Origin of the sequence: Bacillus sp. B2-WWTP-C-10-Post-4 (genome assembly GCF_009183805.1) — a bacterium.
GTDB lineage: Bacteria > Bacillota > Bacilli > Bacillales > Bacillaceae_G > Bacillus_A > Bacillus_A cereus.
In genome coordinates this window covers 1-57,671 of record NZ_WEII01000008.1, presented here as the reverse complement: position 1 = coordinate 57,671, position 57,671 = coordinate 1, and the positions used below count along the sequence as shown (strand labels likewise).

Sequence of the window (57,671 nt, the reverse complement as noted above, 5' to 3'; positions counted from 1 at the left end):
TCTACATACTTCGTACCATTGCTCATATTAATCTCAATTTTCAAACCATACGGATTATAAGTCATAATTGATTCTTCTAATCCTGAGAAACCGACATCTAAACGAATACCGTACGCACCTAATTCATGGAAGAATGATAAATCATTATACGAAATACCTAATTGTTCAAAAACAGACGGACTAATATCAACTAATACTTGGAACCCTAATGCATTCGCATGAGAGATCGTTTCTTTAAATTCTTCTATAATTTTCTCTTTTTCTCCATCCACAGATAATAAACATGTGAACACACGTGTAAATCCATATTTACTTGCTAATGTTAAATACTCCTTATCTTTCTCTACTGTTGAATGTTCTGGATAAATAGAAATACCTAATCGTCTCATATGTACACGCCTCTTTCTTCATCATATTGTAAACCTTTTCAAATATATGTAGTGAAAAAGTATATATCCCCTTCTTCTTCACTACTCTTTTGAATCCGCTTTCTTTAAAGAAAAAACAATTTCTATCATTCTTAACACCTACAAGTCTATACATCTATACTTTACATCTTTTTTTCATAGTTGTGTAGCTTTTACACAAATTTGTCAGTTTTTCATCTTAAAAATTGTTATCCATTTTCAAGACGCCTTCCTTGACTGTTGCATTGGCCAATACATATACTCGAAAGAAAAGAGAAAATTTTATATAGGGGATGAATATATGGGAGAAGCAATACTCGTAAAACGAGAACCGTTATGGACGAAAGAGTTTGTTGCTTTAATTTTTGCAAACTTATGTATGTTTTTAGGGTTTCAAATGTTAATTCCAACCTTACCTGTTTATGTGAAAGAAATTGGTGGCACAAGTTCCAATATCGGATTTGTTGTCGGCATGTTTACCGTTGCGGCACTTTTTGTTAGACCGCTAACTGGGAACGCCTTGCAAAAATTCAATAAAAAAATCATTTTAATGATCGGTACTGCTATCTGTTTGCTCGCTATGGGCAGTTACCTTTTCGCCTCAACTATCTTTCTCTTGCTTGCTGTTCGTATTTTACACGGAGCTGGTTTCGGTATTACAACGACTACATATGGAACTGTCGTTTCTGATTTAATTCCCTCAGCTCGCCGCGGAGAAGGCATGGGATATTTTGGCCTTTCTGGAACAATTGCAATGGCCCTCGGTCCACTTATCGGACTATGGCTTATGCAAACATATAACTTCACAATTCTTTTTTTATGTGCATTATCGTGCACAATTGTTTCATTAATATTAACGAAACTACTTCAAATCCAAAAATCGAAACAACCTCCACAACAATCATCTAGTACTTTTCTCGATGGATTTATTGAGCGTAAAGCTTTACTTCCTTCATTATTAATATTATGTATTACATTAATGTACGGAGGAATCGGAAGTTTTATCACTCTATTTGCTACAGAAGTCGGCATAGCTGATATTAGTCTCTTCTTTTTATGTAACGCACTAGCAATCGCTGTAACTCGTCCATTCTCTGGAAAGCTATATGATGCGAAAGGCCATACATTCGTCATCATTCCGGGAGTTATTATAACGTTTACAGGCATTATTTTATTGTCGTATACGACGACAATTCCGAGCTTAATTATTGCTGCAGCATGTTACGGAAGTGGTTTTGGAGCGATCCAACCTGCACTACAAGCATGGATGATTGACCGCGTAGCACCGCATCGACGCGGCGTAGCAACGGCTACATTCTTCTCCGCATTTGACCTTGGAATCGGCGCTGGAGCGATTATATTTGGATTTATTGCTCATTTTACAAACTATGCAACTGTATATCGTTACTCCTCTCTATTACTTATTGCTTTTCTCTTCATTTACATTACAAGCATAAGAAAACAAAAGCATGGCGATAAAAACACGGAAAAAGCTGCTGGATAATTCAGTGGCTTTTTTATCGTGTTAAAAGAATTATTTCCCCACGTTTTGCTGTTATAAAACTACATGCATTTTCCTACATATTTTTTTAACTTTCATCAAAAAATATACGATGAACTCGCAGACGCTTTCCTTAATATTCGACTGAACAATATTATTCTAAAAAGTGTGATTTCTTTACAAGATTAAGATTTATACAAGATGAAAACCAATAAAACACAGCTGTTTCTTTAAGGGATTGTAAACTTTTCTTCTCTTTGTAAATTTAGTGTAAATTTTACTAGCAAACCGTTTACAGTGCCTCAAGGTTCAGTTAATAATTACATCGTACATGAAATTTAAGGAGTGGAATGCGTGGAATATAATGTTCAAGATATGATCTTCCAGTTCATTGGTGGATTAGGTATTTTCTTATTCGGGATTAAATACATGGGCGATGGACTGCAACAAGCAGCTGGAGATCGTCTTCGCGATATTCTAGATCGTTTTACAACAAACCCACTTATGGGTGTACTAGCAGGTATGTTAGTTACGGTATTAATCCAATCCAGTTCAGGAACAACTGCTTTAACAGTCGGACTTGTAAGTGCCGGATTTATGACATTAAGACAAGCAATCGGTGTTATTATGGGTGCAAACATCGGTACGACAGTTACTGCATTTATTATCGGAATTAAAATCGGAGAATATGCTCTCCCAGTTATGGCAATTGGAGCAATCTTACTATTCTTCTTTAAAAATAAAAAAGTACATTCTGTAGGTCAAGTTGTATTCGGTTTTGGTATGTTATTCTTCGGTTTAGAATTAATGAGCGCAGGTATGAAACCTCTTCGTTCTTTAGAATCATTCCAAGAATTAACAGTTAGCATGAGTGATAATCCAATTTTAGGAATTGTTGTTGGTACAGTCTTTACTTTAATTGTACAAAGTTCAAGTGCAACTATTGGTATTTTACAAGAACTATTCGGTCAAGGTGCAATCGATTTACAAGCAGCTCTTCCTGTATTATTCGGTGATAACATCGGTACAACAATTACAGCTGTATTAGCAGCAATCGGTACTTCTATTGCCGCAAGACGTGCAGCATTAGTTCACGTTATCTTTAATATTATCGGTACAATTATCTTTACAATTTTATTAGTACCATTTACAAGTTTAATTCAATATTTCCAAACATCATTAAACTTGAATCCAGAAATGACTATTGCATTTGCACACGGAACATTTAACGTAACAAATACAATCATTCAATTCCCGTTCATTGCAGTGTTAGCATGGATCGTAACAAAAATTATTCGTGGTGAAGATGCAGCGATTGACTTCAAACCACAACATTTAAATCCAATCTTTATTGAACAATCTCCAGCCATCGCTTTAACTGAAGCTCAAAAAGAGATTATCCGTATGGCTGAGTTCTCATTACATGGATTAAAAGAAGCAAATCAATTTTTAAATACACAAGACAAAAAACACGCAAACATGGCTACTCAATTAGAAGGAGCTATTAACAATTTAGATAAAAAAATTACCGAGTATTTAGTTTTACTATCAGAAAAGCCACTTTCACCTACGGATTCTGAAAAACATTCTGTTTTAGCAGGTGTTGTTGGAGATATTGAACGTGTCGGTGATCATGTAGAAAACCTTGTAGAACTTGTAGATTTCCAAATTTCAAACCGTGTTTCACTATCAGATGAAGCATTAGCTGAATTAAACGAAATGCTTGAGTTAACAATTTCAACACTGCAAGACTCAGTTGAAGCTTTAACAAACTTCGATACTGAACTAGCTCAAACTGTTATTGCAAAAGAACGCAAAATCGACCAAATGGAACGTGTTCTTCGTAAACGTCACGTATTACGTCTAAACGAACGCAGCTGTTCAGGTGATGCAAGTATCATCTTCGTCGATATGGTAAGTAACTTAGAGCGCATTGGCGATCACGCTGTAAATATCGCTGACGGTGTTTTAGGCGAACAAGGAAAAATCAATTTAAAACAATCATTATAATAAGAAAGAGACGCTAACTTAAGCGTCTCTTTCTTATTTATATTTTAACAACTGTTCTTCCTTTTAACTTTCCTTGCAATATAAGTGTAAACTTCTTCTCTAATTCTTCTAATGTACATTCTTCTGTATAAGATAGTAACTCTTTATTTCCCCATTCATTCGCTAAAAGCGTCCAAACATCTCTTCTCACATCTACTGGACATTGCACGGAATCTACCCCTAAAAGGCTTATGCCCCGTAAAATAAACGGATATACCGTTGTTTGTAGTTCCTGACCTGCCACATTACCGCATGTCGTTACACAACCACCATACTTTACTGTTTTTAAAGCTGTTTCTAACATACGTCCACCTACAGTATCAATAACTCCGGCGTATATCCCTTTTAACATCGGTCTTCCTGATTCATCATTCAATTCCGCGCGATGAATTACTTTTTTTGCTCCTAGACGTAGTAGCATATCTTTCTCTTCCATTTTTCCTGTCGCTCCTACTACGTTAAACCCTAACTTACTTAATATACTAACAGCTACACTCCCTACGCCGCCTGTAGCACCCGTTACTAAAACATCTCCCATATTAGGCTTGATTCCTGCTCCAATAAGCTTATATACCGACAAAGCCGCAGTAAAACCTGCTGTCCCATACATCATACTTTCCCTTAATGACATTCCTTCTGGTAAAGGCACGACCCAAGATGATGGCACGCGAATATATTCTCCGAAACCACCAGAGGTATTCATACCTAAGTCATATCCCGTTACAATAACTTGATCTCCTACCTTAAAAGAGTTATCTTCACTACTCACAACCTCTCCTGCAGCATCAATTCCCGGCGTATGAGGATATGTTCTCGTAACACCTTTATTACCAGTAGCTGAAAGAGCATCTTTATAATTTAATGAAGAATAATGAACTTGTATGATTACGTCTCCCTCAGGTAAACTACTTACTTCTCTCTCAACAACTTTACTTACAAACTGATGATTTTCCGTTTCATTCACAACGATTGCTCGGAATGATGTATGATTCATTATGCTCTCTCCTTTATCCGTCAAATTCTTCTTTATTATATAGAAGAAATAAGTAAGCTTACTCATTTCTTCTTGGCTATATTTCAACAAATCTTACTTCCCTATCACTTTCTCATAATATATATTTTCATTTCTACTAAAAGCCCTTATACTTATTCTACATCTGACAAATAATATATAGAAAATCTGACTTTTTATAAATATATTGAATTTTTACGAAATGTAAATGTTTTGTAATGTTTTTTTTCGCTAAATTTCATTATAATAAGTGGATATGAGTGTCGTATTTCAATCCAAATGAAGGAGTACAGGAAATGGAGCAAAACCCATCTTTGCAAGAAAATACACGCAATAAACCGAAAAAAAATAAGAAAAAAATAAAAATTATTATAAGCGCTATACTATTCGTTTTATTAATAGGCGGCGGTTATACTTGGTTTTTAGTAAATAAAGCATCTTCTGCTGTTCGAAATGCCGCACACGATTTAGCACGCGGTGATAAATCTGATTTACGTGATAAGGCTGTAAAACCTATTACAAACAATGTCTCTGTTTTAATAATGGGTGTCGATGAAAGCGATGTCCGTGGAAAAGAATATGGTGAAGCTATAAGAACAGACGCGCTTTTACTTGCAACATTTAATAAAGATAGCAAAACTGTTAAACTATTAAGTATCCCACGTGACACATATACTTATATTCCAATAGAAAAGAAAAAAGATAAAATTACACACGCTCATGCATTCGGTTCTGCTAAAAACGGAAAAAATGGTGGACCACAAGCAAGCATTGATGCAGTTGAAAAATTAATGAATGTTCCTGTCGATTATTTTGTAAAATTCAACTTTAAATCATTTATAAAAATCGTCGATGACTTGGGCGGTGTTGAAGTTGATGTACCAGTTGAATTTACTGAGCAAGATAGCAATGATAATGCTGAGGCTATTCATCTAGAAAAAGGTGTTCAAAAGCTAAATGGCGAAGAAGCTCTTGCTCTTGCTAGAACAAGGCACATCGATAGTGATGCAATGCGTGGACAACGTCAACAACTCGTTATCGAGGCTATTTTAAAGAAACTAACAAGTGTTGGTTCTGTAACAAAAGTTGGCAACATTATTGATGATATTAACGGACAATTCGTTACAAACTTAACATTTGATGATATGCTTTCATTCTATAAATATGGATCGGATTCGGAAATTGAGAAATTACAAATCCAAGGTGATGATTGCTACATGGCAAAAGGTGACGATACTTGTAGCAAATCTGCTGGTGGTGGTCGAACTTACTACTACAATCCAGATAAAAAAGAATTAGCTAATGTTACAAATGAACTTCGTACTCATCTTGGGCTACCTGCATATACAAAGTCTGACTCAAACTCTGATTCGAAAAAGACAAAAGAATCTAAGTCTGAAAATTCAAGTGAACGCGAATCAAATAACAATGAAGTGAAAAATAAGAACAAAAATAGCAGTGAAGATACAGAAACATCGTCTAATGACAATGAATAATATAGAAGCGGTTCTCTATGGAGGTAGAGGACCGCTTCTTTTTATTCTTCCAAATATAAAAATCAGAACTTTCTAACTATCTTTTTTAATATTTTTAAATTATAATAAATAGTAGCAATCTATTCCAATTATCAGGGGGCTCATACATATGAAAGCTGCAGTAAAACATAACATCTCAGATTTTAAAGACTACTTAAAATCTAACGATATATACATGGAAGAAAATATAGATGAAAATGATGGCTCTGTTCATTTTTCAGTAGGATTAGAGACTGAAGCTGGCGCAAAGATTCAACTTATCGCTGCTTTCCAAAACGAACATCCTACGGTGGATATATACTGCTTCAATGTTGCTCACGTGCCTGATGCAACATCAACAAATGATATTTTACATGTCATCAATGAATTAAATACATCTTATCGCTTTGCAAAATTCACATTAAATAAGCAAAATGCAATTGATATTTCAACATCTCTTGCATTCTCAGAACCAAACTTTAATCCAGCACTTGTCTTTGAACATACGAGAATGCTATATAAATTAGCAAATGACGAATATAAAAACTTAATGAAAGTTATTTGGGCATAAAGTAAAACTATAATCCGTTAGGTTTACGGGCAATAAATAAAAGGATGGGCTGTAAGCAGCACCATCCTTTTATTTTGATATCATATCGATCCACATTTTAACAGCAGTGCCTACAATTAAAGTGGACAATACATATTGCAGTACTTTTTGATTTAGCCTCTTCCCGACTCGTGCTCCAAGTGGCGCAGCAAATATACTGGCAACCGCAATAATTAGAGCTGGAATGATAACTACTTGCCCAGTAACCATTTTTCCTGTAGTAATCCCTATTGAGGAAATAAACGTAATAGCGATAGATGTTGCGATCGTCATGCGCAGTGGTAATTTTAAAATAACTAGCATAATGGGAACTAAAAGGAACGAACCTCCAGCTCCTATAATGCCTGAAGCTCCCCCTACAACGAACGCTAACAAGCTTGCTAACCATTTATTATACTTCACATCTCCACTATTATTTTGTTTCGGTACAAACATCATAATAGCTGCAATTGTAGCTAATGCTGCATAAACAACATTGACTGTATGTTCCTCTAATATATTAGCACCGAAACTCCCTATGAAGCTTCCTATTAATATACTAGCTCCCATATACATAACTAACGTTTTATTCATGTCATTACTTTTCCGGTATGCCCAAGCGCCTGCAAAAGTTGCAAAGAATACTTGTACCGCTGTAATACCGCTCACTTCATGTGATGTATAGCCAGAAAATCCTAGCAATACCGGAATGTATAAGATCATCGGATAATTAATAATCGCACCGCCAATTCCAACCATTCCTGATATAAACGATCCTATAAATCCAATTATAAAAAGTAATACGACTAAGCTCATCTTACATCCCCTCCCTTCTAGAAAGAAGATGAATTAAATGAATAAGTTTACATTCCCATCCGAAGCATCTGCTAAATAAGCTCCTACTCCTGCAAACTCTACCCCTTCCATAATCTCTTCCTCTTTTAACCCTAATAAATCTACTGTCATTTGACAAGCGACAAGTTTAATCCCCTGTTCTTTCGCCAAATCGATTAAATCTGGTAAAGGCATCGCATTATGTTTTTTCATAATACCTTTAATCATCTTTGGTCCCATACCTGCAAAATTCATTTTTGATAATCCCATCTTATCCGCACCGCGTGGCATCATTTTTCCAAACACTTTTTCTATAAAAGTTTTCTTTACCTTCACATGCTCATCTTTCCTTAAAGCATTTAATCCCCAAAAAGTATGAAAAATAGTTACCTCTTGATCATACGCCGCTGCACCATTTGCAATAATATAAGCAGCCATTGCTTTATCATAATCTCCGCTAAATAAAACGATTGTTGTTTTCTTCTGTTGTTCCATGTTGTTCTCCCTCCGATTACCTATAGGGGTATTTTATCATTTATAAAAAGGCTCAAATCATGTATCCCTGTACTATACGACTTTACCTTCCCATGCTAACATACCACCTACCATATTAATTGCTTGAAAACCGTAGCTCTCTAAAAACTGAACTGCTCGTGCACTTCTTCCGCCAGAACGACAAACGATAATATACTCTTTCTTTTTATCCAACTCATGCATACGAAACTCTAATAGTCCTAGTGGAATATTACACGCTTCTGGAATTTTTCCTTCGGCTACTTCTTCTACTTCACGTACGTCCACGATATTTACTGCTTCTTTACGTAACAATTTTTCTTCCAATTCTTTTACTGTCATTTCTTTCATTTTAAACTCCCTCCTCACAAACCATTCATACCGCCTGAAACATTGATAACGTGCTGAAATCCTAATTTCTTTAATACCTTTGCTGCTTGCTTACTTCTCATTCCACTTTGGCAAATAACGATTACTTCCTTATTCTTATCTAATTGATTCGCCTTACTTGCTAGATCATTTAGGGGGATATTTTGAAAGCCTTTCATATGATTCCCTCTATATTCACCTACTGTACGGACATCAATAAAATACTTCCACTTTTTCCCCACTATACTTTTCAATTCTTTGCCATTTATATTTTGAACACCTTTCACTGGTAAAAATCGTGAAATAACAAACCATGCAGCAAGTACAATGAAAAGCGTACTTAATATTGTGTTCATATAACCAACCTCTCTATATTTACAAAACTATTGCTTCACTACGCCTTCCTAATCCAAAACTTCAGCACATCGCCTTCTTCTTCAAGCTTTACGATGTCATGGCCACATTTATTTGCCCACGCTGGAATATCCTTAACTGACCCTTTATCCGTTACATGTATTTCTAACACTTCTCCAGTTTGTAGAGCATCCATTGATCTCTTTGTTCTTACAATCGGCATTGGACATGCTAAACCTTTCGCATCTAACACTTGTTTTATATTCATCATCAATTCCTCCATTTTTTATTTATTTCATTATTCGTGCACTGCACAACGATTTGGACCAATCTCCATTTCACGCTCTTTATCCACACTTGGGTGAATTTTACCCATATTGGTTTGACGAATTTCTTCATATGCATTTGGCTGAGGTGGTAAGTTTTCTGTTACAACTTTACGGAACTCTCCCTCATCCTCAATATTTAATCCTGCATTATGCTCAAATAAATCTTTTAATTTTGCACTAACGATACCACTTTCGTTCATTTCACTTATTTTTGAATAATGAGCCGGTAACACAACTAAATTTTGAGATAGCTCTTTATATCGGCTATACAAAGTATTACGTAAATCACTCACCCAATCTTCAGCCTTACCAGCAAGATCAGGACGCCCAATTGAATCTACAAATAAAATATCGCCTGATAATAAATAAGAATCATCTACAATGAATGACGTACTTCCAATCGTATGCCCTGGTGAGTATAATGCGTCAATTACAATTTTAGTCCCCCCCACCGTAATAACAGATCCTTCAACAAGCGGTTCGTATGAGAAAACAACTTCCTCTGCATCTTTTGGTGGTAACCAATACGTACCACCTACCTTTTCCGCTAACTTACGTCCTCCGGAAATATGGTCTGCATGTAAATGTGTATCCATTACATTCGTAATCGTAACGCCATGCTCTTTCGCAAACTCTTCGTACGCTTCAACTGTTCTTACTGCATCAATAACTGCTGCTTCACCGTTTGAAATAACCATATATGATAAGCAACCTTTTCCAAGACGGTTAAACTGATACATACTTCCGCCATCTTTTAAATCTCCCACTTTTATAGGCTTTACATATTCACTCCAAGCCTTCATACCACCAGATAAATAGTAAATATTTTCTAATCCAGCCTCTGTTAATTGCTCTGCTACAAATATAGAAGACCCTTCTTTTGCACATACTACTAAAACATCTTTATCTTTAGGTAGTTCACTGACAATATGATCTACACCCTCTAATAAATCAAAGTACGGCACATTCATTGAAGTAACTTCTTTTCCTTCAATTTTCCAACCTTCATAATCCGCCTCATTACGAACATCTAAAATAAACAACTCTCCGAATAAAACTTTCTCTGCAACATCTTTTGCTTGTAATGCTTTAACATTCATCTCATTACCTCCGTAGGTATATTTTTATTTAAAAAATTTTATTTTTCCACATTCCCTTTCCACTCTAACATGCCTGGGATGACATTTTTGACATTTGCATAACCTTTCTCTTTCAACATGTGACAAGCTATATCACTACGGTTACCAGTTCGACAAACGACATAAATTTGCTTCGTCTGATCTAATTCCGCACTACCAAGTTCGCCTAATGGAACTGAAATAGCCGATGGAATATGACCAAAAGCGAATTCCGCCGCTTCACGAACATCTACTATAATACACTCTTCACCACTTAATACTATCTCTTCCAATTCAGCATTCATAATTGTATGAGGATATTTCACAATTTCATTCACTTCATGCTCGTTTGCTTTCCTAACATAATGCACCAATACATCATCCTCGTGTTTCGTCCCGATATATTGATGTCCTACTTTACCCGCCCAACTTTTTATATCTACCGTAGATCCTTTATCTGTTGCCTGAACTTCAATCACTTGCCCTGACGTCAATCCTTCCATCGCCTTCTTCGTTTTCACAATCGGCATCGGACAAGCCAACCCTTTACAATCTAAACTCATATCCACTTTTATACTCATAATTGATTCCTCCACAACTCATATACATATACCGGCAGGGGTATATTAAAATGTTTTTGAAAATCTGTCAACAATTATGTTTGACAGATTATCGGCTTTTTACAAGTAATTGAACAGCTTCTTTAATTAACTCTTCATTTGAACCATTACCACTTTCAAACTGTTCACGCAAACATTGCTCTAAATTAGTCCCAACAACGAGCCCAATTGTACGATCAAGGGCAGAACGAGATGCCGTTAACTGTGTAATAACCTCTCGGCAATCTTTTCCTTCTTCCATCATACGAAGCACACCACGAACTTGACCTTCAATACGTTTCAATCTATTTTTCATATCTTGATTATATTCCATCCTATAATCACCTCATTACCATTATGTCACTATTTATAACCTATGACAATATATTATACCCTATAGGGTATTTTGTAAACCCCTATTTTTAATATTTATCTTATATGTTCACAAAACAAGAAGTGAAACCTTACTATATAGGCTTTCATTTTCCACCAAATTTTGAAGTGGAAGATGAAAAAATATTAATATACAACACATTCTGGTACTACTGTTCCGTATAATTTAAAGCCACCATCTAAGTTCTTTACCTTATATCCTTTTTCCATTAACATACGCGCTGCAACATACCCTCTCATACCAAGTTGGCAAGTGATATATATTTCTTTGTCCATTGGCACTTCATCCAATCGATCACGTAATTCATCTAACGGAATATTAATAGAGTCTTTAATCATTCCCTGTTTTAGTTCATTAGGCTCTCGAACATCAATAAGATATCCACCATTTTTAACAATGTGATCTATTTCATGCCATTGCACTGTGTCCACAAAACCATCTACTATATTACTTGCCGCATACCCCACCATGTTTACTGGGTCTTTTGCAGAAGAATAGGGCGGGGCATATGATAATTCTAAATCCGGCAAATCGATTACAGTTAAGTTTGCCTTCATTGCCGTTGCAATAACATCAATACGCTTATCTACACCATCACGCCCTAACGCCTGCGCTCCATAAATTTTTCCGCTTTCTTTATTAAAAATTAATTTTATTAGCACAGGCGTAGCATTCGGATAATATCCCGCATGAGAATTTGCCTGTACATGTACTACCTCATAGGGTATATTTAGTCGTTTTAATATTTTCTCATTCACTCCAGTCGAAGCAACTGTTAAATCAAAAACTTTAGCCACAGAAGTTCCCATCGTACCTTTATATAAAGAATCCGTATGACCATGAATAATATCTGCTAACATGCGACCTTGACGATTAGCTGGCCACGCTAAAGGAATCATCGTTTCTATTTCTGTAACAAAATCTTTCACTTCAATCGCATGACCAATTGCATATACATATGGGTCAGATGTTTGAAATTTCTCATTTACCTTTATCGTTCCTCTAACTCCCAATGCTAATCCTGCCTCTTTCGCTAAACTACTCTCTGGTTGTACACCAATTGCTAAAATAATCATATCTGTTTTTATAACTGAGCCACTTTTTAAACGTACAATAGCCCCGTCTTCTTCTAACGCATCTACACCATCTTCTAAAACAAGCTCAACATTGTGATTTCTCATATGTTCATGTACGTATGCTGCCATTTCATAATCGATTGGTGGCATTACTTGATTCGCCATCTCTACAAGAGTAACATCAATCCCGCGTTCTCTTAAATTCTCAACCATTTCCACTCCAATAAATCCTCCACCAATAACCGTCGCATGACGTGGTTTCTTCTCATCAATATACGCTTTTATACGATCTGTATCAGGTACATTTCGTAACGTAAACAACGCCTTCGCTTCTTCAATGCCCGGAATAGGTGGAACAATTGGTTTCGCCCCTGGTGAAAGAATCAAAACATCATATTCCTCGTTATATGTTTCATCTGTAGTTACATTCTTTATCGTAATTGTTTTCTCTTCTTTATTAATCTTTACAACTTCACTCAATACACGTATATCTAAATTAAAACGTTTTGACATCCTTTCAACAGTTTGTACTAATAACTTTTGTCTTTCTGTAATGACACCGCCAATATAATATGGCAATCCACAGTTTGCGAACGAAATGTATTCACCGCGTTCAACCATAATAATTTCATCTTCCTCACTTAAACGACGAAGCCTTGCAGCTACTGATGCCCCGCCAGCAACTCCGCCTACTACAACAATTTTTCTAGACATATTTCAAACCTCCATGTTATTTATTATTTAATTTTTTCATGAATCACACAAAAACCTATACCTGTATGGGTATATAATAGGGTATAAAAAATTTAATTTCAATCAATATGTCTTTCTTTCACAAATTTGAAACAAAAAAGAACTTAGATATTTCCAAGTTCTTTTTCATATAGTTCTGTTCTATAACTTTCTTTACTATTACATCAATACCTAAAGATGGTGTAGTATGAGGGAATACTTGTTTTAGATAACTGAACTACACCTACATTTAAATTTCCAAACTCAATAGTTTCACTTGAAGTTGAATATATTTCGCTTAAAATTCTTAAATACCACAATCTAAGAAAATGACTCCAAATGGATTTACTATATTTATTCAGACCATCTTTTAATATTATTAAACACATTGTCTGTTATCCGATTTCCAAAATTCATATTTTTATTTCCTCTTGTATGAATGGCTATTATTTTGATACCTGTATCAAAATAATGATATACAGGTGATCCACTTTGCCCTTCATAAGTATCAATCTTGTATGTTAGTCTGCTAGGATTAACACCTTCAATTGGACCATAATCTCTCCACATTGAGTAACGTTCATTTCCTATTTTATCAGCTGGATATCCAGGAATCACCGCAAGTAAACCTTTTGGTGATTCTACATAGGTAGTTCTATATCCAAACCAACCCGTATAATCTCCTGGAGACCCATTTAATTTAATCGTTCCATAATCATAATTTGAATTTTTGTTATCAGTCCATCCACTTACCGAGTAAAGTTTTGTTCCTTTATAAGGTAAATACGGTGCTTGTCCTCCATTACGTCCTGGAGTTACAATAACATTTGTCGCCCATCCACCAATTTCTTTATTGTAAATACAATGTCCAGCTGTCAGCACTGTATCTTTACTAATTAGTGCTCCTGTACATCCATAAATTTCTCCACTATTATACTGAGTTGCTATATGGACTACAGCACTATACGGATATGAAGTTGTATCATTAACCCGTATTCGATCATCTATTCCTATAACAGAATAGGTAAGAATGTTAGGTGAATAATTTAACTTCGTATTTTCTAAGAAGGCTCCCCAATCTTCCCCACCATGTTTACGCCCTTCAAATGAAGGTGAAACAAGATCTTCTCCCCTTCGATCATTACTATACAAAGATTGTTCTTGAAAAAGTACACGTTCTCCCTCATTTGAAACTGATGTCCACGGTACATCTTCTGCATACACCTTCTGATTCACCAAAAATACTGTACAAAAAAAGATAAAAAGAACACCAAAACTATAAAGAGCCAACCTACATCTTATAGAAATAAAGCTATCCAACATAACTTACCTCCTATACAAATGATAGCGAACAATTGAAGATCCCTTTATAAATTCTAGTTTTTCTTTTTTTAGAAGTCAATGTAATTAATAATGATTATCATTATTAATTACATTGACTTAACAAAATCAAACAATGAGTCATATTCTTTACTCTGCGTTCAAAAACCTGTCTCATTAAAGTTTCACCATATTATATAAATCCATAACCTTTTTCACAATCAACTCCGCAGTATTCTCTCCCGGTGGCATTAACAAATTTGTAACTGTTCCATACACAATAGGACTTAATTCTACTTCATATCCGCCATATGCATATTCGTCTTTTGTCGGTAAATAACCAAGATATCCGTTCATATATCCACCAAAGAAAGCCAATTCATTTTGAAGACTCTCTTTCATTGCTAAGGCAGTTTCTGAAAAAGGTTCCATCGGTATACCTGAAAACATACCATCATTAACTTGAAACAGTTGAACTTCTAAATCTATACGTAACTTCCGAATACCTTGCCTATATTTCTCTAATACGATAGCAAGCCATTCATCCGTATTCACGCCCCACTGCTTCTCGGCTAATCGAGCCATGCTTCGTATCTCATCAATTTCAGGAATATCCTTCAACTTCATTTGCATCATACTTGAAACTGTCCTTAATTTTACAATTGGACTATATGTAACTGTTGGTAACATCGTTAATACATGTCCACTAAGTATGTAAGCCATTTGTTTTAACGCTTCCCTTGAACCGCGATATTTCGCATTCACATTTCCAGCGGCACCTTGAACAATAATAACAGGGCAGTTCACTATCTGCTCTAGAATCTCTCTCGTTATTCCAGGATAATCTGCTGATAATTCATCGCTATCACCTTTTAAAACATTCGGATGCGCAGTACAAAATACTATAATCCCAGATAGCTCCTTCGTTTCAGCATTTCTGATTGCCAACATGCCAATTCGTTTATCTACAACACCCTCAATATTTGTTCCCATCTTTGCTCTTCCATCAGATGTTCTCTCTCGTCGGTTTACACCGATATCACCTGTCGTAACACCCCATCCAACTTCGCATCGCTTCAAATTGTTATTTGCAGTAACAGCACCATGTACTACATTATTTACTAAAATCATTTTATACGACTGCACTAGCGGATCATCACCGACTGTCTCTGGACCGGAATGCGTATGAGTATAAACAACCGTTATTCGCTCAAATGGCACATGAAGCCTACTTGCTACTCGCTCACGAATCATATTCGTATCTTCTACTAACATCCCAATATTATCGATACTTATAAACACAGTTTTCATTTCATCTTTTTCAAATACAAAAACTGTCCCATAAATACGCTCTTCAATATTATTTATTCCTGTCTCTCTATGATATCCGACAAAATCAATACCTACAGGCGGCGTAATATCAACCTTACATACCCCTATTTTGCTCATTTAAATCACTCCATTTCTCTATATAACTCCCTTTTTTCAAGAATAGCATATTTAACTTGGTTCCAAATAAAAAGAACGGACACAGTATCCTATGTCCGTTCTTCCCCTCACACATACTTCCGATGCACCATCTTACCATCATAAGAAAACACAACGCCCTTACTCTCCACAATGGACTCCATATGCACCGTTCTTCCCCATAGTTGATGAAGATATGGTAATACTTTTTCTAAGTATTTTAAATCGAGCTCGATTCCTTCGTAACTATGTTTAATGTATAATTCTCCGTTCTTTAAGTAGTCTCCATCTTCTACTACTAAGTACGGGAACCCACCATTTGTACGCATATTTACGAGTTGATCACGTACATTTTCCCATTCTTTATCTATTACCTTATATTCTTTTCCTTGGCGCTGGAATAAGTACATATCTTCTCGCATAACAAGATCTTTATTTAAGTAGTTTCTTAAGAACGATACGTCCCATTCAATTTCTCGTACTTCAAACATTTTGTCACGGCCCGATCCTGGTTTTACGCCCCGTCGCTTCATTTCTTCAGTCGGATTGTTGTACCGTTCTTCAATATCTTCAAAGATTTTAATACCGAGGTAGTATGGATTAATACTTGTTTTTGATGGCTGAACGACACCTGCATTTAGTTTCGCAAATTCAATTGCTTCATCAGAGGTTAAGTCCATTTCACGAAGTATGCGTTGATGCCAGTAGGATGCCCAGCCTTCGTTCATGATTTTCGTTTCAAGCTGCGGCCAAAAATATAACATTTCTTCGCGCATCATCGTTAATATATCACGCTGCCAATCTTCTAACTCACGGCTATATTCTTCAATAAAGAGAAGTAAATCCTTCTCTGGTTGCGGTGGGATTTTCTTCTTTTTACGTATATTAGAGCGCTCTTGTTTTTTATTTCGGTTATCTAAATTCCATAAATCATCGTATTGCGATACCTTTTTCTTTTCTACTTCTTCCTCTTCTAAATCATCAATACTCCATGCGAGCTTCGGACGCATAAGCGACGGATCAATATGCTCTTGAATGGCAAGTACGGCATCTAAAAATGTTTCTACCTCTGCTTTTCCATACTTATGCTCATAAGCTTTCACACGGTCCGCTGTTGCGGCCATACTCTCTACCATATCTCGCTTCGTATTTGAAAAACGAATATTATTTTTGAAGAAGTCACAGTGTGCTAAAACGTGCGCGACAATTAATTTGTTTTGAATTAAAGAGTTCGTATCTAATAAAAAGGCGTAACATGGATCAGAGTTAATAACGAGTTCGTATATTTTACTAAGTCCTAAATCGTATTGTAATTTCATTCTGAAAAATTGTTTTCCAAAACTCCAATGTGAAAACCTTGTCGGCATCCCATATGCACCAAATGTATAAATAATTTCCGCTGGACATATTTCATAACGCATCGGATAAAAATCAAGCCCAAATCCAGTCGCAATTTCCGTAATTTCCGCAATCGCATATTGCAGTGCTTTATCGTCACTTGCTCTCATTATTTTCCCTCCTTACACTTTCCCTTAAGAAAGTGTATGATGAAGAACAAGCTTTCATGAGGATTGATTGCATAATAAAAAGACACCCCCGCAAAAACGAGAATGTCTCATCTATTAACCTTCAATAATCTCCATCTTCTCCGTAATCGGAGTACGTGCTTTTCCTTCTGGCGCTTTATCGAAATAGCCGATATGAAGAATTCCAACGATACGTTGGCCTCTTGTTAAACCGATTCCTTCTATAAATAATGGATTGTAGTTTAATCCGCCTGATTTCCAAACGCAACCTAATCCGCGTTCCCAAGCAAGAAGTTGGAAGTTTTGCATGAATGCACATGTTGCAGCATAATCTTCATCACGTTGAATTTGACGCGGATCTTCATTTATATATACAACGATTTGTGCAGGCGTGCTTAAAAAACGATCTGATAAAATTTTACCGCGTTTCGCTCTTTCTTCTTCCGTGAAAGAGTTTAATACTGCATCTACTAATTTCTTGCGGCCTTCTCCGATGTATAGTTTACAATTCCATGGTTCACGGTGCTTATGATTTGGTGCCCATGTTGCATCGTTTAATAGTTCAATTAATAAATCTTTTTCTACTGCTTTGTCTGTAAATGTACGAACAGAGCGTCTTTCTTTAATCACATTAGCGATGGAAGTATATGTAGTCATATTTATCTCTCCCTTATTTTTATCTATATGTATAAGTTTATCGTCATCATTGATATTGATTTTCAATTTCGATTATACCTTAGTTTTTTACTATTAATCAATGTTTTATGTTGGAAAACTTCTAAAAACGTCATTTCATACTGTGAATAAAAAAACTTGATTTGTTCACAAGTATTTCACATTTTATGGAAATGATATGTGTACAGTTTTCTACATTATCCATCTAGGAGGAGTTTACATGTACAAAAAAATCGCTGTTTGTATGACTATGGCAGCATTATTATGCGGGATATCCACCTTCCCTACATCCGCTGCCACACCAAAAGAAGTAACAATGCATCACCATAAACCAATTCCAGAAGAAGAAGTGAAATCGCTAGAAAAACTCGGCTATAACAGACATGAAATTTGGAAAGCTGCTCATATTGCAAGAATTAGTAATAAAGAAATAAAAGATGTTTTAGCTTACTATAAGCAAAATAAATCTTGGGAGAAAACAGCCGAGCATTTCGGTGTAGATCCAAGTAAGCTGAAAAAGCATCATATGAATAAAGAAACAAAGCAAGCACTGCTACAACAGTTAGCAACTATGCAAAAATCCACACCTGATCAGCTAAAGCAAAAAATGAAAGAATATAACATCAAATTGCGTCATCTTACTGTGTTAACAATCATCTCTCAAAAAAGCAATACCCCTCTTGATGATGTATTAAAGATGAAAAAAGATGGAATGGACATTAAACAAATTGCCGAAAAATTAAATGTAAAAAGAGAAGATATACGAGCGGAAATGATGAAATTAGTGAAGTCTATTAAAGAACAAAAAACAAATTAAACTGCTAAAAAGGAAGAGGCTTTCACCACTCTTCCTTTTCTTTATGAACTTTCAATTTTTAAGTATAAATTCCCGTCTTTCCCAAAAACTAACACAAGTAAATGATGTAAGTTAGGGGTGAGAAAATGTTCGGTTTATCATCTAAGAAATCAAAAAAGACTAATACAAAAACACTTTGTTCTATTCCAGAATTTATACAAACCATGAAAGAATCAAGCGATTTTGTCTCTTATAATATACTTAAAGATGAAACGTTGTGCTTGTTTTATTATAAATCTGTCGTGGAAGCACTTATTATTAAACAATTCATTTTAACTCCTATAAAAAAGGAATCGGAACAAATCCAAAACATCTCTGATTTATGTAATATTATCTCTATTGAAGACATTATTACCTCCCCTTCTATTGATGATATTCGTGAAAAATTATTAGGTGGATATATTTTAATACGCTTAAAAAACAATTCGAATCCTGATCAATATGCTTTAATTCGTGCCGAAAGTACTGTTTTAGGAAAACGATTATATAACGATACAGAAAATGAGTATAGCGTAATCGGGCCTAAAATCGGTTTCGTTGAAAACCTTGATACAAATATCCACTTATTACGCCGAAATATCGTAACGGAGCAACTCATTTTTAAAGAAGTTACCGTCGGATCTATATCAAAAACGAAAGTAGCAGTTGCTTATATAGAAGGAATTACAAATGAACAATTTGTCAACACCGCAATTCAACGGCTAGAAGACATTGACTTTGATGTCCCATTTGATTCAACTATGATTGAGCAATTTATTAGTGATAATAGCAATTCACCTTTTCCTGTTCTATTACCTACAGAACGATTAGATCGAGCTGTATTTGCATTAATTAACGGGGAAGTTTTAATTTTAACAGATGGCTCTCCATATGCTTTATCAGGACCAACAACGTTACTGGATTTTTTCATTTCACCAGAAGATTATTATTTACCGTGGATGATTGGATCGTTCTTTCGTATTATTCGTTTTTTCGGAGCTATATTTTCTCTTTTTTCCTCCGCTATTTATACAGCGGCTTTAACATATCATTATCAAATGATTCCTGCTGATTTACTAGGTCCTATTATTTTCTCGAGAGCTAACGTACCTTTCCCTCCTATTCTAGAAGCACTCTTTTTAGAAATTACAATTGAATTGCTTCGTGAAGCAGGAGCACGTTTACCAACGAAAGTCGGACAAACGATTGGGATTGTTGGGGGGATTGTAATTGGCCAAGCATCCGTGGAGGCAGCTTTGACAAGTACAATTTTATTAATTGCAGTTGCTTTATCCGCTCTTGCATCTTTCACAACACCAACCGTAAAGATGTCTTCTACTATCCGGTTGTTACGCTTTCCGCTTATTCTCTTAGCCGGTGCATTCGGAGGATTAGGCCTCGCTGTCGGATTTGTATTTATTTTAGCTCATTTAATTAAATTAAAATCGCTTGGATCACCTTATTTGTTACCTTTATATCCATTTCGTGGTTTAGGTACAGCAGAAGGTTTTCTTCGATTACCATTTAGTCAAACGGCACAAAGACCTTCTTTTCTTAGACCAAAATCAAAATGGCGCTACAATCCAAACAAATCGAAGCAAAAACGTGATGGTGAGAATGAATGAAAAAAATTTTATTGCACCTTATCATTATCTTCTTCGTTTTACAAACTGGCTGTACACAAACGTATATAGTGGATGCACAGCGTATTATTCATATTGCTGGATTTGACATCACAAAAAACAAAAAATTCCAAGGAACTATTCTATTCCCAGAGTACACACATGGTGTAAAGTCTAAACCAGAGACGCAAACAACATCTGCCCGTTCACTTGAAACAATTGCTTCACGATTAAATGCGAAATCTCCTCACAATGTTGTTGTAGGTCAAATGCGTGTCGTCCTATTTGGAAAGGCTCTAGGGGAACGCGGAATGGGAGAGATTATTACTAACTTACAACGTGACCCAAATATCGGGCGTGATGTACAACTAGCAATTGTAGATGGATCGGCTGAAGAGCTTTTAAATTACGGGAAAAAAAATGGGTCTTTATATATTGCTGATTTACTCGAGCAAAATATAAGAAATGAGAACATTCCACAAACTGAATTAAACATTTTTTTATATAATTATTACTCTTCTGTATGTGATGCCTATGTTCCTTATATTAAAATGGACGATAATCATTCTGTCGCTGTCAAAGGACTTGCCTTTTTAAAAGGCGATAAAGTCGTCATGTATACGGATAAAAGACATTCTGTTTTAGCAAAATTACTTATTAATCCTACGAAAAATGGACGTTACGAAGCAGCAATAAAAAAGGATAAACATAAAGGTATGGTTGTTATACAAAACTTAGCTGGGGAAAATAAGTATGATATAGATCAAACTGGCGACATACCAAAAGTAAAAATCCATTTAAAACTAAATGGATTAATTAAAAACTCTCCTAATTGGATTGATCTAAGAAAAAAAACAAATATCAACTATATAAAAAAACAAATTGAACGAAATGTCGAAAAAGACTGTGAAGATTTAATAAAACAATTTCAAGAAAAAGAAATTGATCCTTTAGGAATACGAGATGAAATTAGAAGCCATACGAGAAAATGGAATATAAAACAACTTCGAAATATGTATAAAAATATAGCGGTAGATATAAATTTAGATCTTAATATTGTACAATCTGGAATCGGAGAATAGTGAGGTGAAATAAGCAATGAATACAATGAATAAAACAAAGACCGTATCTCCATATTTTGCATTTATTTTATTGCATTCTCTCCAGGTTGGTATAGGAATTCTCGGATATCAACGTATAATTTTGAAAAATGCAGGTTATGATGCTTGGATTTCTCTTATTATTGCAGGTATTGCAACTCATATTGTACTGTTTTGTATGTTAAAAATGCTTGAAAAAGACGGAGATTTAATTAGTATTCATACAACAACCTTTGGAAAATGGGTTGGCTCTATATTTTCTGTAATTTTCACTCTTTATTGCTTATTATTTTGCCTTACTGTTCTTCGTACATATATAGAAGTGATACAAGTTTGGATTTTCCCTACCATTAAGTTATGGAAACTTACGCTTATGTTTTTATTAGTCACTTACTACATTATAAAAGGTGGCTTCCGTTCTGTGACAGGGATATGTTTTTGGGGTATTGTTCTTCCTATGTTCGTTGTATTCTTTTTAGTCTATCCGATGAAGTATGCACATTTTCGTAATATTTTACCCATTTTTACACATTCACCTTTTGACATGCTTATATCTGCAAAACACTCTGCATTGGAATTTCTAGGGTTTGAAACAATTCTTATCTTTTATCCCTTTATTGAAAAAGGAAAATCTTTAAAAAGATGGGCCCATGCTGGAATTGCTTTTAGCACCTTAATTTATGTAGTTTTAGCTATCGTATCTTTTATGTATTACAGCGAGGGACAATTAAACCGTACTATTTGGCCTACTTTAACGATGTTAAAAATAATTAAAGTTCCTTTTATTCAGCGCTTTGAATATATTATTATTTTCGTTTGGTTTTTAATTATTTTACCAAACCTTTGCTTAACCATTTGGTCATCATGTCAAACGATGAAGCGTTCCTTTCATATTTCATTTAAATTTACATTACCGTTTTTTATTTTCATCATATTTTCAGCTTCTCTACTTTTCACAAACCGTGAAAGTATCAACACATTAAATACCGTACTATCTCAAGCGGGTTTATATATTGTATACGCTTATATCCCAATTTTATTTCTATTCCATTCGCTAAGATGTCGCTTCAAAAATCAGTCAAAAAAATCTTCAACCGATACACCGTAATCTCTGATACAATTTGATTAATACATTTGTAAAGGGGACAAGCGAATGAAAAAGTATGTATTTTCTTTACTTGCAGTACTAAGCTTAATTCTTGCTGGATGCGGAAGTACTGGTACAAATGACCAAAAATCTTCTGAATCAAAACAAGAAGAACATGACCACGCATCGCACACTCAGCAAGCTGACATTCAAGAGAAAACAAAAGGAGTCGACACACTTCCAACCTTCCTAGATAAGCTTGATCCACAAATGAAAGATATCTACACCGTCGCTGGACAAAATGCAGAGCTATTAGATTGGATTCCATGCTATTGTGGTTGCGGTGAAAGTGTAGGACATAAAAATAATAAAAACTGCTTTATTCGTGAAATTAAAAAGAATGGTGAAGTTGTTTGGGACTCCCATGCAACGACTTGCGTCAATTGCCTAGAAATTGCAGTTGAATCTGCTTCCATGAAACAAAAAGGAAAATCAACGCTTGAAATTCGTAACTATATCGATAATAAATACAAAGAAGGCTATGGCAAACCAACACCTACGCCAATGCCAAAAGCTTAAAAAACGAGGGAATTCCTCGTTTTTTCTTTTCATTCTCATTTTTTCTTAACAAATTCTTTCAAGTGTATTTCTCCTTACTTATCACACACTATATATAACTCTCGGTAAGGAGGGTACACAGTGCAAACATATAACGACTATGATAAAGCTCTCTATTACACGTATTGCTGTAATTGGGATAAATTACTCGTTCTCATGGTTCAAACGAACGATCAATTATTTTCTAAGCGTATTGAGCATTTTTTACACGCTTATCAATACAGCAAGGAACTGCCAGAAGTTGATAAACAATTGCAGCTCCTATTTCAATATATTGACCACGCATCCCAAAAGTCGCATGTAGAAGAAGTAGAACAAATTCAAATGTAAACTATAGCGCTATTCTCTTCCGGAGAATGGCGCTTTTTTTAAATTTTTATATCAATAAAAGTTTCTCCTCATAAAACTTTTATTGATAAACATATTTTTTCTTTCTTTTCCATACCACTTCATACTATAATTTAGTATGTAACTATTATAAGAGAGGTATAAAATATGGGACGAGAAAAAAAGCAAGAATATGCTTTACTTACCGCATGGGGAGCTTCTTTTATCGCTACACTGGGAAGTCTTTATTTTTCCGAAATCATGAAATTTGAGCCTTGTGTACTTTGTTGGTATCAACGTATTTTTATGTATCCATTCGTTTTATGGCTCGGTATCGCTGTAGCAAAAAAAGATTATCGCATCGCAAGTTATTCTTTACCAATTGCAAGTATTGGTGCTTGTATTTCTTTATATCACTATGCAATTCAAAAAGTCCCAGCGTTTTCAGCTGCTGGAGCAGCTTGCGGTCGTGTACCCTGCACCGGAGAATTTATAAACTGGTTTGGTTTTATTACAATCCCGTTTTTAGCACTTATCGGCTTTATTACAATCGCTGTTTGTAGCTTTATTGTCATCAAAAACAAATAAGGAGATGAAAGAATGAAAAAAATGCTTATATTTGGTGGTATTATTATCGCCTTGTTCGTAGCAATTTTCGCTGTCACACAAATGGAAGAAAAAAATGCTACTAGCCAAAAGATTGATAATCCTACTGAAAGTAAGACAAACGGTCCTGACTACTACACAAATAAAATCTCTCTTTCAGATCTTCAAAAGAACTTAAAAGAGAAAAAAGAAGAAACAGTATACTTTTATCAAACATCTTGCGTTCATTGCCAAAAATTATCTCCTGTCCTAGTGCCAATGGCTAAAGACTTAAACGTTGATATGAAAGTTATGGATATTGAAAAATTAGATGCTCCTTGGGATGAATATAAAATTCAAGGAACACCAACAATCATTCATTTTAAAGATGGCAAAGAAGTGAGCCGTATTAGCGGTGAACAGCCGAAAGATAAATTAAAAGAATGGCTTGAGCAAACGAAAAAGTAACTAGAAAAGGAAACTCCTTCTACACATGAAATGGGTGTAAAATCCCACACTAATGTATAAGGAGGGGGTTTTATGCCAGAAGTAAGATGTTCTGTTTCCAACTGTTCTTTTTGGGGACAAGGTAACTTTTGTCAAGCAAGTGCGATCATCGTTCAGCCTGATGCAGATGAAACTGGTCAAACTGAAAATGATTCATATACAGCTGCTGTTTTAACAAACGAGACGCTAGAAAGTTCTGTAGCAACGAGTGTAGAGACTTGTTGTCATACATTTAAGCCTAAATATTAACAATTATTCCACCTCATATACGTGAGGTGGTTTTTTCTTTCTCTCTTCTTGTTTACGTCATCTCTAATTCTCCTTATAATAAAGTTAACATTTTTATGAATACGAAGGTGAAATACTATGGCTAAAACAATTGCAGATATCGCCAAATTGGCTGGCGTTGCAAAAAGCACAGTCTCTCGTTACTTAAACGGCGGATATGTAAGTGATAAAACAAAACTTAAAATCGAAGGTATTATTCAGGAAACAAATTTCTCTCCCAATACATTTGCTCAAAGTTTAAAAGCAAAAACAACAAATTTAATTGGTGTCATCATCCCCCGATTAGACTCCTTCGCTACAATGAAAACACTTATCGGGATCGATAAAACATTACAGGAAAATAACTATCAAATGCTTGTAGCAAATGCAAATCAAACAACCGAAACTGAAATACAAGCAATTGAAAACTTTATAAAACAAAAGGTAGCTGGCATTATTTTATTAACAAAAACATTAACGAATGAACATCAAAAAATTATGGCTAATTCAAACATCCCTATTTTATTCGTCGGGCAAGAATATAAAGATCAATATTGCCTCGTTCACGATGATTATGATGCAGCTTATGAGTTAGGGGCATACGTTTTATCCCAAGGCCATCGACATATTGCCTATTTAGGGATAGAAAAAGATGATATTTCTGTTGGAATACATCGAAAAAATGGTTTTCAAAAAGCAATTGAAAATTTAGAACCGACTTGCAACGTTTCATATTACGAAACAACTTTCCGCATAGAAGATGCCATGAAACAAGTACAACATATTTTAGATAATAATCGCCCAACTCTTATCGTATGTGCTACAGATAACATCGCTCTTGGCGCAATGAAAGTCATTCACTCCCACTCCCTTTCTGTACCAGGTGATATTTCTGTAACAGGATTCGGTGGATATGATATTTCAGAAATGGTACACCCTAGTTTAACGACAATTGCGTTTGACTATGAGTATGCTGGAAAGCTTGCTGCCACTTCTCTTTCACAGCTTGTTGAAAACAAAACTATACCAAAAGTATTACACTCTCGTTATACATTAAAAATCCAAGAAAGCGTTGACAAAATATAAAGGCGCTCTATAATAAAATTAAAACCGGTTCCACATTTTAAAAACAGGATTTTCAACATCATTTCCCTGTTTTTTATTTTAACTCATTACGGAACCGGTTCCATAAAAGAGAATTTATAGTAAGGGGGAATTTTTATGGATATGAAGCAAATTGCAACTCAAGTAATACAGAACATTGGTGGAAAGGAAAACATTGTTCGTGCCACACATTGCGCGACTCGCCTTCGTCTTATATTAAAGGATGATACGAAAATAAACTCTGCAGAAATCGAAAGCATCGATGGAGTAAAAGGTGCTTTCGCAACGACCGAGCAATATCAAATTATTTTTGGAACTGGCATAGTAAACAAAGTATATGATGAATTCTCAAAACTAATTGGAATAGCCGAACTAGATTCTACAACATCAAACGATATACCTAAGAAAAAAATGAACCCTATCGCCCGCCTAGCAAAGACACTATCTAATATTTTTATTCCAATTATTCCAGCTATCGTCGCAAGCGGTTTACTTATGGGTCTACTCGGAATGTTGAAAGCGTTTAAATTAGTTCCTGGAGATCACTCACTTATCCAATTACTTGATATGTTCTCAAGTGCAGCTTTCATTATTTTACCTATTTTAATTGGAGTTAGTGCCGCTAAAGAATTTGGTGGTAACATTTTCTTAGGTGCAGTTGTTGGTGGTATATTAACTCACCCAAGCTTAACAAATCCTTGGACTCTTTCAAATGCAAAACCAACTGTTTTACATTTCTTTGGTATGGATATTGATATGATTGGCTATCAAGGTACTGTTTTACCTATTTTATTATGCGTATATGTTATGAGTACAATTGAAAAAGAACTTCGAAAACGTGTTCCGAACTCTTTAGATTTATTAGTTACACCATTCTTAACAATTATTATAACTGGCTTTTTATCACTTATTATTATCGGACCAATTGGATATAAAATCGGTGACGGCATTACGTACCTTTTAAATACAATCTATCAATTTGCAGGACCAGTAGCTGGACTTATATTCGGCGGATTGTATTCAACAATCGTTCTTACTGGCTTACACCATAGCTTCCACGCTATTGAAGCAGGCTTACTCGCAAATAAAGATATCGGTGTCAATTTCTTACTCCCTATTTGGTCAATGGCGAACGTTGCACAGGGCGGTGCTACTTTAGCTGTCTATTTCAAAACAAAAAACAAAAAAACGAAAGAAATTGCAATTCCGGCCGCAGCTTCAGCATTTTTAGGAATTACAGAACCAGCTATTTTTGGTGTCAATTTAAAACTTGGTAAACCATTTATTGCAGCAGCTATTGGCGGCGCAATTGGAGGCGCTTACGTTGTTTGGATGCAAGTGGCGGCTAATGCATACGGTTTAACAGGTATTCCGATGCTTACAATTGTTGCACCTCTTGGCATGATGAACATGATTCACTATATAATTGGTTTCGCTATTGCAGTTATCACTGCTTTTGTTGCCACATTCATTTTATATAAAGAAAGTAAATAATAACGGGGTGAAAACCTATGTCAAAATATAAAACAATACTGCAATCTAATAAAGACGAATTACATTCTTTATATGAAATTGCAAACCAAGATTCATGGAAACCAATTTATCATATCCACCCACCATTTGGATTAATGAATGATCCTAACGGTGTATCCTACTACAATGATGAATATCACGTTTTTTATCAGTGGTATCCATTTGGTCCCATTCATGGAATAAAGCATTGGGGGCATGTGAAGTCAAAAGACCTTATTAACTGGGAGCGTATGCCTGTAGCCATCATCCCTACTGAAAGCTATGAATCACACGGTGCATATTCTGGTAGTGCTATCGTAAAAGATGGCCTTCTTCATTTACTTTATACAGGGAATATAAAAAAGCCTAATGATTCCCGTGATGCAAAACAATGTATGGCAACAATGGATTCACAATATACGGTGACGAAATATAGTAATAATCCTGTTATTGATATAATTCCTGACGGATATACAAAACATGTACGTGATCCAAAAGTCTGGAAACATAATGATATGTACTATATGTTACTCGGTGCCCAACGTGAAAATAAAACAGGAACTCTATTACTATACAAATCACAAGACCTATACAATTGGCATTTCCAAGGTGAAATTACAACAAATTTAAAAGAATTCGGATTTATGTGGGAATGCCCCGATTACTTCCAATTATCAGGGAAAGATGTACTTCTCTTTTCACCGCAAGGAATTGAAAAAGACGGCGAAAACTTTCACAATATATACAATGTCGTTTATGCCATAGGCCATTTCGATATTAAAAATTTATATTTCCATGTTGATTCCTATTACGAAGCTGATAAAGGATTCGATTTTTATGCCCCTCAAACTTTAGAAGACTCTACTAGTCGTCGCCTATTGTTTGCTTGGGCAGGATCAAGTGAAATCACATATCCTTCTGATGATTATATGTGGGCTCATTGCCTAACACTTCCACGTGAATTAACATTAGAAGATAACATCTTAAAACAAAAACCAGTTTCAGAATTAACAAAACTACGAACAACAAAAAAAGAAATTTCAGGAGATATAACAGCTGGATTAAATGTATTATCAACGCTTGATGATAAAGGCTCCTATGAATTAATTGTTACACTTAAAACAGAAGATGCAAAGCGTTTTGGGCTTTCTCTCTTCCACAATGAGGAGGAATGTTTCCCCATTACATTTAATCGGGCACAAGGTACTATTTCTATAGACAGGGGCAACTTCTACCATCAATTTGGCGGAGAATATGGATTTGAACGCTGTAAAAAAATCGATATTCAAGATACGATAGAACTACAAATATTTGTAGATAAAAGCATCGTGGAAATTTTCTTATACGATGGTTCAACAGTCTTTACGTCCCGAGTTTTTCCTCGAAAAGACATGAAACATCATATCGCAATCTTTTCAGATGCAAAACTAAACTTTATCATCACACAATATAAGCTGAAAAGAGGGATTGTATGAGAAATGTCTTTTGTATAGGTGAACTATTAATTGATTTTGTGTGCCGAAATACTAACGTTTCTTTAGTAAACGGTTCAGATTTCGAAAAAAAAGCTGGTGGAGCACCCGCTAACGTTGCTGCTGCGATTACAAAATTAGGTGGACACGCTACATTTATGGGGCAAGTAGGAAATGACCCATTTGGTGAGTTTCTTGAACAAACTTTACAGCGTGCGCAAGTCGATACATCCATGCTCATAAAAGATAAACAAACAACACTTGCATTCGTATCCATCGATCAAGATGGGGAACGTGATTTTACTTTTATGCGTGGTGCAGATGGTGAATATCAATTCAATAGCATTGATTTATCAAAAATACAAACGAATGATTTAATACATTTCGGTTCAGCGACAGCTTTACTATCAAGCCCATTAAAAGAAACGTATTTTCAGTTGTTACAATATGCGAAAGATAACGGCCATTTTATTTCTTTTGATCCAAATTATCGAAGTGCACTCATTACAAATACAGAACAATTCTCTCAAGATTGTCTAACCTTTATAAAACATGCACACTTCGTAAAAGTAAGTCAAGAGGAAGCTACTATGCTCTCTAAAGAGAGTGATTTACAACAAGCTGCACTCAAATTATTAAATTATGGCGCAAAAGTAGTAGCTATTACACTTGGAAAAGACGGTACACTTCTTGCGACAAATGAAGGTCAAACCATTGTCTCTTCTATTTCCATTCAACAAGTCGATACAACTGGTGCTGGTGATGCTTTCGTTGGAGCAATGTTATATCAGATTGCCCAAAGTGAACATACACTTTCATATCATTTCAAAGACTTAACAGCGTTTATCTCCTTTGCAAATAAAGTAGGTGCTATCACATGTACAAATTACGGTGCAATTGCCTCTCTTCCATCATTAACAGATATAAAAGCATACGATTAATCGTATGCTTTTTTACATTCCCCTCCAAAAATCATGCATAATAAAAAAGTACAAAATAACGAGAACGGCCGTCCCGCATAAGGTAATGCGCCGATATATACTCTTCTCTCCTTCCCTCGCTTTCACAAACGCCCAAATAAATCCGAAGAACAATATTAAATCAACATATGGAACATAAAAAGAAAAGACGAGAAACGCATATAAATACACGATAAATAAACAGGTCGTTACTAAAAAAACTTTAAACGCAAATTCACTTTTCATAATATAACCGCCCCCTATCTGTACTGTATTATATTCAGCAAAATACAATAGTTGCAGTTAAACTCCAAGTATAAATAAGCTACCGTCTATAATACGGTAGCCATTACGGAACATTGTATTTCCGTTTATATATATTACTTAAAATCGAAGAAGGAATTTGCTCGTAACGAATTTTCTCTCCTGTTTCATCTATAATATACGAATTGTTTCCTATATAATATATTCCGTCTTTTCGTTTTGAGTACACTGGATATCTTTCATTTGGCAATACCGTTTTCACTTTCGTTAACTGTCCATTTGGTTCTTGCCAATATATATCCGCGCGGTCTACTAGCGTTAGTACTCCAATTTGTTCTTCTTCTATTTTTCGACCATTCCAGCTCACAACGCGATAACCAAGCTTATTCGCTTCATATTCGGGGCTCGTATGAAAACGAGAAATGATTACTTTTGTTTGTAATTGTACTCTGTCATATAACCATTGTATATCCCTGTCATGCATGCGAATACAACCATTTGATTCCCTACTTCCAATCGTCCATTCCCGGTTCGTCCCGTGAATCGCATATTCATTCTTATCTAGTCCAAGCCACCTCGTACCGAGAGGGTTATTCGGTGCACCCCCAGGTATTTTTTTTCGATGGTATTCTTTATTTTTAAATTTAGTTATAATACAAAAGTTACCTTCAGGCGTAGGTGTACGATCTCTTCCAGTCGTTACTGGAAATGTTTTTGTATAATTTCCATTCTCAAAAAAAGACAACTGATTTGTCGTAAGATTCACTAATATTAAATGATCTGTATTAGCAAAAGCACTAACCGGTAGGATGAAAAATAATAGTATGACGAAACATAACTTTTTCAGCTATATCCCCCCTAGCGCTCACTATAATAAGTGGAATTAACATTACTTTGCTCTTATAAATGAAAACTATCCATTTACAATAACGCCCCCATTTACATGTATCATTTGTCCAGTAACATAAGAAGAATCACCAGACGCTAAATATACGTATGCCGGCGCTAACTCATATGGTTGACCAGGCCTTTGCATTGGGACATTGCTCCCAAACTGAGAGACTTTCTTCTCATCAAAGCTCGATGGAATAAGCGGTGTCCAAATCGGTCCTGGTGCAACACCATTTACCCGAATCCCTTTTTGCACTAACGATTGAGAAAGTGATCTTGTAAAAGCTACGATTGCTCCTTTCGTTGCGGAATAATCAATTAACGTTTCATTTCCTTCATATGCAACGATAGATGCCGTATTTATAATGACATCCCCTTTCTTCAAATGAGAAAGGGCTGCTTTCGTAACGTGAAAATAAGAAAAAATATTAATACGAAATGTTTTTTCTAGCTGTTCTGCTGTAATATACTCTAGCCCTTGCTGCGGATATTGCTGTGCAACGTTATTCACTAAAATATTTAAACTACCTAACTGCCGGGCAGTCTCTTCCACAATATCTTTACAATGCTGTTCATTACTCAAATCCCCCGGCAACAATACACACTTTACACCTTCTTTTTCAACACGTTGTTTCGTCTCTTTTGCATCTTCTTCCTCATCTAAATAAGCAATCGCAACATTTGCTCCTTCTTTTGCAAAAGCGATGGAAACTGCTCGTCCAATTCCGCTATCTCCTCCCGTAATTAACACATTCTTCCCTTTTAACTTTTCACTTCCTTTATAATTTGGATCTTCAAACTGTGGTAGAGGATTCATTAATGATTCAATACCAGGCTGCTTATTTTGATGTTGCGCAGGCATTGTTATAAAGTTTTTTTGCTGTGGCATAGCTGCTTTCAACTCCTTTTCCTTAGCATGTGCACAATAAAAAGCTGAAATTCACACATCGGTTTACGATTAATATTCGAATTTAAGACACAAAATATGAATTGTTATAAACTTTTTATGCAAAACTATTGCAAAATAGATAAAAAACGAATATTATATATAACTGTTGTGAAAATTATTCGTAAACAGAAAGGATGTTTATATGTTTAACCTTTCAAAACATAAAACTTCTATTAAAACTGAAATTATGGCAGGTATTATTACCTTCTTAACAATGGCATATATCATTGTCGTAAACCCTGTTATCCTTGGAGATGCAGGTGTTCCATTTGAACAAGCATTTACAGCAACAATTATTGCTGCTGTTGTCGGAACATTATTTATGGCAATCTTTACAAACTTACCAATCGCAATCGCGCCAGGTATGGGATTAAATGCTTACTTCTCTTACTCTGTTGTAAAAGCACATGAAGGCATGACTTTCGCAATTGCATTCTCTGCTGTATTCGTAGCAGGTATGATTTTAATTTTGCTATCATTTACATCTTTCCGTACAAAATTAATGGAAGCAATTCCTGAAAACTTAAAACATGCAATTACTGCTGGTATCGGGTTATTTATCGCCTTTATCGGTTTACGATTAACTGGTATCGTTACAAAAAATGATGCAAACTTAGTTGGACTTGGTGATCTTCACTCTGCTCCAGTTCTACTAGCATTAGCTGGACTTGGAATTACTATTATCCTTATGTCTTTAAATGTAAATGGCGCACTATTTATCGGTATGCTATTAACTGGTATTATCGCTTTCCTCACAGGACAATTAACATTCTCAAACGGTGTTACATCAATGCCTGGATTACCAGAAGGAATTATCGTTTCAAATCCAATTACTGCTGTATCTGACGTAATTAACTATGGATTATACGGCGTTGTATTTTCATTCTTCCTTGTTACATTATTTGATACAACAGGTACATTACTTGGGGTAGCTCAACAAGGTGGATTTATGAAAGACGGAAAACTCCCAAAAGCTGGACGAGCTCTTCTATCTGACTCATTCTCAGCAACTATTGGTTCTATGTTCGGAACGACACCATCAACAGCTTACATTGAATCATCTGCTGGTGTTGCAGCTGGTGGTCGTACTGGTTTAACAACTGTTACAGTAGCTGTTCTATTCGCACTAGCAGCATTCTTCGGACCATTAGTAAGTGCTGTCTCTGGTGTATCAGCTATTACTGCTCCATCATTAATTATCGTTGGTAGTCTTATGATGGGTTCAGTTCGCCACATTGATTGGGACGCATTTGATGAAGCATTCCCAGCATTTTTAGTAATCTTAAGCATGCCTCTTACATCAAGTATCGCAACAGGTATCGCACTTGGATTTATTTCATATCCACTTATGAAAGTGGCAAAAGGTAAATTCCGTGCTGTTCACCCACTTGTATATGTATTTGGAATTTTGTTTGCTTATCAATTGATATTCTTACCACATTAAAAAAGTAGAGCATCGAAATCCGATGCTCTACTTTTCTTTTACAACAATCATTCAAAATATGAAGAAGGTTATAACCTTTTAATACTTCTCTTCTACCTTTAATTCTTTACTATACTTTTGAATGAAAACTGATGAAATAACCATTACTATGCCCACACTAAAACCAATAAGTTGATCTATTAACATTTCATCATGAATAAACCAGCGAAGTAAAAATACGCTACCAAAAATAAACATCATAATAAACCCAATATGCCTAAGTCCTTTATAGACATTTTCCATATGTATCACCTCTTCACATAACATTATCCATATTATACCATACAACCATCAAGTAACCGTATCGTCCTCTGACAATATGCAGCTACCTTTTGATCATGTGTAACAACTAGCACTGTTTTTCCTTCTTTATTAATCTCTTGTAAAATACTCATAATTTTCTCCCCATTTTCTTGATCAAGAGCACCAGTCGGTTCATCAGCAAGTATAATTTTTGTATCTTGTGCTAAAGCCCTTGCTATTGCTGTTCTTTGCTGTTCTCCTCCTGATAACTCGTAAGGATATTTGTTAATATGCCTCTCAAGCCCTACCATTTTCAGCATTTTTTTTGATATTTGCATACGTTTCTTATGAGAAATTCTTCTATATATAAGCGGAAGCATTACATTGTCAACAACTGTATAATCATCTAATATAGTAGGTTACCGCTTAGAGTTGGATAGAATGCACTTGTTGAGGTTGATGTTGCTAATAATACTAAAGTCGTAATTGAAAAAACTTTTCCTTTCATTAACAATCACCTCATAAATTTAATAGTTTAGTAGCGCTACATCATCATAATATCCTTCAAATAAATTCTCCTCAACAAGAAACCCCGGTGTTTTACAAACTCTTTAAACACTTAAACATTCATACATTTTTAAAAAGTAACGTATAAGTAGCAATATAAAAAAGCTGCGGAGAAACTCTTCTCCGCAGCCTAATACTTATTTTTGCAAGAACGCCTTTAAATCTGCAAACTGTCTCTTTGCATCTTCATAGCCTTGCTCGTATAAATTTTGTAGTTTTGCTGTATCTTTTTCCATACGATCTACTTGAAGCGGCACTTCTGGGCGAATAACAAATAAATTGCCAGCTTGTTCTTCTTTTTCAATATAGTGAAGTGTTTCATTATACACTTCATAACGATTCAGCATCGTGTTAACAAGGTTCGGATATTTTTTATAAGCTTTCGCTGCAACCCATCCAAACCTTGATTTTTTCTTCGCGTAGCCATGATTTCTCGTTAAAATAACGACTGATTTTTTAAATCCATCCTCTTGCGCTTTACGAACTGGAATTGGATCAGAAATCCCGCCATCTAACAGTTGTTTACCGCGGTAATTTACTACCGGTGCAATGAAAGGCAATGAACTAGACGCTTGTAATAAATTTAGCGCATCATCATTCGTTCCTTCTTTTTCAAAATAAACAGATTGCCCTGTTTCACAATCCGTCGTTCCTACAAGGAAACGTTCCGGGCTATTAAAGTATGTTTCAAAATCAAACGGTACATACTTTTCTGGAATTTCATGAAAAATGAAATCCATATCAAATAGCTGACGTTTTCTCCATAAGTTTTTATACGATAAATATTTCGGATGTGATGCATAATCAATATTGACCGTTTTATTTCTATTTCTTTGTCTGGAAAGATACGACGCTGCATGACAAGCACCAGCTGATACACCGATTACATATGGAAAATATAAATCTTGTTCCATAAAGTATTCTAATATCCCGCCCGTGTACACACCACGCATACCGCCGCCTTCTAATACTAACCCCGTATTTTCAAGCATGTTACTCTCTCCTCTATATATATTGACTCTTTAATTATTCACCATGTTAAGTATCTTTTTCTATTATATATGAGTTCTTTCAGAAATTATATTTAAAAGACTTGAGAAAAAGGAGTTTTTTCTTCCAATTATATTTCCAAATGATTGGAGACATCCTTTATAAACCTTTGAATAAAGTCTTGCTCTTCTTTCGTATATCCATCTAAAAGTAACAACCACTTTTCTTCAGCTTGCTTATGCAATTTTTCATGAGCTTTATATATTTCATTCCCACTTTCCGTTAAGCGGAAGAAGATTTCTTTTTGATTATCTAACATTTGCATCTTCTCAACGAATTGCTTTTGAAACAACTTTGTACAAATTTTAGAGATTGCTCCCTTCGTCATGCCCATTTCTGTCGTAATTGCCGTTACATTCATCAAACCATTTTTTCCGATACATTCGATTACATGTAACTCAGATAAAGACATACTACTTACACCTGTCTCACGAAGAAACTTCTCGTTTTGTCGTTTTAAATGTTCTTCTTTTTTATGCAAAAGTGTACGAATGTCCGACAGTATTTCCATTTGCTTCGTTGCATGCTTCAATCCGTTCGCCTCCTAAGTTTCCGAAGAAACAAATTAACTATATACCATTTTAAAATTATTTTTTCATCTTTACAAGTGAGAAAATCATGTTAAAATAAATTTAGTTTCCTAGGAAACTAAATTACAAGGGGGTTAACAAGATGAAAAAATCTAAACTAAATTTCATTTTATATGTTATCTGTATTAGTGCCTTATTCGGTTCCTTCGCTCAAAATATTTACACACCTATCTTACCGATGATTCAAAATTCTTTTCATACTTCTCTTTATCTTGTAAATGTAACAGTTTCACTTTTTACATTCGTTCTTGCGATTATGCAGCTCATATATGGCCCTTTAATTGATACAAAAGGGAGAAAATCTGTCCTTATTCCTAGTTTAATTATTAGTACGATTGCTTCAATCGGATGTGCTTTTTCGGCAAACATTTATTTATTTCTCTTTTTTAGAGCTGTTCAAGCTATAGGAATAGCGGCTATACCTGTAGTTTCAGCAACGATTATCGGCGATTTATTTGAAGAAAAAGAACGCGGAGAAGCGATGAGCCTATACCAAATGTTACTTGCCCTCGCACCTGCAATGGCTCCTCTCATAGGTGGTTATCTTGGCAGTATAAATGGTCACTTATCTGTATTTCTCTTTTTATCTACACTTGGCATTATCTTATTAATGATAAACATTTCACTACTTCCAGAAACAAAGCCAAATGTAATTAAGCAGTCTAAAGCACAAAAGAATTACTCTCTTATCTTAAAAAATAAAACTGGATTTTCTATTACTCTTATTGGCTTCATTCAATTTTGTATTTACTTTTGCTTTCTCGTTTTTTTACCGAGTATTTTAACAAATTCATTTCATTTAACTGTAAATAAAATTGGTCTTATGTTTGTACCAATGTCTCTTTCTATCATGCTAGGAAGTTTTTGCTACAAGTTTTTGCAAAAACGCCTCACAACAAAGCAAGCTTTATTTATTACGAGTTTCTTCAATATTATATGTGTCGTTTTATTCTCTTTCACATATAGCATCAATATCCCCTTCATCATTATCGTTACATCTTTGTACGGTTTTAGTATGGGACTTTCTATGCCAACTCACACTACTTTATTAACAGAAGAATTCATACAAGAGCGTGCAACAGCTATCGGTATATACAACTTCATCCGCTATCTTGGTATGGGTACAGGGCCACTTATAGGTGGATTTCTTTTATTTAACCAAAATTACTTTTGGATTTTCTTCCTAGGCGCAATTATGTTTTTACTTGTAATCTTATATGCAATGAAAATGCTAAGTTTTCATGCTGTACAAAAATTAAAATAGAGCCCCCAAAATGTCGGCTCTATTTTACCCTCTTTGATCCGCAACAATATGAATATCAATATACTTTGTTTGTCTCATAATTTCATTTACAATAGAGCCTTTTCGTATTTCTTCCCACCTTGTTCTTGCAGATTGTCCAAGTAAAATTTGCGTCACTTGTAATCTTCTTGCGACTTCAATAATAACATCCGCTGGTTTTCTCCCTTTCGCCTCTTCTAATACAAAACTCGCATCAAATTGATTGGTTAACGATTTCCACTCTTCAATCGTCTGCTTTTTTCCAGCTGAAATAGAATCTATATTTTCCCTCTCAACGTTTAATACGTACAATTCAGCATTTAACCGATCAGCCATGCGCCATCCCCGTCTTATTAATTTCTCCGCTGTTGAACTGTATTGTACACAAACGAGAATTTTTTCTTTTACGCCAATTGGTTCTATTACTGTTTGGCTAATTTTCTCGTCCATATCATCAGCAACTTCTCGAAGTGATAATTCCCTAAGTGCTCCTAAATTATTAAGTGTAAAGAAGTTTTGTAAGCTTTGCTGAATTTTTTCTTCTTTATATATCTTTCCGTCTATTAGTCTCTTCCTTAATACCTCAGGCGTTGCATCAACGAGCTGAATTTCATTTGCTTTTTGTAAAATAAAATCTGGAATTCGTTCTCTTACTTTTACATTCGTAATTTGAGCTACAATATCATGAACACTTTCTAAATGTTGAATATTAAAAGCTGATAATACCGATATACCAGCCTCTAACAATTCCTGCACATCCATATAACGTTTCTTATATTTAGAACCAGGAACATTACTATGAGCAAGTTCATCCACTACGACTACTTGCGGCGCGCGTTTTTTTATTCCTTCCACATCAAGCTCATAAAATACCTTTCCTTTATACTGTATTTCTTTTAAAGGAACTTTTTCTAAATCAGCAATTGCTTCTTCCGTCTCTTTTCTTCCATGCGTTTCAATTAAACCAATTACAATATCAATTCCATCTTTTTTCATTTCTCTTGCATCAAAGAGCATTTTATAACTTTTTCCTACGCCTGGAGCTGCTCCGACATATAGCTTTAACTTTCCGCGATTTTGCTGACGAATATATTCTAAATATTCCTCTGGCGTTCGCCTTTGAAACTTCGGTTCATAATCATCTGCATACAAAATAAACACTACCTTTCATTCGAAACAACGCTACCTCAATCCATTAGATTGAGGTAGCACTGTTACTATTTCATTAATTTCTGTAATGCCAAATTTAGCTTTAAGACGTTTACGCGGGTCTCTCCAAATAAACCAAGCGCAGCACCTTCTGTTTGATCTTTAATCAATTGATTAAGTTTTTCTTTCGGAATATTCGTTAATTTTGAGATACGATTCACCTGCACCGAGGCCGCCTTTGGACTAATATCAGGATCAAGCCCTGAACCTGAATTTGTCACTAAATCTATCGGTACTTCTGTAACTGGAACAGCTGGATTTTTTTCCTTCCAGTCCGCAATACTTTTCTCTACTCGCTTTGCTAAATCTGGATTAGATGGTGCATAGTTATTTGAACCAGATGCTTCAGCCTTATATTCAATACTAGAAACACGCCCTTGAAAATAACGTGGATCCGTGAAGTTTTGACCAATTAATTTAGAACCAATCACTTCATTTTTATCATTATATATTAGACTTCCATCCGCATTATCCTTCATCACTGCTTGTGCAATACCAGTAACAATAAGTGGGTATACAAGTCCACACAATACTAGAAATGTAAAAGTAATACGGATAATTGGTGATAGTATACTTTGTTTCTTCTCCATCTTTTTCCCCTCTTCCTTATATAAACAAGCCGACAATCATATCAATTACCTTAATTCCAATGAACGGAACGATAACTCCACCAAGCCCATAAATAAGTAAGTTTCGGCTAAGCAATGCATTAGAACTCATCGGTTTATATGCAATACCTTTCATCGCTAACGGAATGAGTAATGGAATAATAACAGCGTTAAATATTAATGCTGATAAAATCGCTGACAGTGGTGATGTTAATTTCATAATGTTCAATGCTTCCATTTGCGGAATCGCAAGTGTAAACATTGCTGGAATGATTGCAAAATATTTCGCTATATCATTCGCAATACTAAACGTCGTTAAAGCACCTCGCGTCATTAATAATTGCTTACCGATTCCTACAACCTCAATAATTTTCGTTGGATTCGAGTCTAGATCAATCATGTTGGCCGCTTCTTTCGCTGCTGTCGTACCACTGTTCATCGCTAATCCAACGTCGGCCTGCGCTAATGCCGGAGCATCATTTGTACCATCACCTGTCATCGCTACAAGTTTCCCTTTATCTTGCTCTGCTTTAATAACAGCAATTTTATCTTCCGGTTTACACTCAGCAACGAATTCATCTACTCCAGCTTCTTTTGCAATCGTTGCTGCCGTTAACGGATTATCACCTGTACACATAACCGTTTTAATCCCCATTTGGCGTAACTGTTCAAAACGCTCACGCATACCCGGTTTTACTGTATCCTTTAAATAAATTAAACCGTAAATACGATTATCTACTGCAACTACAAGTGGTGTTCCGCCCTCTTTTGAAATTAAGTCTGCTTTTTGATTTACATCTTTCGGAATTATTCCGCCTTGTGACTCAACCCATTCAATAACGGCACCTACAGCACCTTTTCTCACTTTCGTTCCGTCTTGTAAATCAACACCACTCATTCTCGTTTCTGCTTTAAACGGAACAAACTCACCTTGTTCTGCAAGTTCTCTATTATATGATATAGATTTTCCCTGCACATACTCGATAACAGATCGACCTTCTGGTGTTTCATCTAAAACAGAACTAATAGCGGCCCACTTTCCAACTTGCTCAATCGTTTCATTTCCTACAGGTAATAATGTATGAGCCATTCGATTCCCAAAAGTAATCGTACCTGTTTTATCTAAAATAATTGTATTAATATCGCCCGCAGCTTCTACTGCTTTCCCTGACATCGCTAACACGTTAAATTTTGTCACCCGGTCCATCCCAGCAATACCAATCGCTGATAGCAAACCACCAATTGTCGTTGGAATTAAACAAACTAATAATGCAACTAGCACAGCAGTATCAATTTGAAACCCTAAATAATTTGTAAAAATCGGCAACGTCACAACGACGATCAAGAAAATAAGAGTTAAGCTCGTTAATACTGTATTTAAAGCAATCTCATTCGGCGTTTTTTGACGAGCAGCTCCTTCTACTAAAGAAATCATTTTGTCGATAAATGATTCACCAGGATTACTCGTAATGACAATTGTAATTTCATCACTTACGACCATCGTTCCACCTGTTACGGAACAAAAATCACCGCCTGCTTCTTTTATAACAGGAGCTGATTCCCCTGTAATTGCAGATTCATCTACAGATGCTAATCCTTTGATTACTTCGCCATCATTCGGAATCATTTCTCCTTGTTTTACGATAACAACGTCACCTTTTGTAAGATCAGTTGCTGAAACTTGGACAATGTCTCCATTTTCTTTTACAATATTTGCAAACACATCTTTCTTCGACTGCTTTAAAGAATCGGCTTGCGCTTTACCACGACCTTCTGCTAATGCTTCTGCAAAATTCGCAAATAAAACTGTAAATAATAGAATGAGAGAAACTGTTATATTAAACCAACCTGGTATACTACTAGAATTACTTGGAAGAAAAGATAAAATGAACGTAATGATAAATCCAATTTCCACAACGAACATAATCGGATTCTTTATCATGACTTTCGGATTCAATTTCGCAACGGATTGCTTCATCGCATGTGTTACGATATCACGATCCATCGTTTTCGCTTGTCTAACTTCATCTTCTACAGCATGTATTTGTGACTCATTTAATTGTTTTTCTTTTACTACTACCGGTCTCATCATTTACCCTCCATTACTTCAATGTAAGAAATTCTGCAATTGGACCGAGTACTAACATCGGGAAGAATGTTAATGCACCGACAATTACAATTGTTCCAATGAAGATGCCACCAAATAAACTATTATCTGTACGGAACGTTCCGACTGTTTCTGGCACTACCGTTTTTTCTTTCAGCGAAGCTGCCACTGCTAGCATCGTAATTAAACTGAAGTAGCGTCCTAAAAACATAACTAAACCAGTCGTAATATTCCAAAACGGTGTATTATCTCCTAATCCTTCAAATCCAGATCCGTTATTCGCAGCTGACGATGTATATTCATATACAACTTGCGTTAAACCATGAAAACCGGAATGAGAGATAGCATCCGTCCCTAAATTTGTTGAAAGAGCTAATGCCGAAAATCCTAAAATGAGCAATGGATGAAATAAAATCGTGACCGCGATTAATTTCATTTCCTTACCTTCAATCTTTTTACCTAAAAACTCTGGTGTCCGTCCAACCATTAACCCAGATATAAACACCGCGATAATTGCATACATAATAATGTTTACAAAGCCTGCTCCAACGCCGCCATACACTGTATTTAACATCATATTTACAAGTGGAACTAGACCGCCAATTGGTGTTAACGTATCATGCATCGTATTAACAGCCCCAGTTTCAGCAGCTGTCGTTACTGTTGCGTATAGTGAAGAAAATACTGTTCCAAATCGTACTTCTTTCCCTTCTGTACTTCCTTGTACATGTTCGATACTCATTCCATTTAATGCCGGGTTCCCGTTTAGTTCAGATGTCGTAATCGTTATAAACCCTAGTAAAAATACCATAAATAGTGACACGAAAAGGATGCGACCTTGTTTTTTATTTCCTACCATTCGTCCGTACGTAAATGGAAGTGCTGTTGGTAATAACATCATAAGCATCATTTGCAAAATATTACTCATTTGTCCTGGATTTTCAAAAGGATGCGTAGAGTTTGCTCCGAAAAATCCACCGCCGTTATTTCCAAGTTCCTTAATGGAAACAAATGATGCAACTGGTCCACGTAATATACTTTGCTTTGCACCTTCAATCGTTTGTGCTGTAACCGCTCCATCTAACGTTTGCGGTACGCCAAGTGCGACAAAAACTAGTGCCGCAATAAATGCGATAGGAAGAAACACTCTCGTTAACGCTCTCGTAAAATCAACGAAAAAGTTACCAAGTTCTTTTCCAGCAAGTCCTCTTATAAAAGCCATAACGAGCGCCAATGTCGTTGCTGGTGCCGCAAACATTAAAAATGTAATCCCGATTAATTGTGATAAATAGGATAAACCATTTTCACCGCTATAATGCTGTAAGTTTGTATCAGCCATAAAACTAATCGCTGTATTAAAAGCGAGCGTAGGCTCCATCCCTTCAATATGCGCTGGATTTAGCGGCAACACACCTTGTAATCTGAAAATGAAATATACAATAACAATCATAAATCCGTTGAGTAAAACTAATGATAATGCGTACTGTTTCCACGTTTGATTGTATTCTTTTACACCCGTAATTTTAAAAATAAGTTTTTCAAAAGGCCCGAATACTTTATCTAGCATTTTGCTACCTTGAAAAGCTTTTTCTAAATAAATCCCCATTGGCTTTGCTACTAAAATAAACAAGAGCATTGTAATAATGACTGCAACCCAAATCATAATGAATGATTCCCCCCTAATTAAAACTTCTCTGGATTTAATAATGCATACACTAAATACACTGTAATTGCTGCGACAATAACTGATAAGACAATCATCATGATTGCTTTCCTTCTTTCACAACTTTATCTGACCAACTTGCAAGACTTGCCATTGATGCAACTAATAAAATAAAAATCCCGACCATTACAACATCTAACATAGCTATCCCTCGCTTCGTTTTTGTTAAAATTTACCATTTAAATGTTAAAAAAGAACACTGAGCTCTACTCAGTGTTCAAAAAATGAACAACAAAAAGTAAACCTCCTCTCTAAACGCTTACGAGGTTAGCTGTCGGATTCGGGCCTAAAGAGTAGCCCTACTTTCAAAACTGAAAGATTCACCCCAAGTGACGATGCACAAAATTGGTTCCCCCGCTCCATTTCTGGAACTCAGCGATTTTAGGTTTTTTTGGAAATTTTATGAATGATTTATGAGAGTAAATATACTCCTCTATATTTCACTTGTAAAGGGGTAAATTACTGAAAATAATAATATTTACATTCATTTAAACGCTTACATTGAAGATTATTACTATTATTTCATCTATTTTCTTTATTTCTCTTCTCTTTTCTTAAAAATGACCTTTTAAATATGAAATAAAAAGAGCGAATGAGATGAAGTGCATAGCTTGTTGCACTCAGCATTCGCTCTTTTTATTCAACCTTTATTCTCCTCGTAAAAATGCACGTAAATTTCTCCCGCGAATATAAACTTGTGCCAATTCTGCATGTAGCTGCTCATACTCGGTAATATCCACCTCTAAATACAAAGCATCTTTTGATGGTAATATAATATACGGCCCTGGAAAAAGGGGATCAATCTGAACCAATTCTTGAACTCGCTCTACCGATACTGCCCAACGATTTGCTATATCTCCAAGTAATAATACCTTCATCATTTCTTCCCCCGCCCTATTCAAAAAATAAAAAAGAAATATTATCACAATTTGTAAACACGACAAACTTAGCTCCAATTGTTTCATAGAGCCTCGCTGGATATCGTTTATTCCTTGTAACAACAGTAATAGGTGCTTGAAAAGAAAAGCGAATGTGTTCTGTGAAAAAACTAACGATTGGAAGCTCATCCCCTAGTAAAATCACCTTCTTAATACACTCACAAATACTAGTAAAGTCCTGCTCCTTACTGCAGCTATAAGTCCAATCAAACCCACAATTCCTAACTTCAGCCGCTATCTCTTCATTTGCTGTAAAAATAATTAACTCATGTTGAAATGATACTAGATCTCTTAAACTATCTACCTTACTTTCTTCTCCAACACAAATAAGTGTTAGTTCCATGTACCTCATCCTCCTTAGTATAAAAGAAATCAAACATAGATTGATATTCCCCTATACTAATCAGATCGATGAAGTGATGTATCCATCATGGCACCGTCCTCTCTCAAGACGCTTACGAAGTTAGCTGTCGGATTCGGACTTTGAGAGTAGCCCTACTTTCAAACTTGAAAGATTCACCCCTAGTGCCTACGCACAAATTGGTTCCTCCGCTCCATATAATTGGACTCAGCGTTTACAAAAAAATGTATTCTGGCTGATATATTACTCCTGTATTTTGAAAAAGTAAACAGAAAAAAAGCCAGTTATAAAACTGGCTTTTCACTTACCTATGCACGCGTTCTATTCACTTTATATGCAAAATGATTCGTCGGTCCATGGCCACTACCAATATTCAATGGCTCTTCAATTGCTATACTAATAAATCGTTTTGCTTCTTGAACAGCATCTTGAATTGAGTATCCTTTCGCAAGTCCTGCTGTAACCGCTGAAGCAAATGTACACCCACTTCCATGCGTTTGCTTTGAAGGAATTCGCTCGCTTCTAAACTCAATAAATTCTTCTCCATCAAAGAGGAAATCAATTACTTCATTACCTTGATATTCTGCATGTCCGCCCTTCATAAGCACATATTTAGCACCTAATTCGTGCAATACTTTTGCAGCTTCCTTACTATCTTCAACATTATGAATCTCCATCCCAGTTAACACTTCTGCTTCTGGGACATTCGGTGTTATAACAGTTGCTACTGGTAATAAATATTCTTTTAATGCTTGAACTGCTTCTTGCTGTAATAATGATGCACCGCCTTTTGCAATCATAACGGGATCTAGCACAATATTATTCCAGCCAAACTTTTTAATTTGTTCTGCAACAATTTGAATTATTTCACTACTAAATAACATTCCTAGTTTCACTGCATCTGGTGTTAAATCCGTACCAATTGAATTCAACTGTTCTGTAATACCTTCTAACGGAACAGGATATACCCCTTGAACGCCAAGCGTGTTTTGAGCAGTAATTGCCGTAATAGCCGTCATTCCGTATACACCAAGCTCTTGGAATGTTTTTAAATCTGCCTGAATTCCAGCACCGCCGCCGCTATCAGACCCTGCAATTGTTAAAGCTTTATTCACTTTCATCCCACTCATCCTTTTCTATCCAAAATAGCGATGATAAATCGTTTTTGCTTCGCTTATATCTTTCGTTCCATGTACGAGCACACGGCCATCTTTAAAGGCGACTAACCTCTTGTCTTCAATAGAAAATGATAGTAAATATGGATTTATATTTAAATCATTCACACGACCTTCCAACAACTCTTTATATTGTTCAAAATTCATTTCCTCTTTATGAGGTGGTCTAATTTGAACTGTATTTCGCCCGCATAAAACTGCTGTTTTTGATGTGTTCTCTTTATTTAAATACGGATATAATGCATTCTCTCCGCATGAAGGACAATTATGCTGGCGAAGCTTTTGCACATTCATACATGAATACTCATTCTTCCACATATCAAACGATACAAGCCCATCTCGAAGTGATTCGTAATCTTCTACTAACAGTTTAAGAGCTTCTGTTACTTGATGAGAAACGACAAGAGATACAGCAGGTGATATAATACCCGCTGTATCACATGTTGCCCCGCCAAGCGGAATCGACTGTAATAAACATGATAAACATGGTGTTTTACTAGGAAGGATTGTGTAAGAAAGACCGTAACTACCTACACATGCACCGTAAATCCATGGAATAGAATATTTTTGTGCTATATCATTCACAATAAAGCGTGTTTCAAAATTATCAGTCGCATCAATAATTACATCAACATTTGTAACAAGTTCTTCTAGCTCTTCAGCTGTTACATCTTGAACGAGAGCTTCTATTGTTACATCACTATTAATCTCTTCTAAACGTTTTTTAGCCGCTATAGCTTTTGGAAGATTATTCTTTACGTCGCTCTCTGCATACAATTGTTGTCTTTGTAAATTACTCCAATCTACATAATCACGGTCAACAATTGTTATCTTGCCAACACCTGCTCTTACAAACATCTCTGCATTTGCACTACCTAATGCACCTGCACCGATAATAAGCACATGCTTTTCTCTTATCTTTTGCTGTCCTTCTTCTCCAATTGGAGAAAATAGTTTTTGGCGAGAATATCGATTATTCAACTACGCTCATTCCTTCTAAAGGACTACTTGCCGTTGCACAACGCTTGCGTGCAATACGACCTGCTTCAAATCCTAAACGACCTGCTTCAATACTTAATTTCATTGCTTGTGCCATTTTAATAGGATCTTTTGCTCCTGATACAGCTGTATTTAATAACACGCCATCTGCTCCTAATTCCATTGCAAATGCTGCATCAGCTGGGCTACCAATACCGGCATCAACGATAACTGGTACTGTTGCTTGTTCAATAATGAAGCTCAAATTTAATGGATTTACAATACCAAGTCCTGATCCGATTGGAGATGCTCCTGGCATAATCGCATGCACGCCAAGCTCTTGTAATTTACGTGCTAATACAACATCATCAGATGTATACGGAAGTACGATAAATCCTTCTTCCAGTAACATTTCAGATGCCTTTAACGTTTCTACCGGATCAGGTAATAACGTTCTATCATCACCAATAACTTCTACCTTTATCATGTCACAAAGCCCAGAGGCTTTTGCTAATTTTGCAATACGAACAGCCTCTTCAGCGTTTTTTGCTCCTGCTGTATTTGGTAATAACGTATATTTTTTCACATCAAGTTTCTCTAATAAATTAGGTTGCTTTGCATCAAAGATATCCATACGACGTACTGCAAACGTTAAAATTTCAGCTTCAGAAACGTCAATTGCCTTTTGCTGTACGTCAAAATCAGGGAATTTACCTGTTCCTAATAAAAGTCTAGAATGAAATGAAAATGGTCCAATGTTTAACATAATCAACCGCCTCCTACGAAAGTTACAATCTCAATTTGGTCTCCATCAAAAACAGATGTATCTGTATGATCATCTTTTTGTAAAATATCTTTATTACGCTCTACTACAACAATTCTGTTATCTAACTCTAAATGTGTAAGTAGCTCAGCTACTGTTTTTACACTCGCTGGCACTTCAATTTGGTTACCATTAATTTTTAAATTCAAACTTCCATCCCCTTTCTAAACGCTTCTAGAAAGCAATGAATCTAGCAAATGATTCTCTTGCTTTCCTTCTATTAAATCGGCCATATATTGACCAGAAATAGGACTTAATAAAATACCGTTTCGATAATGGCCCGTGCAAGCATATAAACCTTTTATTTCTTCATGCTCTCCCATATAAGGAGCTTCATGATTCGATTGTGGGCGTAATCCTGCCCACGTGCTTTCCCATTCTGCTTCTTTTAAAGCTGGCAATATTGTATAAGCACGCTCTAATATAGAAGTTATACTTTCTGGCTGCACAGTTTTATTGAACGTATGTGGCTTCATTGTTGCCCCAATTACGTAACGTCCACCGCGCTTTGGAGTAATGTAAAATCTTTCTTGAAAAATAGGTGCTTTTAAAAGTTGTTTTCTACTTCTTACCGCAACCACTTCTCCCTTAACTGGATATGTACCCCAATCACGGTGAAAATAACCTAGTAACTTCGTGCTCCATGAACCACCTGCAATAACGACTTTCTCACATGTGACAATACCTTCACTTGTAATAACTCCAGTCACTTTATTATTTTCAATACGGATATCAAATACTTCTGCCTGTTCATATATATCAGCACCGGAAATTGCCGCAGAATGTGCGAATGCTTTCGTAAGCTCTGGTGCAATAACATGACCGTCTTTCGGATAATATACTGCTCCTATAATAGATTCGGATAGATATGGCTCTTTTTCCCGCACATGGTCTCCCGTTAGAAAATAAGAATCTTCACCTGTTTTCTGCTGCCAATCCATAATGTGAAGAATTCTTTCCTTCTCATCTGCATTTTGAGCAATACGATAAATTCCTTTTTCTTCATATCCAATATCAATACCCGTCTTTTCACGTAAAACTGCTGCAAGTTGTGGAAATATAGCACGGCTTTCTCTAGCAAGGTCAAATAGCGGGTCATATTCATCCCATTCTGCCTGCACCCCAAGTAAACCAGCGGCTGCTTTCGAGGCTTCAGATGCAATCTGTTGCTTCTCTACAATCGCTACTTTATGTCCTCTTTCTGCTAGAAAATGTGCAACTGAACTACCAATTACACCACCGCCAATTATCGCTACATCATACTTCTTACACATGTTTTTCCGCCCACTTTCTTATTGATTCCTTATAAGATTTCGCTTTGCTATACGGGTTACTACTACTTATAATCCCAGACATAACTGCTATACCACTTACACCGTTAGTAAGAACATCCACTGTGTTTTCTGGGGTAATTCCTCCAATTGCTGTAATCGGTATAGATAAACACCTTGCAATGTCTGAAATTTCTTCAAGCCCTCTCGCTGGCACACCTTTTTTACAATCTGTCGGAAATACATGGCCATAAACGAGTGAATCCGCTCCATTTTTAAAAGCTACTATTGCTTCATCTAGCGAATGCACAGAATAACCGACATGCAAATACGAAAACTTTTCTTTCACTGACTTTACATCTGTACTTCGATATCCTAGTTGAACACGAGGTATATTTAATAAAATTGCAATATCAATTCGATCGTTTATGACAATTTTAGAAGCCGGAAAGCCCTCCATTAATAGACTTTCCACACCTTCATATAATTCCTTCGTACTCTTCTCACGCTCACGAATATGCAAATAATCAATCTCACTCTCAATTTGCATCGCTACATTCACTAACTCTTCGAATGGCATATGGCCATTTGAGATTACGTGGAGCTCATTTTTCATATTCATTCGCCTACTTTAAAATATTTTCGAATAGTTCATCGGCTGGGACGGTTTCTTTCGTCATTCCTTTGTCCTTCAGCCACTTATTTTGTTTCTCCCAAGATTCTTTTGAATCTGATAAAAATGGCTCATCTTTCGTTTCCATCTTCTCTAATAAAATTTTCATACTTTCCTTTTCAACTTCTGGCACAAGTGGGAAGTTTTCTTTTTCTTGATGATTTAATAAAATATTCAATGCTTCATCTGGGTTTTTCTTCATGAAATCATAGCCCTTTTTCGTACCACGTAAGAAAGCTTGCAACGCTTCTTTATCTTTTTTCAACGTTTTATCACCTGTTACAAACACAAGCTCATGGTAGTTTGGTACTCCGTAATCAGCTGGATTAAAGTACGCTGGTTCATGGCCTTCATGACGCATAACAGGTACTTCATGGTTAATGTATGCCCCTGTTACCGCATCTACTTTCTTCGTAATTAATGCTGGTACTAAATCAAAGCCAACATCAACTACTTTCACTGTATCAGGATTACCACCAGCTTCTTTTACCATCGTTTTTAAATACATCTCACTTAAAGGTGTTCCAGAGTATCCTACTGTTTTTCCTTCTAAATCTTTCGGTGATCGAATGCCCGCTGATTTCAGTGATACAACATGATTTAATGGTGAACGTACGACAGCTCCAATTGATTTCACTGGAATTTGCTCATTCGCTCTCGCCATAACAACATCTGGCTGATAATACAAGCCAACTGTCACCTTCCCTGCTGCTGCCAGCGTTAATGGATCAGTCGGATTAGAAGGGAATTTAATATTTACCTTTACACCTTCTTCTTTAAAGTATCCTTTTTCAATTGCTGCATAGATAAAGCTATGTACCGCATTTGGATACCAATCTAACATGACTGTTATTTCTTTCTCTTTTTTACTTTTGTCTGATGCTGAATTACTCGAACATCCTGCAATTATTGCAATTAATAATGTAAACACAAAGATGCGCTTTAAAAATTTCATGAATACTTCCTCCAACTAATGAATTTCTTTTCTAATATGGAAATAATTACGACGAAGAAAATAGCTAATAATGATAACAATACAATAGGTGCAAATACGCCAGCTCCATCTAACTGCGTCATCATTCTCTTACTGAAATATCCAAGCCCAGCTTGTGCACCGAGCCATTCTCCAATTGCTGCTCCGATAACACTAAGCGGAACTGCAATTTTTAAAGCTGAGAAAAAATAAGGAAGAGCAGATGGCAACTTTAATTTGAGAAAAATATCTCTTTTTGTTGCTCCATATGTAACTAAGAGCTCCTCCCATTCTTTTTTCGTACTACGCAGTCCATCATACGTATTGACCGCAATTGGGAAAAACGTAATTAAAACTGTGACAACAACCTTACTCCAAATTGTGTATCCAAACCATAAAACAAATAGCGGAGCAAGCGCAGTAATCGGAATCGTTTGTGAAGCAACTAATAATGGATAAAATGCTCTCTCCATCCATGTACTCGCATTCATTAACATCGCTAGCCCTACACCTAATACGATAGAGATAACAACACCTATTAAAACGACGTATAACGTTGCAGGTAAATGAACTGTAAATAATATGTCTTTTAGTTTCCATATCTTCATTACAATCGCAGAAGGTGACGGTAAAATGTACATCTCATCTACAATTCTTGCTCCTATTTCCCACACAGCTAGTAAAATACTAGAAAGTGTAATAGCAGGAACTAATTCTTTCAATCGGTTCATCACACAAGTACCTGCCTTTGTAACATACTAAGAAGCTCATCTTTCAGCGCTAATACTTCCGGTTTATATAAATCTTTTCGTGTTCTGTTATGATCAAGCGGTACAGTCCGCTCAGTCAAAGTCGTTATCGGCTGCTGTTCCACTACTAAAACTCGGTTTGAAAGAAATAACGCTTCTTCAACATCATGAGTAATGAATAAAATTGTTTTTTCCCACTCTTGCCATTGTTCAAACAACCATTCTTGCAAAGAGGTCTTCGTTAAAGCATCCAACGCACTAAATGGTTCATCTAACAGCAATATTTCCCCGCCTGTTAATAAAGTTCGAATAAAAGATACACGTTGTCTCATACCACCAGATAAATCTTTCGGATATTTTTTCTCATACCCTTGCAAACCAAATTTATGTAACAGTTCCTTTGCCTTTACTTGTGCTTCTTTCTTCTGTACACCTTGGCACTCTAGCGGCAGGGCAGCATTCTCAATAATTGTTCTCCACGGCAAAAGCATATCTTTTTGCGGCATATATCCTACAGGATGGTGCTTTGTTTCTGTCAGTTCTATCTGTCCAGTACTTACCTTTTCTAGACCTGTAATAAGGCGAAATAAAGTACTTTTCCCACATCCACTCGGTCCGATAATACTGACAAACTCTTTCTCATGTATAGAAGCATTTAATTCATGGATGATTGGTTTCTCATCGTAATGAAAAGAAACATTATGAAACTGTAGTATGTTCTTGCTCCTCAAATCCCCACATCTCCTTACGATAGGACATATCCCAGAATAAATATTCAAATCGACTGGAATATAAGAAAATCTCCTCTAATCTTTCTAGTTCTGTCTCAGACTTTCCAACTGCCATTTTATTTAATAAATCTATTAACCAAATACACAGATTACCGTATTCTTCCGAACTATATCCTTGAATCCACTCACCAAAAAACTCATGATCTCTTGCTCCAGGAATATCATTTAAACGCTTTCCAATTTCCCAATAGCTCCACATACATGGAAGAAGCGCTGCTATTAATTCCGCAAGTGTGCCATTTTGAGATACAGACATCATGTAATTTGTATAAGCTAAATTTTTAGCAGATGGTTTCGCAGACTCTATCTCCTCTATAGAAATTCCAAGTCTTTTTGCATATTGTTTATGGATTGTCATTTCGCCATTTAATATTCCATCAATTTGTTCAGCGAACTTTCCCATTACTTGTGGATTCGTTGCTTTTACAACACCAATCGCATATAACTTTGCATAATCTAGCAGATATAAATAATCTTGAATAATATAATACTGGAATTTATCTTTTTCTAACGTGCCATCTCCCATACCCACTACAAACGGATGATTATGACTCATCTCCCAAACCGGTTGCACAGTTTCTAATAATCTATCGCAAAATTTCATTTCTCTATCCCCTTTCAATATATGTATCTAAATAAAAAACCACTTCTATATATAAGAAGTGGTTACAGCAAATAAAGTTATACATTTATTCGATGTTCCACTTCCCTTCGCTAGTATTACCTAGATCAGGTGTTGTAAGGGTTAAGGATTATTCCTCTCTCAGCAAATCAAGCACCCCTAGTGGTTTCAATATGAAATTTTTAAATAAAAAAGCCCCGTTTCTATACGCAAAGAAACGGGGACTCATTGTTAGTGTCCGAATTGCTTCCCTACGCTAGCATAATCTAGATCAGGTAATAAAAAGGATCAAAGGCTTACGGCCTACTCTCAGCTGGCAACACCAGCTCTCCTAGCAAACTATAAAATTATCACTGTCAGTATAACACCCTAATAAGACATCATCAACTTTTTTAATTTTCTTAATTATCAACATAATATCAAAGTTATACAATACATACATTCTATTTTAGAAAATAAAACCCCAATTAATTGCATAAGAAGGAATCATTATCCTCAAAAAATTTATTTTTATATTGATTTCATATTACATTTATGTGAATACACCCACTATATTATATCTTTATACTATAATAAAATTACAACTATACAACTAGAGGAGGTCTCTATTCCATGAATATGAAAGCTACTGCTTTAACAGCAACTACTGTAGCGATTGCTTCTTTACTTCCTTCTATGGGTGAAACAAATGTACAAAAAGCAAACGCTGAACAATTATCTAATATTAAAACTGGGTATGTCAAAGTCGATCAAGTAGCATTACATACAGAAGATAACGTAAAAAGCACATCAATTGATACAATTCGCTTTAATACAAAAGTGAACATCCTTGAAACAACTAATGAGTGGTATAAAGTATCTGTTCATAATAAAGTAGGTTATGTACAAAAAGATACTATTTTACTAAAAAACAAACTTCATTCTAATGATCAATACATCGTTAATGCTAATGCATTAAACGTTCGCTCTGAACCTAATTTAGAATCTTCCATTTTAGATGTATTACCAAATGGCAAGTTTATTACCGTTCAAGAAGATCAAGGCGAATGGTATAAAATATCGCATAATGGCCAAACAGGTTACGTACAAAAAGCATTCATCTCTAATGGTTCACAACCCTTAGTAAAAGGAATCACCGTTCAAAATAATACAAAATATACTGTTGCAACACCTAATCTAAATGTACGTAGCAACGCTAGTACAAGTAGCGCTCTACTCGGTTCATTACAAAACGGTACACAAGTACAAGTAGTAGAAACTGTAGGAACTTGGTATAAAATTCGTTTTGGCACAGGATACGGATATGTAGCAAAACACTATGTAGTACAAAATCAACCACAAGCTAAAACAGATCAACCTTCATCAATTCCAGCTGCTTTCAAATTCCCTGCTCAAGGAAGAATTAGCTCAACCTTTGATATACGCTGGGAACAAATGCATTATGGTATAGATATTGCCGCTCCAGGAAACGTCTCTATCCAAGCTGCTGCTGCAGGTAAAGTTGTGAAATCTTATTATTCAGCTAGCTATGGCAATGTTGTTTTCATTGCGCATCAAATCAATGGGAAATTATATACAACTGTTTATGCTCATATGAAGGATCGCACTGTACAAGCTGGTGATCAAGTACAAACTGGACAATTAATAGGTCATATGGGAAACACAGGTCATTCATACGGGCAACATCTTCATTTTGAATTACATAATGGAGAATGGAATTTTGAAAAAACAAATGCAGTAAATCCACTGCCATATTTAGTTAGGTAAATTGTATGCCACGCAATATACCTCTTATAATTGAATACGTAGCCTTTTTAGGTTTAATCTGCTGTTTAATCATTTACAATACAAACATTGTATTTTTATCTATTATTATTGCTTTTGTTGCATTAGAAATTATGATGGAATCATTTCAAGTGCAACTAAAACAAAAAATTGCCCATATTTATAATGCTATATTTCTTTTGAGTGCTCTCATAACAAATATAATTAGTAATGGCTTTTATTTATCTACTGTATTTCCAGTATTCTTTATGGCTGTTTTATTATTTGTAGCTAGATATATTAATGTCCCTTATAAACAAAAACAAGAACAAGAAGCTTAGAAAGAGGAGACACTGTGTACCAATCTTTCAAAGATACTCCAATAAAATACATATTGAATTTGTATAAGAAAGCCAATAATTTTTTTGGTATACAAGGAAGTTATACTGAACAACTTCTCCTATATGGAATGTTGTTTCTTGTCTTAATCACTTTCTCCTTGTTTTACTAACAAAAAAGGATCTCACATAAACTGGAGATCCTTTTTAATTTATATTAATTTTTCATATCGAAAATATTGTTTATCCACAAGCATATTTTTCATAAATAAAGCTCAGATTATATTTTTTCTCTAAGCTCATTCGTTGTTCGTCATCGCACCAATAGAAAAGAATATCATGAATCGTTGCGTAACGCTTATTTTTAAGAAATAGCCTAAAGAATGATGGTAAACAATCATGTAATTGTATAAATATATAATTGCGTAGTGTTTCTTCTTTATATTCAATGCCCTTACAAATATACAGTAATTCTTCACAATAATATGCATGCTGTGGAACTTGTATCATTTCGAAAAATGGCACATAAGATAGTAGCTTTCCAATAAAATGACCGTATCGATCCATTACTCCTATCGTCATATGCTCCATCATTTCTTTCATCACATATAAATAATCATCTACATGCGTTGTCTTTAATGGGTCTAAGCGATCGGAAATTTGAGATAATACAGCTCTTTGACATGCTAAAACTGCCTGACTAGGTCCATAATATGATAGGAAATCTGTACACTTACGATATTTCCGTAATAAATCATGTGTATACAAATCATATACAAAAGTATTACAATACATTGCTAAACTCATCATATCACTATTTAATTGCTCTTTTGATAATGATTTCGCTCTCTTGCACATATAAAAGAATGTAAATTCCAATACTTCTTTATGAGATAATAAATGTTTACAATCGGTTATACACTTCTCATTAAATTTAACTCTATCCCAAATTTCAATATCCCTATCTGTCAATTCACCTATACGATATTTAATAATTAAATAATTTAAAGCAACTGATTGCGTCAAAAGATCCCATGTTTCATATTCCAATGAAGTATGAACAAACTCAGCTAATCCTTGCGCTATCATAAAATCATTTGCCTCTTCATACCAACCAATCTCTTGGCATAAGCGAAGAATACGCACTAAAGTTGGAATTTCATCTTTATGAAACTGCGGTAATTTCTTTGCTTTATTCATGCCATATACGATAAATGCCGCTAAATTTTCTTCTTTATAAAATTCTTTTTCTTTCCATACTAATATAGTTCGTTCTTTCCCCTCACCTTTTGGGTGACAAGGTACAAGCAAAGAAAATAATTCAGCGAAATTATTTGGTTCTATATATGTATCTGTAACCAAATTCCAATTTGGATCGCCCTGTACAGCCTTCATATAATTCCCCTTCCCTTTTCATCTATGTAGGAAATATTAATTTATTATCGCACCACTAAAAATTAATATTGTTATATTCAAAATTCCTCATAATACTTATATCTATCAGTATATCATCTTTTCTCTTATTAAAAATGAAGAATAACAAATTAAAAAAAACTGTCGAAATTATTAACCGTATCCTTATTATATAATGTCTCAGATACATCACGCTAACATATTAGTTTAATCCATATATGCTAGAATAATGTATCTGAACTTTATATATAATTTAGCTCTTTATGAGTGACCATTAGACTCTCGGTTAATTAAAGTTTTAATTTACTCTGTATGCTCTGAGATTTCGCTCAAGGCAAATCCAGCTTGATCATCTGCTGATTCCCTTATAGCTAAATCTCCTAGTGCTAACATGCCAATAAGTTGACCACTATCAACTACTGGTAATCGTCTAATTTGATGCTGTGCCATTAGCTCTGTAGCTTTTTCAATAGAATCATTTGGAGAAACTGAGATAATATTTGTTGTCATTACATTTGTAATTTTATTAGATCCAGGATGTTTTTCAGCAATCCCTCGAACGACTAAATCACGATCAGTAACAAGCCCAACAACTTGCTCATTTTCAACAACTGGAATTAATCCAACTGATTCTTCCTTCATTTTAACAGCTGCCTCATATACATTGTCTAGCGGTGTACAATGTACAATATGGGTACTCATTAAGTCTCTAACTCGTGTCATTATTTATTTCCTCCTTTTTATACATACCATAGCTTTTCCAAAATTCCTTTATTTATTTCTGGAAAGTAACGCAATAAAAAGGATTAACAAAATAAAAAAGAGCCAGCATAATGCTGACTCTTTTTTGTATGACCCGTACGGGATTCGAACCCGTGTTACCGCCGTGAAAGGGCGGTGTCTTAACCACTTGACCAACGGGCCATGGCTCCGCAGGTAGGACTCGAACCTACGACCGATCGGTTAACAGCCGATAGCTCTACCACTGAGCTACTGCGGAATAATATATGGTGGGCCTAAATGGACTCGAACCATCGACCTCACGCTTATCAGGCGTGCGCTCTAACCAGCTGAGCTATAGGCCCATATACTTTACAGGGGCAGTAGGAATCGAACCCACACTGGAGGTTTTGGAGACCTCAGTTCTACCTTTAAACTATGCCCCTAAATGATGCCGGCTAGAGGACTTGAACCCCCAACCTACTGATTACAAGTCAGTTGCTCTACCAATTGAGCTAAGCCGGCATAAAAAAAATGGTGGCTCGGGACGGAATCGAACCGCCGACACGAGGATTTTCAGTCCTCTGCTCTACCGACTGAGCTACCGAGCCAACATAAATGGCGGTCCCGACCGGGGTCGAACCGGCGATCTCCTGCGTGACAGGCAGGCATGTTAACCACTACACCACGGGACCATTTGGTTGCGGGGACAGGATTTGAACCTGCGACCTTCGGGTTATGAG

62 protein-coding genes, 7 tRNA genes, 1 pseudogene and 4 riboswitches (1 of these 74 running past the window's edge) are annotated in these 57,671 nt (G+C 35.6%); of the genes and pseudogenes, 21 read left to right on the top strand and 49 right to left on the bottom strand.

Annotated features, from left to right (window positions below):
- A protein-coding gene (locus GBN78_RS06620; RefSeq protein WP_001253349.1) for a DUF871 domain-containing protein crosses the window boundary here: on the bottom strand, window positions 1-389 show its 5' portion. Its footprint begins 700 nt before the window's first position; 389 of the gene's 1,089 nt are visible here — the first part of the coding sequence; it begins with the start codon at window positions 387-389; its stop codon lies beyond the left edge, outside the window.
- A 319-nt stretch (window positions 390-708) separates the two neighbouring features.
- Here GBN78_RS06620 and GBN78_RS06610 point away from each other — a divergent pair, with 319 nt between their 5' ends.
- Window positions 709-1,911, top strand: a complete 1,203-nt coding sequence (locus GBN78_RS06610; RefSeq protein ID WP_000503237.1) for an MFS transporter — start codon at window positions 709-711, stop codon at window positions 1,909-1,911.
- A gap of 351 nt (window positions 1,912-2,262) precedes the next feature.
- Window positions 2,263-3,918: a Na/Pi cotransporter family protein gene (locus GBN78_RS06605; RefSeq protein WP_000456270.1), complete on the top strand. Its 1,656-nt coding sequence runs from the start codon at window positions 2,263-2,265 to the stop codon at window positions 3,916-3,918.
- Between the two features lie 37 nt (window positions 3,919-3,955).
- Here the strand turns inward: GBN78_RS06605 and GBN78_RS06600 are convergent, their stop codons facing one another.
- Window positions 3,956-4,951, bottom strand: a complete 996-nt coding sequence (locus tag GBN78_RS06600) for a YhdH/YhfP family quinone oxidoreductase (protein WP_001016970.1) — start codon at window positions 4,949-4,951, stop codon at window positions 3,956-3,958.
- 314 nt (window positions 4,952-5,265) lie between these two features.
- Here GBN78_RS06600 and GBN78_RS06595 point away from each other — a divergent pair, with 314 nt between their 5' ends.
- Window positions 5,266-6,465 carry an LCP family protein gene (locus tag GBN78_RS06595; protein ID WP_000437392.1) on the top strand — a complete coding sequence of 400 codons (1,200 nt, stop codon included), beginning with the start codon at window positions 5,266-5,268 and terminating at the stop codon, window positions 6,463-6,465.
- 148 nt (window positions 6,466-6,613) lie between these two features.
- Window positions 6,614-7,054 carry a hypothetical protein gene (locus GBN78_RS06590; protein WP_000642362.1) on the top strand — a complete coding sequence of 147 codons (441 nt, stop codon included), beginning with the start codon at window positions 6,614-6,616 and terminating at the stop codon, window positions 7,052-7,054.
- A gap of 69 nt (window positions 7,055-7,123) precedes the next feature.
- Here the strand turns inward: GBN78_RS06590 and GBN78_RS06585 are convergent, their stop codons facing one another.
- The 13 genes from GBN78_RS06585 to GBN78_RS06520 all read right to left on the bottom strand — a co-directional run bounded on the left by GBN78_RS06585 (window position 7,124) and on the right by GBN78_RS06520 (window position 18,360).
- A complete protein-coding gene (locus GBN78_RS06585; protein WP_000060715.1) occupies window positions 7,124-7,888 on the bottom strand; it encodes a sulfite exporter TauE/SafE family protein in 765 nt (254 codons plus the stop codon).
- Window positions 7,889-7,921: 33 nt separating this feature from the next.
- Complete coding sequence (locus GBN78_RS06580) at window positions 7,922-8,401, bottom strand: DsrE/DsrF/DrsH-like family protein (protein WP_000437728.1); 480 nt, start codon at window positions 8,399-8,401, stop codon at window positions 7,922-7,924.
- Window positions 8,402-8,473: 72 nt separating this feature from the next.
- On the bottom strand, window positions 8,474-8,770 hold the full coding sequence (locus GBN78_RS06575) for a rhodanese-like domain-containing protein (protein WP_000661816.1): 297 nt from the start codon (window positions 8,768-8,770) through the stop codon (window positions 8,474-8,476).
- A gap of 14 nt (window positions 8,771-8,784) precedes the next feature.
- A complete protein-coding gene (locus tag GBN78_RS06570; protein WP_044584154.1) occupies window positions 8,785-9,144 on the bottom strand; it encodes a rhodanese-like domain-containing protein in 360 nt (119 codons plus the stop codon).
- A gap of 38 nt (window positions 9,145-9,182) precedes the next feature.
- The gene (locus GBN78_RS06565) at window positions 9,183-9,413 is read right to left on the bottom strand and encodes a sulfurtransferase TusA family protein (protein ID WP_002098804.1); all 231 of its coding nucleotides are present in this window, start codon (window positions 9,411-9,413) and stop codon (window positions 9,183-9,185) included.
- Window positions 9,414-9,440: 27 nt separating this feature from the next.
- Complete coding sequence (locus GBN78_RS06560; RefSeq protein WP_030023366.1) at window positions 9,441-10,571, bottom strand: MBL fold metallo-hydrolase; 1,131 nt, start codon at window positions 10,569-10,571, stop codon at window positions 9,441-9,443.
- Between the two features lie 38 nt (window positions 10,572-10,609).
- Entirely contained in the window at window positions 10,610-11,170 is a 561-nt protein-coding gene (locus GBN78_RS06555) for a sulfurtransferase TusA family protein (RefSeq protein WP_030023363.1), read from the bottom strand.
- Between the two features lie 88 nt (window positions 11,171-11,258).
- On the bottom strand, window positions 11,259-11,522 hold the full coding sequence (locus tag GBN78_RS06550) for a metal-sensitive transcriptional regulator (protein ID WP_000456206.1): 264 nt from the start codon (window positions 11,520-11,522) through the stop codon (window positions 11,259-11,261).
- A 185-nt stretch (window positions 11,523-11,707) separates the two neighbouring features.
- Window positions 11,708-13,372: a CoA-disulfide reductase gene (gene cdr, locus GBN78_RS06545; RefSeq protein WP_152127099.1), complete on the bottom strand. Its 1,665-nt coding sequence runs from the start codon at window positions 13,370-13,372 to the stop codon at window positions 11,708-11,710.
- A gap of 372 nt (window positions 13,373-13,744) precedes the next feature.
- Window positions 13,745-14,713, bottom strand: a complete 969-nt coding sequence (locus GBN78_RS06535; RefSeq protein WP_142284884.1) for a trypsin-like serine peptidase — start codon at window positions 14,711-14,713, stop codon at window positions 13,745-13,747.
- Between the two features lie 174 nt (window positions 14,714-14,887).
- Window positions 14,888-16,159, bottom strand: a complete 1,272-nt coding sequence (locus tag GBN78_RS06530) for a neutral/alkaline non-lysosomal ceramidase N-terminal domain-containing protein (protein ID WP_152127096.1) — start codon at window positions 16,157-16,159, stop codon at window positions 14,888-14,890.
- Window positions 16,160-16,266: 107 nt separating this feature from the next.
- Window positions 16,267-17,685 (bottom strand): stage V sporulation protein SpoVR, encoded by a 1,419-nt coding sequence (gene spoVR / locus GBN78_RS06525; protein ID WP_001202701.1) that lies wholly within the window; start codon window positions 17,683-17,685, stop codon window positions 16,267-16,269.
- 114 nt (window positions 17,686-17,799) lie between these two features.
- Window positions 17,800-18,360: a nitroreductase family protein gene (locus GBN78_RS06520; protein WP_000214819.1), complete on the bottom strand. Its 561-nt coding sequence runs from the start codon at window positions 18,358-18,360 to the stop codon at window positions 17,800-17,802.
- 238 nt (window positions 18,361-18,598) lie between these two features.
- Between GBN78_RS06520 and GBN78_RS06515 the strand changes: the two genes are divergently transcribed.
- The 13 genes from GBN78_RS06515 (at window position 18,599) to GBN78_RS06455 (ending at window position 30,355) form a co-directional block, all read left to right on the top strand.
- Window positions 18,599-19,195 carry a hypothetical protein gene (locus tag GBN78_RS06515; RefSeq protein WP_152127093.1) on the top strand — a complete coding sequence of 199 codons (597 nt, stop codon included), beginning with the start codon at window positions 18,599-18,601 and terminating at the stop codon, window positions 19,193-19,195.
- Window positions 19,196-19,320: 125 nt separating this feature from the next.
- Complete coding sequence (locus GBN78_RS06510; RefSeq protein WP_000467489.1) at window positions 19,321-20,838, top strand: spore germination protein; 1,518 nt, start codon at window positions 19,321-19,323, stop codon at window positions 20,836-20,838.
- Window positions 20,835-21,917, top strand: a complete 1,083-nt coding sequence (locus tag GBN78_RS06505) for a Ger(x)C family spore germination protein (RefSeq protein WP_000722246.1) — start codon at window positions 20,835-20,837, stop codon at window positions 21,915-21,917. The genes GBN78_RS06510 and GBN78_RS06505 overlap by 4 nt, the downstream gene beginning before the upstream one ends.
- 16 nt (window positions 21,918-21,933) lie before the next feature.
- On the top strand, window positions 21,934-23,043 hold the full coding sequence (locus GBN78_RS06500) for a GerAB/ArcD/ProY family transporter (protein ID WP_152127092.1): 1,110 nt from the start codon (window positions 21,934-21,936) through the stop codon (window positions 23,041-23,043).
- A gap of 45 nt (window positions 23,044-23,088) precedes the next feature.
- Window positions 23,089-23,601 carry a PCYCGC domain-containing protein gene (locus GBN78_RS06495; protein WP_000761029.1) on the top strand — a complete coding sequence of 171 codons (513 nt, stop codon included), beginning with the start codon at window positions 23,089-23,091 and terminating at the stop codon, window positions 23,599-23,601.
- Window positions 23,602-23,721: 120 nt separating this feature from the next.
- A complete protein-coding gene (locus GBN78_RS06490; RefSeq protein ID WP_001195459.1) occupies window positions 23,722-23,970 on the top strand; it encodes a YhdB family protein in 249 nt (82 codons plus the stop codon).
- Window positions 23,971-24,135: 165 nt separating this feature from the next.
- Entirely contained in the window at window positions 24,136-24,555 is a 420-nt protein-coding gene (locus tag GBN78_RS06485; protein WP_000532264.1) for a disulfide formation protein C, read from the top strand.
- Window positions 24,556-24,567: 12 nt separating this feature from the next.
- Window positions 24,568-25,020: a thioredoxin family protein gene (locus tag GBN78_RS06480; RefSeq protein WP_000738450.1), complete on the top strand. Its 453-nt coding sequence runs from the start codon at window positions 24,568-24,570 to the stop codon at window positions 25,018-25,020.
- Window positions 25,021-25,092: 72 nt separating this feature from the next.
- Window positions 25,093-25,308 carry a DUF1540 domain-containing protein gene (locus GBN78_RS06475; RefSeq protein ID WP_001115481.1) on the top strand — a complete coding sequence of 72 codons (216 nt, stop codon included), beginning with the start codon at window positions 25,093-25,095 and terminating at the stop codon, window positions 25,306-25,308.
- 117 nt (window positions 25,309-25,425) lie between these two features.
- Entirely contained in the window at window positions 25,426-26,412 is a 987-nt protein-coding gene (locus GBN78_RS06470; protein WP_152127090.1) for a LacI family DNA-binding transcriptional regulator, read from the top strand.
- Window positions 26,413-26,547: 135 nt separating this feature from the next.
- Window positions 26,548-27,924: a sucrose-specific PTS transporter subunit IIBC gene (locus tag GBN78_RS06465; protein ID WP_152127087.1), complete on the top strand. Its 1,377-nt coding sequence runs from the start codon at window positions 26,548-26,550 to the stop codon at window positions 27,922-27,924.
- A 17-nt stretch (window positions 27,925-27,941) separates the two neighbouring features.
- The gene (gene scrB / locus GBN78_RS06460) at window positions 27,942-29,417 is read left to right on the top strand and encodes a beta-fructofuranosidase (protein ID WP_000049734.1); all 1,476 of its coding nucleotides are present in this window, start codon (window positions 27,942-27,944) and stop codon (window positions 29,415-29,417) included.
- Window positions 29,414-30,355 carry a carbohydrate kinase family protein gene (locus tag GBN78_RS06455; RefSeq protein WP_001246642.1) on the top strand — a complete coding sequence of 314 codons (942 nt, stop codon included), beginning with the start codon at window positions 29,414-29,416 and terminating at the stop codon, window positions 30,353-30,355. Before scrB ends, GBN78_RS06455 begins: the two co-directional genes overlap by 4 nt.
- A 12-nt stretch (window positions 30,356-30,367) precedes the next feature.
- Here the strand turns inward: GBN78_RS06455 and GBN78_RS06450 are convergent, their stop codons facing one another.
- The 3 genes from GBN78_RS06450 to GBN78_RS06440 all read right to left on the bottom strand — a co-directional run bounded on the left by GBN78_RS06450 (window position 30,368) and on the right by GBN78_RS06440 (window position 32,417).
- Window positions 30,368-30,619: a hypothetical protein gene (locus GBN78_RS06450; protein WP_000834195.1), complete on the bottom strand. Its 252-nt coding sequence runs from the start codon at window positions 30,617-30,619 to the stop codon at window positions 30,368-30,370.
- Between the two features lie 103 nt (window positions 30,620-30,722).
- On the bottom strand, window positions 30,723-31,484 hold the full coding sequence (locus tag GBN78_RS06445; RefSeq protein ID WP_033682769.1) for a L,D-transpeptidase: 762 nt from the start codon (window positions 31,482-31,484) through the stop codon (window positions 30,723-30,725).
- Between the two features lie 66 nt (window positions 31,485-31,550).
- On the bottom strand, window positions 31,551-32,417 hold the full coding sequence (locus GBN78_RS06440) for an SDR family oxidoreductase (RefSeq protein WP_001136258.1): 867 nt from the start codon (window positions 32,415-32,417) through the stop codon (window positions 31,551-31,553).
- Between the two features lie 202 nt (window positions 32,418-32,619).
- Between GBN78_RS06440 and GBN78_RS06435 the strand changes: the two genes are divergently transcribed.
- Window positions 32,620-33,921, top strand: coding sequence for an NCS2 family permease (locus GBN78_RS06435; protein WP_000482712.1), 1,302 nt, complete (start codon window positions 32,620-32,622; stop codon window positions 33,919-33,921).
- A gap of 78 nt (window positions 33,922-33,999) precedes the next feature.
- Here the strand turns inward: GBN78_RS06435 and GBN78_RS06430 are convergent, their stop codons facing one another.
- The 4 genes and pseudogenes from GBN78_RS06430 to GBN78_RS06415 form a co-directional block, all read right to left on the bottom strand.
- Window positions 34,000-34,203, bottom strand: a complete 204-nt coding sequence (locus GBN78_RS06430) for a hypothetical protein (RefSeq protein ID WP_000432804.1) — start codon at window positions 34,201-34,203, stop codon at window positions 34,000-34,002.
- Window positions 34,204-34,235: 32 nt separating this feature from the next.
- Window positions 34,236-34,619: pseudogene (locus GBN78_RS06425) on the bottom strand (ABC transporter ATP-binding protein); the annotation flags it as partial.
- Window positions 34,620-34,907: 288 nt separating this feature from the next.
- Window positions 34,908-35,762 carry a patatin-like phospholipase family protein gene (locus GBN78_RS06420; protein ID WP_000892691.1) on the bottom strand — a complete coding sequence of 285 codons (855 nt, stop codon included), beginning with the start codon at window positions 35,760-35,762 and terminating at the stop codon, window positions 34,908-34,910.
- A 128-nt stretch (window positions 35,763-35,890) separates the two neighbouring features.
- Window positions 35,891-36,352, bottom strand: a complete 462-nt coding sequence (locus GBN78_RS06415; protein WP_000679679.1) for a MarR family transcriptional regulator — start codon at window positions 36,350-36,352, stop codon at window positions 35,891-35,893.
- A 140-nt stretch (window positions 36,353-36,492) separates the two neighbouring features.
- On the opposite strand from GBN78_RS06415, the gene GBN78_RS06410 reads away from it, so the two are divergent.
- On the top strand, window positions 36,493-37,674 hold the full coding sequence (locus tag GBN78_RS06410; protein WP_098299970.1) for an MFS transporter: 1,182 nt from the start codon (window positions 36,493-36,495) through the stop codon (window positions 37,672-37,674).
- 24 nt (window positions 37,675-37,698) lie between these two features.
- Here the strand turns inward: GBN78_RS06410 and kdpDN are convergent, their stop codons facing one another.
- The 18 genes from kdpDN to tenA all read right to left on the bottom strand — a co-directional run bounded on the left by kdpDN (window position 37,699) and on the right by tenA (window position 52,675).
- Window positions 37,699-38,853 (bottom strand): KdpD-like non-kinase potassium sensor, encoded by a 1,155-nt coding sequence (kdpDN, locus tag GBN78_RS06405; RefSeq protein ID WP_001999108.1) that lies wholly within the window; start codon window positions 38,851-38,853, stop codon window positions 37,699-37,701.
- A 56-nt stretch (window positions 38,854-38,909) separates the two neighbouring features.
- Window positions 38,910-39,491, bottom strand: a complete 582-nt coding sequence (kdpC, locus tag GBN78_RS06400; protein ID WP_000412596.1) for a K(+)-transporting ATPase subunit C — start codon at window positions 39,489-39,491, stop codon at window positions 38,910-38,912.
- Window positions 39,492-39,507: 16 nt separating this feature from the next.
- On the bottom strand, window positions 39,508-41,598 hold the full coding sequence (gene kdpB, locus GBN78_RS06395) for a potassium-transporting ATPase subunit KdpB (protein ID WP_152127085.1): 2,091 nt from the start codon (window positions 41,596-41,598) through the stop codon (window positions 39,508-39,510).
- A 13-nt stretch (window positions 41,599-41,611) separates the two neighbouring features.
- A complete protein-coding gene (kdpA, locus tag GBN78_RS06390; RefSeq protein ID WP_000638319.1) occupies window positions 41,612-43,279 on the bottom strand; it encodes a potassium-transporting ATPase subunit KdpA in 1,668 nt (555 codons plus the stop codon).
- 20 nt (window positions 43,280-43,299) lie between these two features.
- On the bottom strand, window positions 43,300-43,377 hold the full coding sequence (kdpF, locus tag GBN78_RS06385; protein ID WP_223153441.1) for a K(+)-transporting ATPase subunit F: 78 nt from the start codon (window positions 43,375-43,377) through the stop codon (window positions 43,300-43,302).
- Window positions 43,377-43,481, bottom strand: coding sequence for a SipW-dependent-type signal peptide-containing protein (locus GBN78_RS06380; RefSeq protein ID WP_000887894.1), 105 nt, complete (start codon window positions 43,479-43,481; stop codon window positions 43,377-43,379). Before GBN78_RS06380 ends, kdpF begins: the two co-directional genes overlap by 1 nt.
- A gap of 100 nt (window positions 43,482-43,581) precedes the next feature.
- Window positions 43,582-43,727: riboswitch (cyclic di-AMP (ydaO/yuaA leader) on the bottom strand.
- 259 nt (window positions 43,728-43,986) lie between these two features.
- Window positions 43,987-44,220: a hypothetical protein gene (locus GBN78_RS06375; RefSeq protein WP_152127083.1), complete on the bottom strand. Its 234-nt coding sequence runs from the start codon at window positions 44,218-44,220 to the stop codon at window positions 43,987-43,989.
- Between the two features lie 13 nt (window positions 44,221-44,233).
- On the bottom strand, window positions 44,234-44,620 hold the full coding sequence (locus tag GBN78_RS06370) for a hypothetical protein (RefSeq protein WP_000424067.1): 387 nt from the start codon (window positions 44,618-44,620) through the stop codon (window positions 44,234-44,236).
- Between the two features lie 93 nt (window positions 44,621-44,713).
- Window positions 44,714-44,861, bottom strand: a riboswitch (cyclic di-AMP (ydaO/yuaA leader).
- 85 nt (window positions 44,862-44,946) lie between these two features.
- Window positions 44,947-45,759, bottom strand: a complete 813-nt coding sequence (gene thiD, locus GBN78_RS06365) for a bifunctional hydroxymethylpyrimidine kinase/phosphomethylpyrimidine kinase (RefSeq protein WP_000867377.1) — start codon at window positions 45,757-45,759, stop codon at window positions 44,947-44,949.
- A 15-nt stretch (window positions 45,760-45,774) separates the two neighbouring features.
- Window positions 45,775-46,794: a thiazole biosynthesis adenylyltransferase ThiF gene (gene thiF / locus GBN78_RS06360; RefSeq protein WP_152127081.1), complete on the bottom strand. Its 1,020-nt coding sequence runs from the start codon at window positions 46,792-46,794 to the stop codon at window positions 45,775-45,777.
- Window positions 46,787-47,557 carry a thiazole synthase gene (gene thiG, locus GBN78_RS06355; protein ID WP_000931981.1) on the bottom strand — a complete coding sequence of 257 codons (771 nt, stop codon included), beginning with the start codon at window positions 47,555-47,557 and terminating at the stop codon, window positions 46,787-46,789. The genes thiF and thiG overlap by 8 nt, the downstream gene beginning before the upstream one ends.
- A 2-nt stretch (window positions 47,558-47,559) precedes the next feature.
- Window positions 47,560-47,763, bottom strand: coding sequence for a sulfur carrier protein ThiS (thiS, locus tag GBN78_RS06350; protein WP_001049502.1), 204 nt, complete (start codon window positions 47,761-47,763; stop codon window positions 47,560-47,562).
- A gap of 15 nt (window positions 47,764-47,778) precedes the next feature.
- Window positions 47,779-48,888: a glycine oxidase ThiO gene (gene thiO, locus GBN78_RS06345; RefSeq protein WP_000335182.1), complete on the bottom strand. Its 1,110-nt coding sequence runs from the start codon at window positions 48,886-48,888 to the stop codon at window positions 47,779-47,781.
- A complete protein-coding gene (gene tenI / locus GBN78_RS06340) occupies window positions 48,881-49,501 on the bottom strand; it encodes a thiazole tautomerase TenI (RefSeq protein ID WP_000787169.1) in 621 nt (206 codons plus the stop codon). Before tenI ends, thiO begins: the two co-directional genes overlap by 8 nt.
- A 10-nt stretch (window positions 49,502-49,511) precedes the next feature.
- Window positions 49,512-50,513 carry an ABC transporter substrate-binding protein gene (locus GBN78_RS06335; RefSeq protein ID WP_000670418.1) on the bottom strand — a complete coding sequence of 334 codons (1,002 nt, stop codon included), beginning with the start codon at window positions 50,511-50,513 and terminating at the stop codon, window positions 49,512-49,514.
- A complete protein-coding gene (locus tag GBN78_RS06330) occupies window positions 50,510-51,262 on the bottom strand; it encodes an ABC transporter permease (protein ID WP_001080856.1) in 753 nt (250 codons plus the stop codon). Before GBN78_RS06330 ends, GBN78_RS06335 begins: the two co-directional genes overlap by 4 nt.
- The gene (locus tag GBN78_RS06325) at window positions 51,262-52,011 is read right to left on the bottom strand and encodes an ABC transporter ATP-binding protein (RefSeq protein ID WP_001256793.1); all 750 of its coding nucleotides are present in this window, start codon (window positions 52,009-52,011) and stop codon (window positions 51,262-51,264) included. Before GBN78_RS06325 ends, GBN78_RS06330 begins: the two co-directional genes overlap by 1 nt.
- Window positions 51,980-52,675, bottom strand: a complete 696-nt coding sequence (tenA, locus tag GBN78_RS06320; protein ID WP_000666830.1) for a thiaminase II — start codon at window positions 52,673-52,675, stop codon at window positions 51,980-51,982. Before tenA ends, GBN78_RS06325 begins: the two co-directional genes overlap by 32 nt.
- A gap of 85 nt (window positions 52,676-52,760) precedes the next feature.
- A riboswitch (TPP riboswitch) is annotated at window positions 52,761-52,864 on the bottom strand.
- Window positions 52,865-52,924: 60 nt separating this feature from the next.
- Window positions 52,925-53,036: riboswitch (TPP riboswitch) on the bottom strand.
- A 269-nt stretch (window positions 53,037-53,305) separates the two neighbouring features.
- Here tenA and GBN78_RS06315 point away from each other — a divergent pair.
- Together GBN78_RS06315 and GBN78_RS06310 are read left to right on the top strand one after the other, a co-directional pair.
- Complete coding sequence (locus GBN78_RS06315) at window positions 53,306-54,460, top strand: SH3 domain-containing protein (RefSeq protein WP_001056034.1); 1,155 nt, start codon at window positions 53,306-53,308, stop codon at window positions 54,458-54,460.
- Window positions 54,461-54,465: 5 nt separating this feature from the next.
- Window positions 54,466-54,798, top strand: coding sequence for a hypothetical protein (locus tag GBN78_RS06310; protein ID WP_001137821.1), 333 nt, complete (start codon window positions 54,466-54,468; stop codon window positions 54,796-54,798).
- Between the two features lie 240 nt (window positions 54,799-55,038).
- Here GBN78_RS06310 and GBN78_RS06305 read toward each other — a convergent pair whose 3' ends face one another.
- From GBN78_RS06305 to GBN78_RS06265, 9 genes are all read right to left on the bottom strand, one after another.
- Window positions 55,039-56,190: a DUF3965 domain-containing protein gene (locus GBN78_RS06305; protein ID WP_000648912.1), complete on the bottom strand. Its 1,152-nt coding sequence runs from the start codon at window positions 56,188-56,190 to the stop codon at window positions 55,039-55,041.
- A gap of 321 nt (window positions 56,191-56,511) precedes the next feature.
- Window positions 56,512-56,931, bottom strand: a complete 420-nt coding sequence (locus GBN78_RS06300; RefSeq protein WP_000199010.1) for a CBS domain-containing protein — start codon at window positions 56,929-56,931, stop codon at window positions 56,512-56,514.
- Between the two features lie 129 nt (window positions 56,932-57,060).
- Window positions 57,061-57,132, bottom strand: a tRNA-Glu gene (locus GBN78_RS06295).
- A gap of 1 nt (window position 57,133) precedes the next feature.
- Window positions 57,134-57,208 (bottom strand) — tRNA-Asn (locus GBN78_RS06290).
- A gap of 8 nt (window positions 57,209-57,216) precedes the next feature.
- Window positions 57,217-57,293, bottom strand: a tRNA-Ile gene (locus tag GBN78_RS06285).
- A 10-nt stretch (window positions 57,294-57,303) separates the two neighbouring features.
- Window positions 57,304-57,374: transfer RNA gene (locus tag GBN78_RS06280), tRNA-Trp, on the bottom strand.
- Window positions 57,375-57,380: 6 nt separating this feature from the next.
- Window positions 57,381-57,453: transfer RNA gene (locus tag GBN78_RS06275), tRNA-Thr, on the bottom strand.
- Window positions 57,454-57,463: 10 nt separating this feature from the next.
- A tRNA-Phe gene (locus GBN78_RS06270) sits at window positions 57,464-57,539 on the bottom strand.
- A gap of 8 nt (window positions 57,540-57,547) precedes the next feature.
- Window positions 57,548-57,623 (bottom strand) — tRNA-Asp (locus GBN78_RS06265).
- Window positions 57,624-57,671: the final 48 nt, after the last annotated feature.

Excerpts from the sequence above, each read along its gene's own strand:
- GBN78_RS06610 (WP_000503237.1), top strand. The coding sequence starts at position 709 with ATGGGAGAAGCAATACTCGTAAAACGAGAACCGTTATGGACGAAAGAG.
- GBN78_RS06600 (WP_001016970.1), bottom strand. The coding sequence starts at position 4,951 with ATGAATCATACATCATTCCGAGCAATCGTTGTGAATGAAACGGAAAAT.
- GBN78_RS06595 (WP_000437392.1), top strand. The coding sequence starts at position 5,266 with ATGGAGCAAAACCCATCTTTGCAAGAAAATACACGCAATAAACCGAAA.
- GBN78_RS06590 (WP_000642362.1), top strand. The coding sequence starts at position 6,614 with ATGAAAGCTGCAGTAAAACATAACATCTCAGATTTTAAAGACTACTTA.
- GBN78_RS06585 (WP_000060715.1), bottom strand. The coding sequence starts at position 7,888 with ATGAGCTTAGTCGTATTACTTTTTATAATTGGATTTATAGGATCGTTT.
- GBN78_RS06580 (WP_000437728.1), bottom strand. The coding sequence starts at position 8,401 with ATGGAACAACAGAAGAAAACAACAATCGTTTTATTTAGCGGAGATTAT.
- GBN78_RS06575 (WP_000661816.1), bottom strand. The coding sequence starts at position 8,770 with ATGAAAGAAATGACAGTAAAAGAATTGGAAGAAAAATTGTTACGTAAA.
- GBN78_RS06570 (WP_044584154.1), bottom strand. The coding sequence starts at position 9,144 with ATGAACACAATATTAAGTACGCTTTTCATTGTACTTGCTGCATGGTTT.
- GBN78_RS06565 (WP_002098804.1), bottom strand. The coding sequence starts at position 9,413 with ATGATGAATATAAAACAAGTGTTAGATGCGAAAGGTTTAGCATGTCCA.
- GBN78_RS06560 (WP_030023366.1), bottom strand. The coding sequence starts at position 10,571 with ATGAATGTTAAAGCATTACAAGCAAAAGATGTTGCAGAGAAAGTTTTA.
- GBN78_RS06555 (WP_030023363.1), bottom strand. The coding sequence starts at position 11,170 with ATGAGTATAAAAGTGGATATGAGTTTAGATTGTAAAGGGTTGGCTTGT.
- GBN78_RS06550 (WP_000456206.1), bottom strand. The coding sequence starts at position 11,522 with ATGGAATATAATCAAGATATGAAAAATAGATTGAAACGTATTGAAGGT.
- cdr (WP_152127099.1), bottom strand. The coding sequence starts at position 13,372 with ATGTCTAGAAAAATTGTTGTAGTAGGCGGAGTTGCTGGCGGGGCATCA.
- GBN78_RS06535 (WP_142284884.1), bottom strand. The coding sequence starts at position 14,713 with ATGTTGGATAGCTTTATTTCTATAAGATGTAGGTTGGCTCTTTATAGT.
- GBN78_RS06530 (WP_152127096.1), bottom strand. The coding sequence starts at position 16,159 with ATGAGCAAAATAGGGGTATGTAAGGTTGATATTACGCCGCCTGTAGGT.
- spoVR (WP_001202701.1), bottom strand. The coding sequence starts at position 17,685 with ATGAGAGCAAGTGACGATAAAGCACTGCAATATGCGATTGCGGAAATT.
- GBN78_RS06520 (WP_000214819.1), bottom strand. The coding sequence starts at position 18,360 with ATGACTACATATACTTCCATCGCTAATGTGATTAAAGAAAGACGCTCT.
- GBN78_RS06515 (WP_152127093.1), top strand. The coding sequence starts at position 18,599 with ATGTACAAAAAAATCGCTGTTTGTATGACTATGGCAGCATTATTATGC.
- GBN78_RS06510 (WP_000467489.1), top strand. The coding sequence starts at position 19,321 with ATGTTCGGTTTATCATCTAAGAAATCAAAAAAGACTAATACAAAAACA.
- GBN78_RS06505 (WP_000722246.1), top strand. The coding sequence starts at position 20,835 with ATGAAAAAAATTTTATTGCACCTTATCATTATCTTCTTCGTTTTACAA.
- GBN78_RS06500 (WP_152127092.1), top strand. The coding sequence starts at position 21,934 with ATGAATACAATGAATAAAACAAAGACCGTATCTCCATATTTTGCATTT.
- GBN78_RS06495 (WP_000761029.1), top strand. The coding sequence starts at position 23,089 with ATGAAAAAGTATGTATTTTCTTTACTTGCAGTACTAAGCTTAATTCTT.
- GBN78_RS06485 (WP_000532264.1), top strand. The coding sequence starts at position 24,136 with ATGGGACGAGAAAAAAAGCAAGAATATGCTTTACTTACCGCATGGGGA.
- GBN78_RS06480 (WP_000738450.1), top strand. The coding sequence starts at position 24,568 with ATGAAAAAAATGCTTATATTTGGTGGTATTATTATCGCCTTGTTCGTA.
- GBN78_RS06475 (WP_001115481.1), top strand. The coding sequence starts at position 25,093 with ATGCCAGAAGTAAGATGTTCTGTTTCCAACTGTTCTTTTTGGGGACAA.
- GBN78_RS06470 (WP_152127090.1), top strand. The coding sequence starts at position 25,426 with ATGGCTAAAACAATTGCAGATATCGCCAAATTGGCTGGCGTTGCAAAA.
- GBN78_RS06465 (WP_152127087.1), top strand. The coding sequence starts at position 26,548 with ATGGATATGAAGCAAATTGCAACTCAAGTAATACAGAACATTGGTGGA.
- scrB (WP_000049734.1), top strand. The coding sequence starts at position 27,942 with ATGTCAAAATATAAAACAATACTGCAATCTAATAAAGACGAATTACAT.
- GBN78_RS06455 (WP_001246642.1), top strand. The coding sequence starts at position 29,414 with ATGAGAAATGTCTTTTGTATAGGTGAACTATTAATTGATTTTGTGTGC.
- GBN78_RS06450 (WP_000834195.1), bottom strand. The coding sequence starts at position 30,619 with ATGAAAAGTGAATTTGCGTTTAAAGTTTTTTTAGTAACGACCTGTTTA.
- GBN78_RS06440 (WP_001136258.1), bottom strand. The coding sequence starts at position 32,417 with ATGCCACAGCAAAAAAACTTTATAACAATGCCTGCGCAACATCAAAAT.
- GBN78_RS06435 (WP_000482712.1), top strand. The coding sequence starts at position 32,620 with ATGTTTAACCTTTCAAAACATAAAACTTCTATTAAAACTGAAATTATG.
- GBN78_RS06430 (WP_000432804.1), bottom strand. The coding sequence starts at position 34,203 with ATGGAAAATGTCTATAAAGGACTTAGGCATATTGGGTTTATTATGATG.
- GBN78_RS06420 (WP_000892691.1), bottom strand. The coding sequence starts at position 35,762 with ATGCTTGAAAATACGGGGTTAGTATTAGAAGGCGGCGGTATGCGTGGT.
- GBN78_RS06410 (WP_098299970.1), top strand. The coding sequence starts at position 36,493 with ATGAAAAAATCTAAACTAAATTTCATTTTATATGTTATCTGTATTAGT.
- kdpC (WP_000412596.1), bottom strand. The coding sequence starts at position 39,491 with ATGGAGAAGAAACAAAGTATACTATCACCAATTATCCGTATTACTTTT.
- kdpB (WP_152127085.1), bottom strand. The coding sequence starts at position 41,598 with ATGAGACCGGTAGTAGTAAAAGAAAAACAATTAAATGAGTCACAAATA.
- kdpA (WP_000638319.1), bottom strand. The coding sequence starts at position 43,279 with ATGATTTGGGTTGCAGTCATTATTACAATGCTCTTGTTTATTTTAGTA.
- kdpF (WP_223153441.1), bottom strand. The coding sequence starts at position 43,377 with ATGATTGTCTTATCAGTTATTGTCGCAGCAATTACAGTGTATTTAGTG.
- GBN78_RS06380 (WP_000887894.1), bottom strand. The coding sequence starts at position 43,481 with ATGTTAGATGTTGTAATGGTCGGGATTTTTATTTTATTAGTTGCATCA.
- GBN78_RS06375 (WP_152127083.1), bottom strand. The coding sequence starts at position 44,220 with ATGATGAAGGTATTATTACTTGGAGATATAGCAAATCGTTGGGCAGTA.
- GBN78_RS06370 (WP_000424067.1), bottom strand. The coding sequence starts at position 44,620 with ATGGAACTAACACTTATTTGTGTTGGAGAAGAAAGTAAGGTAGATAGT.
- thiD (WP_000867377.1), bottom strand. The coding sequence starts at position 45,759 with ATGAAAGTGAATAAAGCTTTAACAATTGCAGGGTCTGATAGCGGCGGC.
- thiG (WP_000931981.1), bottom strand. The coding sequence starts at position 47,557 with ATGTTAAACATTGGACCATTTTCATTTCATTCTAGACTTTTATTAGGA.
- thiO (WP_000335182.1), bottom strand. The coding sequence starts at position 48,888 with ATGTGTAAGAAGTATGATGTAGCGATAATTGGCGGTGGTGTAATTGGT.
- tenI (WP_000787169.1), bottom strand. The coding sequence starts at position 49,501 with ATGAAAAATGAGCTCCACGTAATCTCAAATGGCCATATGCCATTCGAA.
- GBN78_RS06335 (WP_000670418.1), bottom strand. The coding sequence starts at position 50,513 with ATGAAATTTTTAAAGCGCATCTTTGTGTTTACATTATTAATTGCAATA.
- GBN78_RS06330 (WP_001080856.1), bottom strand. The coding sequence starts at position 51,262 with ATGAACCGATTGAAAGAATTAGTTCCTGCTATTACACTTTCTAGTATT.
- tenA (WP_000666830.1), bottom strand. The coding sequence starts at position 52,675 with ATGAAATTTTGCGATAGATTATTAGAAACTGTGCAACCGGTTTGGGAG.
- GBN78_RS06315 (WP_001056034.1), top strand. The coding sequence starts at position 53,306 with ATGAATATGAAAGCTACTGCTTTAACAGCAACTACTGTAGCGATTGCT.
- GBN78_RS06310 (WP_001137821.1), top strand. The coding sequence starts at position 54,466 with ATGCCACGCAATATACCTCTTATAATTGAATACGTAGCCTTTTTAGGT.
- GBN78_RS06305 (WP_000648912.1), bottom strand. The coding sequence starts at position 56,190 with ATGAAGGCTGTACAGGGCGATCCAAATTGGAATTTGGTTACAGATACA.
- GBN78_RS06300 (WP_000199010.1), bottom strand. The coding sequence starts at position 56,931 with ATGACACGAGTTAGAGACTTAATGAGTACCCATATTGTACATTGTACA.